General features: G+C 68.7%; 45 protein-coding genes (2 of these 45 running past the window's edge). 29 read left to right on the forward strand and 16 right to left on the reverse strand.

Features of this window, described 5'->3' with window-relative positions; all coding sequences use genetic code 11:
* Positions 1-10, reverse strand: the beginning of a protein-coding gene (locus tag DBV35_RS12175; RefSeq protein WP_108660703.1) for a 2'-5' RNA ligase family protein. Its footprint begins 569 nt before the window's first position; the window shows 10 of its 579 coding nt (coding positions 1-10); its start codon is at positions 8-10; its stop codon lies off the left edge, out of view.
* 233 nt (positions 11-243) lie between these two features.
* Between DBV35_RS12175 and aspS the strand changes: the two genes are divergently transcribed.
* A complete protein-coding gene (gene aspS, locus DBV35_RS12180) occupies positions 244-2,019 on the forward strand; it encodes an aspartate--tRNA ligase (protein WP_108660383.1) in 1,776 nt (591 codons plus the stop codon).
* A gap of 69 nt (positions 2,020-2,088) precedes the next feature.
* Here the strand turns inward: aspS and DBV35_RS12185 are convergent, their stop codons facing one another.
* Positions 2,089-3,744 (reverse strand): methyl-accepting chemotaxis protein, encoded by a 1,656-nt coding sequence (locus DBV35_RS12185; RefSeq protein ID WP_170134912.1) that lies wholly within the window; start codon positions 3,742-3,744, stop codon positions 2,089-2,091.
* Between the two features lie 211 nt (positions 3,745-3,955).
* Here DBV35_RS12185 and DBV35_RS12190 point away from each other — a divergent pair, with 211 nt between their 5' ends.
* Entirely contained in the window at positions 3,956-4,612 is a 657-nt protein-coding gene (locus DBV35_RS12190; RefSeq protein WP_108660385.1) for a hypothetical protein, read from the forward strand.
* 79 nt (positions 4,613-4,691) lie between these two features.
* Here the strand turns inward: DBV35_RS12190 and DBV35_RS12195 are convergent, their stop codons facing one another.
* Both DBV35_RS12195 and DBV35_RS12200 read right to left on the reverse strand, forming a co-directional pair.
* A complete protein-coding gene (locus tag DBV35_RS12195; RefSeq protein ID WP_108660386.1) occupies positions 4,692-8,492 on the reverse strand; it encodes a vitamin B12-dependent ribonucleotide reductase in 3,801 nt (1,266 codons plus the stop codon).
* 477 nt (positions 8,493-8,969) lie between these two features.
* Entirely contained in the window at positions 8,970-9,884 is a 915-nt protein-coding gene (locus DBV35_RS12200; protein WP_108660387.1) for an NAD(P)-dependent oxidoreductase, read from the reverse strand.
* 173 nt (positions 9,885-10,057) lie between these two features.
* Here DBV35_RS12200 and DBV35_RS12205 point away from each other — a divergent pair, with 173 nt between their 5' ends.
* The 4 genes from DBV35_RS12205 (at position 10,058) to DBV35_RS12220 (ending at position 14,703) form a co-directional block, all read left to right on the forward strand.
* Positions 10,058-10,990 (forward strand): Bug family tripartite tricarboxylate transporter substrate binding protein, encoded by a 933-nt coding sequence (locus DBV35_RS12205; protein WP_425428465.1) that lies wholly within the window; start codon positions 10,058-10,060, stop codon positions 10,988-10,990.
* Positions 10,991-11,042: 52 nt separating this feature from the next.
* Positions 11,043-11,474 (forward strand): tripartite tricarboxylate transporter TctB family protein, encoded by a 432-nt coding sequence (locus tag DBV35_RS12210; RefSeq protein ID WP_108660389.1) that lies wholly within the window; start codon positions 11,043-11,045, stop codon positions 11,472-11,474.
* Between the two features lie 3 nt (positions 11,475-11,477).
* Positions 11,478-13,013, forward strand: coding sequence for a tripartite tricarboxylate transporter permease (locus DBV35_RS12215; RefSeq protein ID WP_108660390.1), 1,536 nt, complete (start codon positions 11,478-11,480; stop codon positions 13,011-13,013).
* 79 nt (positions 13,014-13,092) lie between these two features.
* Positions 13,093-14,703: a peptide chain release factor 3 gene (locus DBV35_RS12220; RefSeq protein WP_205648584.1), complete on the forward strand. Its 1,611-nt coding sequence runs from the start codon at positions 13,093-13,095 to the stop codon at positions 14,701-14,703.
* A gap of 264 nt (positions 14,704-14,967) precedes the next feature.
* Here DBV35_RS12220 and DBV35_RS12225 read toward each other — a convergent pair whose 3' ends face one another.
* Positions 14,968-15,456 carry an Lrp/AsnC family transcriptional regulator gene (locus DBV35_RS12225; RefSeq protein ID WP_108660391.1) on the reverse strand — a complete coding sequence of 163 codons (489 nt, stop codon included), beginning with the start codon at positions 15,454-15,456 and terminating at the stop codon, positions 14,968-14,970.
* 109 nt (positions 15,457-15,565) lie between these two features.
* On the opposite strand from DBV35_RS12225, the gene DBV35_RS12230 reads away from it, so the two are divergent.
* Entirely contained in the window at positions 15,566-19,030 is a 3,465-nt protein-coding gene (locus DBV35_RS12230) for an indolepyruvate ferredoxin oxidoreductase family protein (protein ID WP_108660392.1), read from the forward strand.
* 120 nt (positions 19,031-19,150) lie between these two features.
* Here the strand turns inward: DBV35_RS12230 and DBV35_RS12235 are convergent, their stop codons facing one another.
* The 3 genes from DBV35_RS12235 to DBV35_RS12245 form a co-directional block, all read right to left on the reverse strand.
* Positions 19,151-20,338: an acyltransferase family protein gene (locus DBV35_RS12235; protein WP_157961696.1), complete on the reverse strand. Its 1,188-nt coding sequence runs from the start codon at positions 20,336-20,338 to the stop codon at positions 19,151-19,153.
* Positions 20,339-20,579: 241 nt separating this feature from the next.
* Positions 20,580-21,551 (reverse strand): P1 family peptidase, encoded by a 972-nt coding sequence (locus DBV35_RS12240; protein WP_108660394.1) that lies wholly within the window; start codon positions 21,549-21,551, stop codon positions 20,580-20,582.
* Positions 21,548-22,699, reverse strand: a complete 1,152-nt coding sequence (locus DBV35_RS12245; protein WP_108660395.1) for a hypothetical protein — start codon at positions 22,697-22,699, stop codon at positions 21,548-21,550. The genes DBV35_RS12240 and DBV35_RS12245 overlap by 4 nt, the downstream gene beginning before the upstream one ends.
* 165 nt (positions 22,700-22,864) lie before the next feature.
* On the opposite strand from DBV35_RS12245, the gene glmU reads away from it, so the two are divergent.
* Entirely contained in the window at positions 22,865-24,259 is a 1,395-nt protein-coding gene (glmU, locus tag DBV35_RS12250; RefSeq protein ID WP_245943905.1) for a bifunctional UDP-N-acetylglucosamine diphosphorylase/glucosamine-1-phosphate N-acetyltransferase GlmU, read from the forward strand.
* Positions 24,201-24,647 (forward strand): hypothetical protein, encoded by a 447-nt coding sequence (locus DBV35_RS12255; RefSeq protein WP_157961697.1) that lies wholly within the window; start codon positions 24,201-24,203, stop codon positions 24,645-24,647. Before glmU ends, DBV35_RS12255 begins: the two co-directional genes overlap by 59 nt.
* Before the next feature lie 24 nt (positions 24,648-24,671).
* Here the strand turns inward: DBV35_RS12255 and DBV35_RS12260 are convergent, their stop codons facing one another.
* On the reverse strand, positions 24,672-25,076 hold the full coding sequence (locus DBV35_RS12260; RefSeq protein WP_108660398.1) for a GFA family protein: 405 nt from the start codon (positions 25,074-25,076) through the stop codon (positions 24,672-24,674).
* A gap of 229 nt (positions 25,077-25,305) precedes the next feature.
* Between DBV35_RS12260 and glmS the strand changes: the two genes are divergently transcribed.
* A complete protein-coding gene (glmS, locus tag DBV35_RS12265; RefSeq protein WP_108660399.1) occupies positions 25,306-27,132 on the forward strand; it encodes a glutamine--fructose-6-phosphate transaminase (isomerizing) in 1,827 nt (608 codons plus the stop codon).
* Positions 27,133-27,245: 113 nt separating this feature from the next.
* A complete protein-coding gene (locus tag DBV35_RS12270) occupies positions 27,246-28,007 on the forward strand; it encodes a DUF502 domain-containing protein (protein WP_245943906.1) in 762 nt (253 codons plus the stop codon).
* 39 nt (positions 28,008-28,046) lie between these two features.
* Here DBV35_RS12270 and DBV35_RS12275 read toward each other — a convergent pair whose 3' ends face one another.
* Positions 28,047-28,307 (reverse strand): hypothetical protein, encoded by a 261-nt coding sequence (locus DBV35_RS12275; protein WP_108660401.1) that lies wholly within the window; start codon positions 28,305-28,307, stop codon positions 28,047-28,049.
* 147 nt (positions 28,308-28,454) lie between these two features.
* Here DBV35_RS12275 and DBV35_RS12280 point away from each other — a divergent pair, with 147 nt between their 5' ends.
* The 5 genes from DBV35_RS12280 to DBV35_RS31280 all read left to right on the forward strand — a co-directional run bounded on the left by DBV35_RS12280 (position 28,455) and on the right by DBV35_RS31280 (position 33,822).
* On the forward strand, positions 28,455-29,423 hold the full coding sequence (locus tag DBV35_RS12280; protein WP_108660402.1) for a glycine--tRNA ligase subunit alpha: 969 nt from the start codon (positions 28,455-28,457) through the stop codon (positions 29,421-29,423).
* A gap of 266 nt (positions 29,424-29,689) precedes the next feature.
* The gene (locus DBV35_RS12285; protein WP_108660403.1) at positions 29,690-30,043 is read left to right on the forward strand and encodes an FtsB family cell division protein; all 354 of its coding nucleotides are present in this window, start codon (positions 29,690-29,692) and stop codon (positions 30,041-30,043) included.
* Between the two features lie 430 nt (positions 30,044-30,473).
* Positions 30,474-31,499, forward strand: coding sequence for a pyruvate dehydrogenase (acetyl-transferring) E1 component subunit alpha (pdhA, locus tag DBV35_RS12290; RefSeq protein WP_108660404.1), 1,026 nt, complete (start codon positions 30,474-30,476; stop codon positions 31,497-31,499).
* A 122-nt stretch (positions 31,500-31,621) separates the two neighbouring features.
* The gene (locus DBV35_RS12295; RefSeq protein WP_108660405.1) at positions 31,622-33,055 is read left to right on the forward strand and encodes a pyruvate dehydrogenase complex E1 component subunit beta; all 1,434 of its coding nucleotides are present in this window, start codon (positions 31,622-31,624) and stop codon (positions 33,053-33,055) included.
* Between the two features lie 632 nt (positions 33,056-33,687).
* Entirely contained in the window at positions 33,688-33,822 is a 135-nt protein-coding gene (locus DBV35_RS31280; protein ID WP_281262226.1) for a hypothetical protein, read from the forward strand.
* A gap of 187 nt (positions 33,823-34,009) precedes the next feature.
* Here DBV35_RS31280 and DBV35_RS30190 read toward each other — a convergent pair whose 3' ends face one another.
* The 5 genes from DBV35_RS30190 to DBV35_RS12315 form a co-directional block, all read right to left on the reverse strand.
* The gene (locus DBV35_RS30190; RefSeq protein ID WP_157961698.1) at positions 34,010-34,402 is read right to left on the reverse strand and encodes a hypothetical protein; all 393 of its coding nucleotides are present in this window, start codon (positions 34,400-34,402) and stop codon (positions 34,010-34,012) included.
* Between the two features lie 350 nt (positions 34,403-34,752).
* Positions 34,753-35,427, reverse strand: coding sequence for a hypothetical protein (locus DBV35_RS12300; RefSeq protein WP_108660406.1), 675 nt, complete (start codon positions 35,425-35,427; stop codon positions 34,753-34,755).
* Between the two features lie 696 nt (positions 35,428-36,123).
* On the reverse strand, positions 36,124-37,308 hold the full coding sequence (locus tag DBV35_RS30195; protein WP_108660407.1) for a hypothetical protein: 1,185 nt from the start codon (positions 37,306-37,308) through the stop codon (positions 36,124-36,126).
* Positions 37,305-38,162, reverse strand: coding sequence for a hypothetical protein (locus DBV35_RS12310; RefSeq protein ID WP_157961699.1), 858 nt, complete (start codon positions 38,160-38,162; stop codon positions 37,305-37,307). The genes DBV35_RS30195 and DBV35_RS12310 overlap by 4 nt, the downstream gene beginning before the upstream one ends.
* Complete coding sequence (locus tag DBV35_RS12315; RefSeq protein WP_108660409.1) at positions 38,162-38,953, reverse strand: hypothetical protein; 792 nt, start codon at positions 38,951-38,953, stop codon at positions 38,162-38,164. Before DBV35_RS12315 ends, DBV35_RS12310 begins: the two co-directional genes overlap by 1 nt.
* A gap of 249 nt (positions 38,954-39,202) precedes the next feature.
* Here DBV35_RS12315 and gmd point away from each other — a divergent pair, with 249 nt between their 5' ends.
* From gmd to DBV35_RS12335, 4 genes are all read left to right on the forward strand, one after another.
* Positions 39,203-40,180, forward strand: coding sequence for a GDP-mannose 4,6-dehydratase (gene gmd, locus DBV35_RS12320; protein ID WP_108660410.1), 978 nt, complete (start codon positions 39,203-39,205; stop codon positions 40,178-40,180).
* Positions 40,181-40,211: 31 nt separating this feature from the next.
* Entirely contained in the window at positions 40,212-41,171 is a 960-nt protein-coding gene (locus DBV35_RS12325; RefSeq protein ID WP_157961700.1) for an NAD-dependent epimerase/dehydratase family protein, read from the forward strand.
* 115 nt (positions 41,172-41,286) lie between these two features.
* Entirely contained in the window at positions 41,287-43,809 is a 2,523-nt protein-coding gene (locus tag DBV35_RS12330) for a glycosyltransferase (protein ID WP_157961701.1), read from the forward strand.
* Between the two features lie 3 nt (positions 43,810-43,812).
* On the forward strand, positions 43,813-45,267 hold the full coding sequence (locus DBV35_RS12335) for a hypothetical protein (RefSeq protein WP_108660413.1): 1,455 nt from the start codon (positions 43,813-43,815) through the stop codon (positions 45,265-45,267).
* 30 nt (positions 45,268-45,297) lie between these two features.
* Here the strand turns inward: DBV35_RS12335 and recG are convergent, their stop codons facing one another.
* A complete protein-coding gene (recG, locus tag DBV35_RS12340; protein ID WP_108660414.1) occupies positions 45,298-47,412 on the reverse strand; it encodes an ATP-dependent DNA helicase RecG in 2,115 nt (704 codons plus the stop codon).
* Between the two features lie 114 nt (positions 47,413-47,526).
* Between recG and DBV35_RS12345 the strand changes: the two genes are divergently transcribed.
* From DBV35_RS12345 to metG, 9 genes are all read left to right on the forward strand, one after another.
* Entirely contained in the window at positions 47,527-47,808 is a 282-nt protein-coding gene (locus DBV35_RS12345; protein ID WP_108660705.1) for an FAD assembly factor SdhE, read from the forward strand.
* Between the two features lie 122 nt (positions 47,809-47,930).
* A complete protein-coding gene (gene mfd, locus DBV35_RS12350; protein ID WP_245943943.1) occupies positions 47,931-51,347 on the forward strand; it encodes a transcription-repair coupling factor in 3,417 nt (1,138 codons plus the stop codon).
* A gap of 49 nt (positions 51,348-51,396) precedes the next feature.
* On the forward strand, positions 51,397-52,137 hold the full coding sequence (locus tag DBV35_RS12355; protein ID WP_211099948.1) for a sulfotransferase-like domain-containing protein: 741 nt from the start codon (positions 51,397-51,399) through the stop codon (positions 52,135-52,137).
* 78 nt (positions 52,138-52,215) lie between these two features.
* Positions 52,216-53,205, forward strand: a complete 990-nt coding sequence (locus DBV35_RS12360; protein WP_108660416.1) for a threonine dehydratase — start codon at positions 52,216-52,218, stop codon at positions 53,203-53,205.
* Complete coding sequence (locus DBV35_RS12365) at positions 53,202-53,612, forward strand: Rid family hydrolase (protein WP_108660417.1); 411 nt, start codon at positions 53,202-53,204, stop codon at positions 53,610-53,612. Before DBV35_RS12360 ends, DBV35_RS12365 begins: the two co-directional genes overlap by 4 nt.
* A 533-nt stretch (positions 53,613-54,145) precedes the next feature.
* A complete protein-coding gene (locus tag DBV35_RS31460; protein ID WP_108660418.1) occupies positions 54,146-55,015 on the forward strand; it encodes a septal ring lytic transglycosylase RlpA family protein in 870 nt (289 codons plus the stop codon).
* A 131-nt stretch (positions 55,016-55,146) separates the two neighbouring features.
* A complete protein-coding gene (tmk, locus tag DBV35_RS12375; protein ID WP_108660419.1) occupies positions 55,147-55,779 on the forward strand; it encodes a dTMP kinase in 633 nt (210 codons plus the stop codon).
* Positions 55,780-55,798: 19 nt separating this feature from the next.
* On the forward strand, positions 55,799-56,863 hold the full coding sequence (locus DBV35_RS12380) for a DNA polymerase III subunit delta' (RefSeq protein WP_108660420.1): 1,065 nt from the start codon (positions 55,799-55,801) through the stop codon (positions 56,861-56,863).
* Positions 56,864-56,896: 33 nt separating this feature from the next.
* On the forward strand, positions 56,897-57,671 hold the 5' portion of the coding sequence (metG, locus tag DBV35_RS12385) for a methionine--tRNA ligase (protein ID WP_108660707.1). The gene runs 761 nt beyond the window's last position; 775 of the gene's 1,536 nt are visible here — the first part of the coding sequence; it begins with the start codon at positions 56,897-56,899; its stop codon lies beyond the right edge, outside the window.

Below are 57,671 nucleotides of genomic sequence, written 5' to 3' on the forward strand. Positions count from 1 at the left end.
GCCCGGTCATCCGCGAGATCGCCACGAACGCTGACGATATTCCTGTTGTGCGGCGAATCCGGGCCGTCTGCCCTCGGCGCGGACCAGAAATGCAGGCACGGGGGAGCTTCTCCCGCCCGGTGCGCGGCGAGAAATCGGCGGGCGAGGGGATTCGATGCGGCTTGCGCGGTCGCAACGCTTGACACAGGGCGTCCAGAATGCCCCATGCGCTCGGTTCCACCCCCTCGTCTGAAGAGATGCACCATGCACCGCTATCGCTCCCACACCTGTGCCGACCTTCGTGCCGACGATGCCGGCTCGAACGTCCGCCTGTCCGGTTGGGTGCACCGCGTCCGTGACCATGGCGGCCTCCTGTTCATCGACCTGCGCGACCATTACGGGATCACGCAGGTCGTCGCCGACCCCGATTCCCCCGCCTTCGCGGCGGCCGAGAAGGTCCGCGCCGAATGGGTGCTGAGGATCGATGGCGAGGTCAAGACGCGCGACACCGCCCAGGTGAACGATCGCCTGCCGACCGGCGCGATCGAGGTTTTCGCGCGCGAGATCGAGGTGCTGAGCCAGGCGCCGGAGCTGCCGCTGCCGATCTTCGGCGAGCCGGACTATCCGGAGGAGACGCGCCTCAAATACCGCTTCCTCGACCTGCGCCGCGAGACGCTCCACAAGGACATCATCAAGCGCAGCCAGATCATCGCCTCGATCCGCCGGCGGATGACGGGTGCCGGCTTCATGGAATTCCAGACGCCGATCCTGACGGCGTCTTCGCCGGAAGGGGCGCGCGACTTCCTGGTTCCCTCGCGCCTCCACCCCGGCAAGTTCTACGCGCTGCCCCAGGCCCCGCAGCAGTTCAAGCAGCTCGTGATGATCGCGGGCTTCGACCGCTACTTCCAGATCGCCCCCTGCTTCCGTGACGAGGACGCGCGCGCCGACCGCTCGCCGGGCGAGTTCTACCAGCTCGATATCGAGATGAGCTTCGTGGAGCAGGAGGACGTGTTCGGCGCGGTCGAGCCGGTCCTGCGCGATCTCTTCGTCGAGTTCGGCGGGGACAAGCCGGTGACCAAGGTGTTCCCGCGCATCCCCTACCACGTCGCCCTCGCCAAGTACGGCTCGGACAAGCCGGACCTGCGCAACCCGATCGAGATGGAAGACGTGACGCCGCATTTCGCGGGCTCGGGCTTCAAGGTCTTCGCCTCGATGATCGAGGCCGACCCGCGCGTGCGCGTCTGGGCCATTCCCGCCCCGACGGGCGGCAGCCGCGCCTTCTGCGACCGGATGAACAACTGGGCGCAGGGCGAGGGCCAGAAGGGGCTCGGCTACATCTTCTGGCGCGAGGGCGAGGCCGAAGGGGCCGGCCCGATCGCAAAGAATATCGGCGCGGAGCGGACCGAGGCGTTGCGCACCCAGCTCGGCCTTGCGGCGGGCGACGCCGTGTTCTTCGTCGCCGGCATCCCGGAGCACTTCATGCGCTTCGCGGGCGAGGCGCGGAACCGCGCGGGCGACGAGCTCGGCCTGTCCAAGAAGGACCAGTTCGCCTTCTGCTGGATCGTCGACTTCCCGATGTTCGAGCGCAACGAGGAGACGGGCGGGATCGACTTCTCGCACAACCCCTTCTCGATGCCTCAGGGCGGCCTCGAGGCGCTGAACTCGATGGACCCGCTCGACATCAAGGCGTTCCAGTACGACATCGTCTGCAACGGCATCGAGCTGTCCTCCGGCGCCATCCGGAACCACAAGGTCGAGATCATGCGCCGCGCGTTCGAGATCGCGGGCTATGACGAATCGGTCCTCCAGGAGAAGTTCGGCGGCATGCTGTCGGCGCTCCAGTACGGCGCCCCGCCGCACGGCGGCATCGCGCCGGGTGTCGATCGCATCGTGATGCTGCTGTGCGGTCGCGAGAACCTGCGCGACGTCACGCTCTTCCCGATGAACCAGCGGGCCGAGGACCTGATGATGGGCGCGCCGTCGACGGTGACGGCCGCGCAGCTCCGCGAGCTGCACCTGCGCCTCAACCTGCCCCAGTAAGACGGGGCGAACCGCAAGATAGGCGGCCGGGGGTCTCCCACCGGCCGCCATGCCGTGCGTGGTCGCCGGTCAGGCCGCGCGGATGTCGGTGAGGAAGCGCTCCACCTCGTCGTTCAGCTTCTCCGAACTCTGATTGAGCGTCCCGGCCGCGCCGAGGAGCTGGGTCGCCGCCGCGCCCGTGTGCTGCGCCGCCTCGCTGACGCGGATCACGTTCGTGCAGACCGCCTCCGTGCCGGTCGCGGCCTGGGTGACGTTGCGCGAGATCTCGCTCGTCGCCGCGCTCTGCTCCTCGACGGCGGCGGAGATCGCGGTGGTGATCTCGTTGATCGAATCGATCGTCGCGCCGATCTTCTCGATCGCCGTCACGGCGTTGCCGGTCGCGCCCTGCATCGTCTCGATCTGGCTCGAAATCTCCTCCGTCGCCTTGCCCGTGCGCTCGGCGAGGCTCTTCACCTCGGCCGCGACGACCGCGAAGCCCTTGCCGGCGTCCCCCGCCCGCGCCGCCTCGATGGTGGCGTTGAGGGCGAGGAGGTTCGTCTGCGCCGCGATATCGGCGATGAGGCTGACCACCTCGCCGATCCGCTCGGACGCGGTCGCGAGGCCCTTGATCGTCCCGTTGGTGCGGACCGCCTCGTCGACCGCCTCCGTCACGATGCTCGCCGCGCGCGTCACCTGGTGGGAGATCTCCTGGAGGGAGGAGTTCATCTCCTCCGTCGCCGAGGCGACCGTCTGCACGTTCGCCGAGGTCTGTTCGGCCGCCGTCGCCGACACCTCCGCCTGCCGGCTCGTCGCCTGCGAGACGTTCAGCATGTCGCCTGCCGTGGTGTTGAGCTGCGTCGCGGAGGACGCCACCGCCTGGAGTGCGGTCGAGACCGACCCCTCGAAGCCCGTGAGGAGGTTCTCCACCGTCGCGAGCCGCTTCTGGCGCCGCGCCTCCGAGGCCTTCTGCTCGGCTTCCAGCTTGATGCGCTGCGCGCTGTTCTCCTTGAACACCTGCACCGCGCGCGCCATCGCACCGATCTCGTCACCCCGCGTTCGCCCGGCGACCTCCACCGAGAGGTCGTTCTCGGCGAGCGCGGTCATGGTCTTCGTGATGCCGGTGATGGAGGCGCCCACGGCGCGGTCGAAATAGAGCGCGACGGAGACGAAGATCGCGACGACGAAACCCAGCGCGGCGATCACGATGATGCGCGACAGGGCATAGGTCGCGTCGCCGGTCTCGTTCGCCTCGGTGCTGCGCAGCATCGTCTCGTTTCGCAGGTCGACGAGGGTGCGCGAGAGATTCTCGTAGGTCGGGTCGGAGGCGAGCAGGATGCGGAAGGCGGCGTCGTTCTCGTTGATGCGCGAGAGGTCCACCATCTCGGTGCTCTCCTTGAAGTAGGTGGCCCATCCTTCCTGGACGCGATCCAGCATCGTCCGCTCCTGGGGGAGGAGATCGTCGTCGGCGATGCGGGACAGGGCGCCGTCGATGTCGGCGGCGAGCGACTTCATCTCCGATTCGGCCCGCTGCATCCGCGGCTTCTCCTCGGACAAGACGTGCGTCGCCTGTGCGATCCGGAAGTTCGCGACGGCCGTCTCGACCATGCTGATCGACTCGATGCGGGGCGCGAAAATGTCCGAAATCAGGCTCGATTGGTCGTTGATCGTGCTCATTCGCTCGATGGAGAAGACCCCGAGCCCCACGGTCAGCACGGCGAGGATCGTCAGGATCACTCGCATTTTCATGCGTAGGCTAATCTCGTTCATATGGCGGTTCCCGCTATTGCGTTCGCTGTCGGCCGGCGCGGCGCGCACACTCTTGCGCGGGTGCGTGGACTTGAAATTGCGGGGGAGGGCCGGGGCTTGTGCCGACCTTGCGGCGCCGTCGAGCCCCGTTCGCCCTGCATTCACCTTCGATCGGTAGTCTGGAGGAAATCGGATCGAGAAGGAGTTCATCGTGCAGGCCGTGAAATGGATCGCTCTGGCGGCGCTCGCCGTGCTGCCCACAATGTCGATGGCGGACGCGTTCTCCGGGCGCACGCAGGGCGTGACGACCGAGTGGTCGTCCGGCGTGACGCTCGCCCAGGCGAGCCGTCCCGAAGTCGTGGACAAGCTGATCAACCAGCGTGAGCGCAACCAGGATCTCGCCGAGTCGCTGCGCCGTTCGCAGCAGGCGCGCGAGCAGCAGGCCCAGCATATCGCCAATCTGGAAGCGCAGGTTCAGCGCCTCGCCGGGGTGATCAAGCTGCGCGACCAGCGCATCTCGGAGCTGACCAATATCGAGACGCAGCTGCGCCGCACGATCGCGATCCGCGACGATCATGTGGCCGATCTCGGCGCCTCGGTCGATCAGCTGCGCACCGCGCTCGCCCGGCGCGACAAGCAGATGAGCGAGCTCGAGGCCATCGTCTTCCAGCAGGAGGACGAGATCGACCGCCTGCAGCGCCAGCTCGAAAATCGCGGCACGCGCCTTGAGGACACCAAGGACCGCGCCCAGCGCCGTGCCGCGCGGATGGAGGAGCTGCGCGGCCTCATCGCCCAGCGTGACCAGCGCATCGCCGATCTTCAGCAGCAGGTCGACCGCCTCCAGGCCCGCCTCGCGCGGTTCCAGTAAACGAAACGCCCGCCCGGCATGACCGGGCGGGCGTCGGATCGTCGAGGAAGGCGCCGCGGGTTCCGCGGCGCCTTTTTTGTCAGCTACATCCGCTCGTCGAACCGCAGGTGTCGCACTTCAGGCACGTGCCGTTGCGCACCAGCGTGAAGTTCCCGCACTCGCCGCACGGATCGCCCTCGAAGCCCTTGAGGCGGGCGATCGCCGCGCGCTCGGCCGCGGTCTCCTTCGGTCCGGTCGTCGCCGGCCGCTCCTCCACCATGACGTCATCCCCCGAGAGGCCGAGAAGGGCCGCGACTTCGGCGCGGATCTCGTCCATCGCCGCCCCGCCGGTGCTCACCGTCTCGAGCGAGGTGGTGCGCACGCTCGTCTCGGTCACGATGGGCCGCGCGGCGGGGGCGGGGCGGGGCGAGGGCGCCTCGGCGAGGGCCTGGGCGGCCTGGCCGGCGGAGACCCGGCTCATGGCGTTCGCGATCACGTCCACCGCCCGCGCCTCGGGGGCGTCGGCCCGGATGAGGCGGAAGCGCTGGCCGCGCACGAGGCCGTGCGAGACCATCTGCGGGGCCGGCTTGTCGCCCGCGACGCCGCGCCCGATCGTGGTGGAGGACCCGACATCCTCCGGCGCCACGTGGGCGAGGTCGTTGCGGCCGAGATAGGAGATCGCGAGCTCGCGGAAGATGTAGTCGAGGATCGAGGTCGCGTTCTTGATCGCCTCGTTGCCCTGGACGAAGCCGGCCGGCTCGAACCGGGTGAAGGTGAAGGCGTCGACGAACTCCTCGAGCGGCACGCCGTACTGGAGGCCGAGCGAGATGGCGATCGCGAAATTGTTCATCATCGCGCGGAAGGCGGCGCCTTCCTTGTGCATGTCGATGAAGATCTCACCGAGGCGCCCGTCGTCGAACTCGCCGGTGCGCAGGTACACCTTGTGGCCGCCGATGATGGCCTTCTGGGTGTAGCCCTTGCGCCGGTCGGGCATCTGCTCGCGCTGGCGGGAGATGACCTCGCGCTCCACCACGCGCTCGACGAGACGCTCGGCGACCTGGGCGGCGCGCTTGGCCGCGGGCTCGGCGATCAGCTCCTCCACCTCATCCTCGTCATCGGAGATGAGCTGGGCCTGGAGCGGCTGGGAGAGCTTCGAGCCGTCGCGATAGAGGGCGTTCGCCTTGATGGCGAGCTTCCACGACAGCTCGTAGGCCGCCGTGCAGTCCTCCACCGTCGCGTCGTTCGGCATGTTGATCGTCTTCGAGATCGCGCCCGAGATGAACGGCTGGGCGGCCGCCATCATGCGGATGTGGCTCTCGACCGAGAGGTACCGCTTGCCGAGGCGGCCGCACGGGTTGGCGCAATCGAACACCGCGAGGTGCTCGGTCTTGAGGTGCGGCGCGCCCTCCAGCGTCATCGCGCCGGCGACGTAGATGTTCGCCTCCTCGATGGCGCCCTTCGAGTAGCCGAGCGCGTTCAGGACGTCGAACTTCGGATCCGCGAGCGCGGCCGCGTCGACACCGAGGACGCGCATCAGCACCTCTTCGCCGATCGTCCACTTGTTGAAGGCGAAGCGGATGTCGAAGGCGCTCTTCACCGCCTCCTCGACGGCCTGGATCGCCGCGGCGGGGAGGCCGCGCTCACCGAGCGTCTCGGCGTTGATGTGCGGCGCGCCCTTCAGCGTGCCGTGGCCGACGGCGTAGTTGATGATCGTCTCGCGGGCGTCGGCATCATAGCCGAGCGCCTCGAGGGCGGCCGGGACCGAGCGGTTGATGATCTTGAAGTACCCGCCGCCGGCGAGCTTCTTGAACTTCACGAGCGCGAAATCGGGCTCGATGCCGGTCGTGTCGCAGTCCATCACGAGGCCGATCGTGCCGGTCGGCGCGATGACGGTCGCCTGGGCGTTACGGAAGCCGTGCTTCTGGCCGAGGGCGAGGGCACGATCCCAGGCCGCACCGGCGCGCTCCACGAGGGTCGCGTCGGGGCAGGAGGCCTTGTCGAGCGGGACGGGGAGGGTCGAGAGGCGCTCATAGCCCTCGCTCTCGCCGTGGGCGGCACGACGGTGGTTGCGGATGACGCGCAGCATCGCGTCCGCATTCTCCTCGTAGCGCACGAAGGCGCCGAGATCGCGGGCCATTTCGGCCGAGGTCGCATAGGCGACGCCGGTCATGATCGCGCTGATCGCGCCGCAGATCGCCCGCCCCTCGGTGGAGTCGTAGGAGATGCCGGAGACCATCAGGAGGCCGCCGATGTTGGCGAAGCCGAGGCCGAGCGTGCGGTAGTCGTAGGAGCGCTGGGCGATCTCGGCCGACGGGAACTGCGCCATCATGACGGAGATCTCGAGGACCATCGTCCACAGCCGCACGGCGTGCTCGAAGAGGTCGACCTCGAACTCGCCGGTCTCGCTGCGGAATTGCAGGAGGTTCAGCGAGGCGAGATTGCACGCCGTGTCGTCGAGGAACATGTACTCCGAGCAGGGGTTCGACGCGTTGATCTCGCCGCCCGCCGGGCACGTGTGCCAGTCGTTGATGGTGGTGTGGAACTGGATGCCGGGATCGGCCGAGGCCCACGCGGCGTGGCCGACGCGCTCCCAGAGGTCACGCGCCTGGAGGGTCTTCGCGACCTTGCCGGTGATGCGCCAGTTGAGGTCCCACGGCTTGTCTTCGGCGACGGCGTTGAGGAAGGCGTCCGTCACGCGCACCGAGTTGTTGGAGTTCTGGCCGGAGACGGTGAGATAGGCCTCCGAATCCCAGTCGGTGTCGAAGGTCGGGAACTCGATCGTCGTGTAGCCCTGGCGCGCGAACTGGACGACGCGGCGGATATAGTTCTCCGGCACCTGCGCCGACTTCGCCGCGCGGATCTCGCGCTTCAGCGCGGGGTTCTTCGCCGGGTCGAAGCAATCGTCGCCCGAGCCCTCGCAATTCACGCACGCCTTCATGACGGCGGTGAGGTGCTTCTTGACGACCTTGGAGCCGGTGACGAGGGAGGCGACCTTCTGCTCCTCGCGCACCTTCCAGTCGATATATTCCTCGATGTCCGGGTGGTCGATGTCGACGACGACCATCTTGGCCGCGCGCCGCGTCGTGCCGCCCGACTTGATGGCGCCGGCCGCGCGGTCGCCGATCTTGAGGAAGCTCATCAGGCCGGAGGACTTGCCGCCACCCGACAGGCGCTCGCCTTCGCCGCGGATCGCGGAGAAGTTGGAGCCGGTGCCCGAGCCGTACTTGAAAAGGCGCGCCTCACGGACCCACAGGTCCATGATGCCGCCCTCGTTCACGAGGTCGTCCGAGACCGACTGGATGAAGCAGGCGTGCGGCTGCGGGTGCTCGTAGGCGCTGTTGGAGCGCACGAGCTCGCCGGAGTCGGGGTCAACATAATAGTGGCCCTGGCTCGGCCCATCGATGCCGTAGGCCCAGTGGAGGCCGGTGTTGAACCATTGCGGCGAGTTGGGCGCCACCTTCTGGGTGGCGAGCATGTAGCGGTTCTCGTCGTAAAAGGCGCGGGCGTCGTCTTCGGTGTCGAAATAGCGCCCCTTCCAGCCCCAATAGGTCCACGCGCCGGCGAGGCGGTCGAACACGGCGCGCGAGTCCGTTTCGCCGACCGTGCGCTCTGCGGCGGGCAGGGCGGCGATCGCCGCCTCGTCGGCGACGGAGCGACGAAGCCAGACGGGAACGCCTTCTTCCTCGACCCGCGTCAGCTTGGCCGGCACGCCCGCCTTGCGGAAATATTTCTGGGCGATGATGTCGGTCGCGACCTGGCTCCAGGACGCCGGCACCATGACATTGTCGAGCCGGAACACGGTCGACCCATCCGGATTGCGGATTTCCGAGACGGCCTTGCGAAATTCGATGCCGTCATAGGGGGACTGACCGTCTGTCGTATAGCGTCGTTCGATCCGCATCTTTCTTCCTTCGCTCGGGGGCTCGCCTGGGGCGCGTTCGAAGGTGCTCGGCTTGGATCGAGGTTGGAAGCGGGGCAAGGCCAGCTTCCTGTGGACCAAAGAGGGTTATCCCCTGAACTCCACACCCCTCCCACACACCACATATGGTGTGCCTGCACCGCTCGACCAACAAGATGCCGCGTTATTCGTTAAGGAGACGTAACCGCGAGGGGCCCCTCGACCCTTCACCGAAACGCCATGGAACGGGTTATATGTACTCTCTTTGTTCTCATTCTGCAAAAAGAGTTTGCGCTTTTTGCGAACTTCATTGTCACACGCGAAATCAGCCCAATTGCACCGATCCGAGGGGCCGAAACGGGCGTCCGGCGCGCGCAGCGGTGTGCTTTCGATCGATGTGAAAAAGGCGCCGGACGGTCCGCGTCCGACGCCTTGGTAAAGGCTGCCCAATGGGTGGGCGGGGTGATGCCCGAAGGGTGGTCAGGCCGCCTTGTCGGCTTTTTCGCCCAGTCCCATCGCCGAAAGGATCTCGGCGCAGGTCTCACTATATCTTGTGGTGTCGATGTTCGAACGGTCCACCCCTTGAAGGGTGCCGAGCCGGTCGTGCCATTCGACCGTCGCCGTCGCCATCGGATTCGGGAGGCCGAGTTCGGCGACCGTGCGGGCAACCTCCTTCATCTCCGCCGCGCGCCGCTTGCCGTGGACGAGGGCGCGCTCCAGCGCGAAGGCGCCGCGCTCGGTGAAGCCGAAGCCGGGGAAGGTCACGTCGAGCGAGGCGATGACGCGCGCATCGACGCCGCTCTTGGTCGCCGACAGGAGAAGCTCGGCGAAGAGCGCCTCCATCCCCTTCATCATGATCGAGCGCACCATCTTCACCGTGGAGGCGGACCCGACATCCCCCTCCACGATGCCGGCGCGCATCGAAAGGCGCTCGATCACCGCCATCGCGTCGCCCGTGTGGGGGCCGGCGATGAGGAGGGGCACCTTGTGGCGCTCGGGATAGATCGGCCCCATCACCGCGACGTCCACATAGCGCGCCCCGGCCGCCTCGATCGCGGCGGAGGAGTTGCGCTTGGTGCCCGGCGAGCAGGAATTGCCGTCGAAGAAGAGGGCGCCCTGGTTCATCAGCGGGGCGGCGGCCTCGGCGGCGATCTGCGCCTGGTCGGCGGTGACGAGGGAGACGACGAGGTCGGCCTCCGCCAGCGCATCCTCGAGGCTCGTCGCGACCTTCGCGCCGCGCGCCTCGATCCGCGCCGCCATCGCCTCGGCCGTCGCCGGATCCGTCAGCTTGATGTCGTACGCGGTGAGGCTCGCATAGGCCCCCTTGTCCCAGCCCTCGGCGAGGGCGCCGCCCGCTTCACCAAATCCCAGCAGCGTAATTTTCAGGCCGTCCATCGTCTCTCCTCTGGCCCGCCGGGACGCTGAATCGCCCCCGGACCTTGAAAACGATCCTTGTCATGTCATCCTGCGGGCAATCCCCGCAACAGACGGGGCATGAGGGAGGACAATCTATGCTTCGTGACGTGGCCACGATCGCGATCGCTGGCGCGGCCTTGCTGGTCGCATCGATGACCGGTCCCGCATCCGCATTCGAGCCCGAGCAGACCGAATGTATCGCGCCGGCAAACCCCGGCGGCGGCTGGGATTTCACCTGCCGCCAGGTCGGAAAGACGCTTCAGGATCTGAAGCTCATCCCCGGCACCATGCAGGTGACCAACCTCACCGGCGGCGGCGGTGGCGTCGCCTTCGCTGAGGTCGTGAACAAGCGTGCCGAGAACAACGATCTTCTTGTCGCAGCCTCGACGGCGACCGCGACGCGCCTTGCCCAGGGCGCTTTCCCGGGCAACACGATGGACCAGGTCCGCTGGGTCGGGTCGGTCGGCGCCGACTATGGCATCATCGCCGTCGCCGCCAATTCGCCGATCGCGACGCTGCCCGAGCTTCTCGACCAGATGAAGGCCGATCCGCGCTCGATCGCGGTCGGCGGCGGCTCGGCCGTCGGCGGGTGGGACCATCTCAAGGTTCTGATCATGGCGCAGGCCGCCGGCATCGAGGACGTGCGCTCGGTGAAATATGTCGCCTTCTCCGGTGGCGGCGAGGCGATCACCCAGCTCCTCGCCGGCTCGCTCCAGGCGTTCTCCGGTGATGCGTCGGAGGCGAAGGGTTTCGTCGATTCGGGGGACATCAAGGTCCTCGCCGTCCTCGCGCCCGAGCGCCTGCCCGGCGACTTCGCCGAATTCGCGACCGCGCGCGAGCAGGGGGTCGACGCGGTCGGCGCCAACTGGCGCGGCTTCTACGCGCCCGGCAAGATGTCGGACGAGGCGTATGATTTCTGGGTGGACTCCGTCCACAAGGTCTACGCCTCCGACGAATGGAAGAGCGTGATGGCCCAGAACGGCCTCGCCCCGCTCGACCTCTCGGGTGACGAGTTCCAGGCCTTCGTCGCGGATTCGATCAGCAACATCGAGAAGATCTCGCGCGAGATCGGCATCATCCAATAGCCCACGCCGGTGGTGGCGGTCCCCGCCACCACCCCAGCCGGAGACACGGGCGATGTCCGATCGCATCCTCGGCGGCATCAGCGTCGCGATCGCCGTCTTCTTCATCTACTCGGCCACCCATCTGCCGCTGCCCTTCATGCAGGACCCGGTGGGCAACAAGACCTTTCCCATCATCATCTGCGTGCTGATGGGGATCAGCGGCATCTATTTCCTGCTGCGGCCCGACCCCGACCCGGAATGGCCCGAGCTCGCGCGCATCGCCGAGATCGGCGCGGCGACGGCCGTCCTCGTCGCCTACGCGCTCCTATTGCCGGAGGTTGGCTTCGTCCTCGCGACGTGGGGCGCCTCGACCTATCTCTCCTGGCGCCTCGGCGCGCATCCGGTCGCGGCCGTCATCGCGGGCGTTCTCATCGCGGTCGGCATCTACGTCATCTTCCGCATGGTGCTGGGGCTCTCCCTCGCCAAGGGACCTTGGGGGTTCTAAGGGATGGACGCGCTCGCATCGCTCGCCGACGGCTTCCTCGTCGCGCTGACATTCCAGAACCTCTTCCTCGCCCTCGTCGGCTGCTTTCTCGGCACCGTCATGGGCGCGCTGCCGGGGCTCGGCCCCTCGAACGGGGTCGCGATCCTGATCCCGCTCGCCTTCACGCTCGGCCTGCCGGCCGCGCCCGCGATGATCCTCCTCACCAGCGTCTATTATGGCGCGATGTATGGCGGGCGGATCTCCTCGATCCTCCTCAACATCCCCGGCGACGAGCCGGCGATGATGACGACGCTCGACGGCTACCCGATGACGAAGAAGGGGCAGGGGGGCGAGGCGCTCGCGATCTCCGGCGTCGCCTCGTTCGTGGGCGCCTTCCTCGCGACCTGGGGCCTCGTCTTCCTCGCCCCGGTCCTCGTCTCGGTCGCGCTCCTCTTCGGGCCGGCCGAATATTTCGCCCTCTACGCGCTCGCCTTCGCGACGCTCGGCGGCATCGCCTCGCGCAACCAGGCGAAATCCCTCTTCGCCGCCTCGCTCGGCCTCCTCATCGGCACGATCGGCCTCGACCCGCAGACGGGCACCCAGCGCTTCACCTTCGGCGAGGTGCACCTTTATGACGGGATCGACTTCCTCGTCGCGATCGTCGGCCTCTTCGCGCTGTCGGAGGTGTTCGTCTTCCTGGAGCACCGGCTCGGCAAGGACGGGCCGACGGAGCGGCCGAAGGTCGGCCGCATCGTGCCGAGCCTCTCGATGATGCGATATTGCACGCCGACGATGCTGCGCACCTCGCTCCTCGGCTTCCTCGCCGGCGTCCTACCGGGGGCGGGGGCCTCGCTCGGCTCCTTCATCGCCTACTCGGTTGAAAAGCGCCTCGTCGACCGCAAGGGCACCTTCGGCACCGGCGATCCGCGCGGCGTCGCGGCGCCGGAGGCCGGCAACAACGCGGCCGCGGGCGGCGCGCTCGTGCCGATGCTGGCGCTCGGCGTGCCGGGCTCGGGCACGACGGCGGTGCTGCTCGCGATGCTGCTCGCCCTCAACGTGACGCCCGGTCCGCTCCTCTTCACAAACAACCCGGACGTCGTGTGGGGCCTCATCGCGGCGCTCTTCATCGGCAACTTCATGCTTCTTGCCATGAACATCCCGATGGTCGGCCTCTTCGTGCGCGTCCTCCTGGTGCCGCCGCGCTATCTGATGCCGGTGGTGGCGATGGTCTCCTTCGTCGGCATCTACGGGATCTCCGGCTCCTCCTTCGACCTCCTCGTCATGATCGTCTTCGGCGTCGCGGGGTGGATCCTGCGCAAGCTCGACGTGCCGCTGGTGCCGGTGATCCTCGGCGTCCTCCTCGGCTCGGAGATGGAGGTGAACCTTCGGCGCGCGCTGACGATCTCGGACGGGGACTGGACCGCGCTCGTCGCCTCGCCGCTCTCGATCATCCTCTGGTCGATCGCCGTCCTCGGCTTCCTCGCCCCGCTCCTCGTCGGCCGGGTGATGCGCCGCCGCCGTCAGGACACGGCCGCCTATGAGGGGGCGGACCCGGACTGAGACGGGCTCGCCGGACGCGGATCAGGATCGTGCAAGGGGACGCTGGCGAAGCGGCGAGAGGACGGTTACATCTCGCCGCATGAACACACTCTCCACCATGCCCGCCGAAGCGGGGTTGAAGCCCGAGATCGCCCGGCGCCGCACCTTCGCGATCATCTCTCACCCGGACGCGGGTAAGACGACGCTGACCGAGAAGCTGCTCCTGTTCGGCGGCGCGATCCACCTCGCCGGCGAGGTCGCGGCGCGCGGCGAGCGGCGCCGCACGCGCTCGGACTGGATGGAGATCGAGAAGAAGCGCGGCATCTCCGTGTCGTCCTCGGTGATGATGTTCGAGCGCGAGGGGATCGTCTTCAACCTCCTCGACACGCCAGGCCACGAGGACTTCTCGGAGGACACCTACCGCACGCTGACCGCGGTCGATTCGGCCGTCATGGTGGTCGACGCCGCGAAGGGCATCGAGGCGCAGACGCTGAAGCTCTTCGAGGTCTGCCGCCTGCGCGACATCCCGATCATGACCTTCGTGAACAAGGTCGACCGGGAAGGGCTCGACCCGTTCGAATTGATGGACGAGATCGCCGACAAGCTGGCGCTCGAGCTCTCGCCGGTCACGTGGCCGGTCGGGATGGGCGGGCAGTTCCACGGCTGTTACAACCTCACCACGAACGCCTTCCACCGCGTGCGCGAGGGGGGCGGCACCGGCTTCGGCAAGACCGAGCATCTCTCGGGCGTCGACGATCCCTCGCTGGAGGGGAAGGTCGAGGCGAGCGTGCTCGCCGAATTCCGCGCGCAGGCAGAACTCGCCGCGGGCGCGATGCCGCCGGTGAACATGGAATCCTACCGCGAGGGGCACCTCTCGCCGGTCTTCTTCGGCTCGGCGCTGCGCGATTTCTGCGTCGCCGACCTTCTCGACGGGCTGTCGGCCTGGGCCCCGCCACCGCGGCCCCAGCCCGCGGGCGACGAGGTGGTCGACCCGAACACCGACGAGGTCAGCGCGATGATCTTCAAGGTCCAGGCGAACATGGACCCGAACCATCGCGACCGGATCGCCTTCGCGCGCATCTGCTCGGGCCGCTTCTCGCGCGGGATGCGGCTCAACCAGGCCGGCTCCGGCAAGAGCTTCGCCGTGACCGCGCCGATCTTCTTCCTCGCGGAGGAGCGCGAGCTCGCCGAGGAGGCGTGGGCCGGCGACATCATCGGCATCCCGAACCACGGCACGCTGCGCGTCGGCGACACGCTCTCCGAGAAGGGCGACATCCGCTACACGGGCCTGCCGCGCTTCGCGCCGGAAATCCTGCGCCGCGTGCGGCTCGGCGATCCGATGAAGACCAAGCAGCTCCGCCGCGCCCTTCAGGACCTCTCCGAGGAAGGTCTCGCCCAGGTCTTCCGCACCCATATGGGCGGCGACCACATCGTCGGCGTCGTCGGCGCGCTCCAGCTCGACGTCATGGCCTCGCGCGTCGCGGCCGAATACAAGGTCAATATCGACTTCGAGCCCGCCCCCTACGCCACCGCCCGCTGGCTCGGCGGTGATCAGAAGGCGATCAAGACCTTCGTAGACACCAACAAGTCGACGGTGGCCGACGATGTCGACGGCGATCCGGTCTATCTCGCCCGCAACATGTGGGAGCTGAACTACGTCAAGGAGCGTAATCCCGATATTCGCTTCCTTGAGACGAAGGAGATGCGCTGAGGCCTGCTCGCGCTAAAGGTGTTGCGCGGCGGCTTCATGCTGTCGCGGACCTCACTTCAAGGTCTGTTCAGCGGCGCAACCTTTGCCTATCTTCATTGGCAGTGGTGTGTGTGTGAAAGGACGGATTCGATGGAATTGCTCCTCACGGCGGCCAGCGTCACGGGCGTCACGGCTCTCGCGGTCCTCATGGCACATCGGTTCCTTGTGGACGCCGCGCGTCGGGAGCCGATCCGTCAGCGCGTCGTCGCGCGGCGGCGCGACGGTTCACAGATCCGGAAGCGGTAGGGCCGTCGTCTCCTTCACGGTGGCGACCACGATGCGCGACTGCACGTCGCTCACGAGGTCGCCATTCAGAAGCCGGTCGCGCAGGAACGCGTCATATTCCTTGATGTCGGTCGTCACGACTTTGATGAGATAGTCGACCGCCCCGGTCACGCGCTCGCACATGATCACCTCCGGCCACCGGGCGACGAGGCGATCGAATTTTTCCATATTCTCCCGGCTGGGCATGCCGAGCTTGACGAACGCGTAGGACGTGAAGCCCAACCCGACCGTTTCACGGTCCAGGGTTGCAACAATGCTCTTGATGACGCCCGCGTCTTTCATGCGCTTGATGCGCCGCCAGCACGGAGTCTGGCTGAGCCCGACAGAGGTTGCGATGTCGCCGACGGAACGCGACGCGTCCTTCTGCATTGCATCTAGGATTCGCAGATCCATGGCGTCGAGGGAGATTTTTTCATCCTGCGCCGACATTTGAGAACCTTTATGCTCAATCGCCCTGAATCATGCCCTAAATAGCATGGAAAATCCACGCGAGATGGAACAATTCTAGGGGTGAGTTGACGACCCGGGAGGGGCGAACGTGACACGCGACGTAAGCTTGAACGACAAGTACGAGCTGGACCGGGGCCGGGTGTACATGACCGGCATCCAGACGCTGATCCGGATCGCCATCGACCAGCGCCGCATCGACCAGAAGGCCGGGTTGAAGACCGCGGCCTTTTTTTCCGGCTATCGCGGCTCGCCGCTCGGTGGGGTCGACCAGGAGCTTGTCCGCAACGCCAAGCGCCTGACCCCGCTCGACATCCATTTCCGCCCCGGCGTCAACGAAGAGCTCGGCGCGCACGCTGTCTGGGGCACCCAGAAGGTCGGCCTCCACGGCAAGGGCTCCGACTATGACGGCGTCGTCGGCATCTGGTACGGCAAGGCGCCCGGCGTCGACCGCGCGGCCGACGCGCTGAAGCAGGCGAACGCCTCCGGCACCGCCGCCCTCGGCGGCGCGCTGGCGCTCTGCGGCGACGACCTCCTCGCCAAATCCTCGATCCTGCCGGCGCAGTCCGAGTTCGTGCTCCAGCACTTCGAGATGCCCTTCTTCAACCCGTGCGACCTGCAGGACGTCCTCGACTACGGCCTCCACGGCATCGCGCTCTCGCGCTACGCGGGCAACTGGACGGGGATCATCTGCGTCGCCGACACGATGGACGCGTCGGGCCTCGTCAATGTCGACCCGGAGCGGCTGAGCTTCGTCCTGCCCGAGGCGAACGACCCGCGCCGCGAGCACGAGATCAACCGGCCGCTCCTTCTCGGCAATCGCCTCGAGACCGAGCGCCTCCTGCGCGACATCCGCCTGCCGGCCGTCAGCGCCTATGTCCGCGCGAACGGGCTCGACCGGGTGACGTTCGGCAGCGAGCGCGCGCGGATCGGCTTCGTCGCGACCGGCAAGGTCTATCGCGACCTCCTGCAGGCCTTCGATCTCCTCGGCATCGACGAGGCGCGCGCCAGGCAGCTCGGCATTGCCGTCTACAAGGTCGCCGTGCCCTGGCCGCTCGACGCCGTCTCCCTGACGCGCTTCGCGCGCGGCAAGGAAAAGATCGTCGTCCTCGAACACAAGCGCGCCTTCATGGAGCCGCAGATCAAGGACGCGCTCTATGGGCTCGCCGAGCCACTGCGCCCGGAGATCTGGGGCAAGCACCGGCCGAATGGCGAGCACTTCCTCTCCGACGTCCTGGAGCTGCGCGCGCAGGACATCGTCCAGGCGCTCCTCAGCGTCGTGCCGGGGGCGGAGGACGACCTCCAGATGCGCGCGGTCGCGATGCAGATGGTGGAGCGCGCGGCCTGGGCCGGCGGTCACGCCGAAGCCGGCCAGCGCACCGCCTATTTCTGCTCGGGCTGCCCGCACTCCACCTCCACGAAGGTGCCCGAGGGGGCGCGCGCGATGCCTGGCATCGGCTGCCACGCGATGACGGAGATCAACGGCAACACGACCGACGGCCAGATCGCCATGGGCGGGGAGGGCGCGCCCTGGGTCGGCCAGTATCTCTTCAGCCGGGACAAGCACGTCTTCGTCAATCTCGGCGACGGGACCTACTATCATTCCGGCATCCTCGCGATCCGCCAGGCGGTCGCGGCGCAGGTGCCGATCACCTACAAGATCCTCTTCAACGACGCCGTCGCGATGACGGGCGGCCAGCCGGTGGACGGTCCGCTCACCGTGCCCGCACTGACGCGCCAGCTCGAAGCGGAGGGCGTCGGCCGGATCGTCGTCGTCTCCGAGCGGCCGGAGCTCTACGAGGGAAGGCGCGATCTCGCGCGCGGCGTCCCCGTCCACCACCGCGACGAGCTCCTTCCCGTGGAGGAGGACCTTGCGACCTTCCCGGGCGTCTCGGCGATCATCTACGACCAGACGTGCGCGGCCGAGAAGCGCCGCCGCCGCAAGAAGGGCGCCTACGAGGACCCGGCGCGCCGCCTCTTCATCAACGAGCGGGTGTGCGAGGGGTGCGGCGACTGCTCGGTGCAGTCGAACTGCATCTCGGTGGAGCCGCTCGCGACCGAGTTCGGCGAGAAGCGGGTCATCAACCAGTCGACCTGCAACAAGGATTATTCGTGCGTGAAGGGCTTCTGCCCGTCCTTCGCGTGGGTCGAGGGTGGGGGCCTGCGCAAGGCCGACACCGTGAAGCTCGACATCGAGGCGCTGGTGGCCGTGCTCCCCGCGCCCGCCGTGCCGGCGCTCACCGGGATGCACAACGTCCTCATCACCGGCATCGGCGGCTTCGGCGTCACGACCGTCGGCGCTGTGCTCGCGATGGCGGGGCACATCGACGGTATCACCGCCTCGACGCTGGACATGACGGGTCTTGCCCAGAAGAACGGGCCGGTCACGAGCCATCTGCGCTTCGCGCCCGCCGACATGGACATCGCGGGTCCGCGCGTGCCGGTCGCCTCGCTCGACGCGATCATCGCCTCCGACATGCTCGTCGCCTGCAACGCGGACTCGCTCTCGCTGCTGTCGCCGGAGCGCACGCTCGCGGTGGCGAACACGAAGGTGCAGCCGACCGCCGAGTTCGTGATGAAGCGCGTCCTGTCCTTCGACGAGATCCGGATGACGAAGACGCTGAAGGAAGGCGCGAAGCGGTTCGTTCCGATCGACGCCGCCCACGTCGCCGAGCAGCTTTTCGGCGACCAGATCTTCATGAACATGATGCTCGTCGGCGTCGCCTATCAGGCCGGCGGCCTGCCGCTCTCGGCCGAGGCGATCGAGCACGCGATCGCGCTGAACGGGGCGGCCGTGAAGCCGAACATCGCCGCCTTCCGCGCGGGCCGCATCATGGCCGCGAACCCCGACGCGATCGTGACCGCCATCGGCGCGCGCCACGAGGTGAAGCCGATGGGCCTCGACGAGCGCATCGCCTTCCTCGCGGACGAGCTCACCGCCTACCAGGACGCCGCCTATGCCGCGCGCTTCACGGACGCGATCGGCCGGCTGCGCGCCGCCGACGAGGCGCACGGGCAGAAGGGCCTGCGCCTCACCGCGCTCGCCGTCGAGAGCCTCTACCGGGTGATGGCCTACAAGGACGAGTACGAGGTCGCACGCCTCTACTCCGACCCCGCCTACTGGGAGAAGCTGAAGGCCGAATTCGAGGATCCGAAGGCGATCCGGCTGATGCTCGCCCCGCCGCTCCTGTCGCGCATCGACCCGGCGACGGGCCGTCCGAAGAAGCGCGCGTTCGGGCCGTGGATCTTCCCGGCACTGCGCGTCCTTTCGCGGATGAAGGGGCTGCGCGGGGGCACCTTCGACCCGTTCGCCCGCACCGCCGAGCGTCGCCACGAGCGCGCCCTCGTCGACATGACATTCGCCGACCTCACGCTCATCGAGGGTGAACTCGGCCACGCGCCTTACGGGCTCCTGTGCGAGCTCGCCCGCATCCCGCAGACGGTGAAGGGGTACGGGCCGGTGAAAGAGGCGAACCGCGAGGCTGCGCTCACCAAGCGCAACGTCCTCCTCGCCCAGCTCTCCGACAAGCCGCCGCTGGCCATGGCCGCCGAATAGGCGGCCATTTCAGACAAAGACCGCCGAATAGGCGGTCATTTCAGACAAAGACCGCCGAATAGGCGGTCATTTCGGACAAAGGCCGCCGAATAGGTGGCCAATCGGCCGAAGTGGCTGCTGTCAGGCGGAGGCCCGCGCCTTCTCCTCGACGACGGCGGACGCGCGCCGCGTGGCGATCCGCCCGGCGATGCGCTGGAAGAGCGCGCGCGCCGGCACCTCGATCCGCCGGTAGGTGAGCCCCGCCAGCGCGATGAGGAGCGCGAGGTAGAGGAGGGTGATCGCGTTGTTGATCACCATCCCGTAGGGCCCGGCGACATCGATCATCGGCAGCATCTTCCCCGGCACGGGCCCGAGAATCTCGAGGCCGCGCCGCCGCTCCACCCCCGTCGCGACGATGAGCATCACGTAGATCAGGAGCGAGTGCAGGAGGTAGATCGAGTAGGACCGCTCGCCGATCGCCTGGAGCCAGGGATGGCGCATGGCGCGCGAGACGATGCCGCCGGTCGACACGGCGAAGACGTAGACGACCGCGCAGAACACCAGCGGGGCGGCGAGCGCCACGGGCGTCGCGCCGTAGACCCAGACGAAGGCGAGCGCCACGCCGAGCGTCGCGATCTCCAGGGCCGAGTGGGCGCCGCCCGACGTCCCGCGCCGGACGAAGAGCTGGTAGGTGAGGCAGCCGCCGGCGAAGCCGTAGACGCAGCGCACGAAGCCGAGCTCCACGAAGGTGTCCATCGTGCCGCCGGCGAAGGCGACCATCGCGAGGCCCGCCGCGACGAAGAGGGCGGCGAAGGCCGGCACCGCCGCCCGGCGCGCGAAGACCACCACCAGCGCGAAGAGCACGCAGACCCAGAACTCGGCGCTGATCGACCAGCTCGGCAGGTTCCATCCGACCCGGCCTGAGAGGCCGAACCCGTCGAGGAAGGCGAGCTGCTGGAAGAGGAGGGACGGCGCGAAATTCTCCGTGAACGGGATCTTCGCGACCGGATCGCCCGGCTGCGGCGCGGTCGCGACCGCAAGCAGCGTCTCGATCGAGAGGAAGCCGAGGAGGACGGTCGCGTGCAGCGGCCACAGCCGCCCGAAGCGGCGCACGATGAACGGGACGATCGAGCGCGCCGTCACGGCGTTCGCGAAGGCGTAGGAGATGACGAAGCCGGACAGGACGAAGAAGAAGTCCACAAACAGGAACGCGTTGCGCACCAGCGGGACGTCATGAAGGCTGCCGACGACGGGGAGATGGAAGAGCGCCACCGTCAGCGCGAAGAGGCCGCGAAAGCTGTCGACGGTGGTGAAGCGGTGTCCTCGCAAGTGCGGCCTTCCTTCCCTTTTGCGACGGGCGCGCGTCGGCATGGCACATCATGCTGGCGCCGGGCCGCGCGTCGCGCCCAGGCTGCGGAAAGCGATGATGGGAGGCGGCCGTCCGTCCCGGCGCGCCGATGCGGCGCAGTCCGGTCGGTGCCTCGATAATGGGCGGAGCGGCGGAATTCAATCCGCCGCTCCGGGTTGCTACCTTAAATCTTCATAAGCCGGGGCCGCAGCGCGAGCCGCGTCAGGCACCACCATAGAGGGACTGCCAGGTGGGGAAGCGGTCGCCCTCGACGGCGCGCGCGTGGAAGATCGCGCGAGAGATCGCGCGGGCCACCGTCGTCGCCGCCGCCGCGCCGAGCGCGATGTGGTCGCGCGGGCCGGCGGGCGCGGGGGCACGCGCGGTGCTGACGGCGAAGAGGGTGTCGCCATCGAGGATCGTGTGGGACGGGAACACGGCGAGCGCCATCCCGTCATGGGCGGTGATCGCGAGGCGCTTCGCCTCGCCGCGCGTCAGGCGCGCGTCGGTCGCGACGAGGCCGATCATCGTGTTGGCGCGCGGCCCGGCCGAGTGCTTCGTGCGCACGGTGGCGAAATCCGCATCCGGCGGCGCGACGAGACCACCGAACTCGCCGTCCACCTCGAACGGGGCGGCGCGGAACCACGGCCCGTTCGCGGCGGTGACCGCGCCGACGGGATTGGCGACGACGATCGCGGCGACCGTCACGTCCCCGATTGTCATCGAGGCCGAGCCGAGCCCGCCCTTGAGGCCGGCGGACATCGCGTTCATGCCCGCGCCGATGGTGCCGAGTGTGCGGTCCGGCGCGCCGTCGAGCGCGGCCGCGACGCTCGCCGCGCCGAGGGCACGATAGTCGGGGCGGGGGCCTGAAAGGTCGAAGATGATCGCGCCCGGCACGATCGGCACCTTGTGGATCCCGACCGCGAAGCCCCGCCCGCGTTCTGCCAGCGCGAGCTGCACACCGTCCGCCGCCGCGAGCCCGAAGGCGGAGCCGCCCGAGAGGCACACCGCGTCGACCGGCGCGCCGAGCGCCTCGGGCTGGAGCGCGTCGGTCTCGCGCGTGCCGGGGGCGCCGCCGTGGACGGCGACGCCGCAGACGGCCGGCTCGTCCATCACGATCGTGGTGACGCCGCTGCGGGCGGCGGCGTCCGATGCGTGCCCGACCCGGAGGCCGGGAACGTCGAGGAGGTGGCTCACTTCCGGGCGCTGATTTCGAGATTGAGGAGGGACGGGATCATCTGCGGCCCCATCATGACCGCGCCCATGAGCTGGGCCATCGAGACCGGGCTCGCCGGCGAGGCCTTGAGGCTCAGCGTGCCCGGCGCGTCGAGGAAGGTCTTCGCCGCGTCGACGACCGATTGCGTGAAGGACGGGGCGTTCAGGATCGAGAGCGCGTCCGGGATGGTCGCGACGAGGGCCTGCGTCACCGCCTCGCGCGGCGCGTTGGAGTTCGCGGCGAGCTGGTCGATCACGCGGGGGGTGAGGCCGGCATCGGTGTAGGCGAGCGAGAGGTCGGCGATCGTGACCGACTGGAGCAGCGGCAGGAGCTGGCCGATATCGGTGATGCCGGCCTGGAGACTGGCGACGGTGTTCGCCGTGAGGCCGCTGAGGTCGCTCGTCAGCGTCAAGGTGCCGAGATCGTCGATCGCGACGCGCACGTCGCTGATTTCGGCGCGGCCGGTGTCGGCCTGCCAGCGGCCGGACGCGGTGAAGTCGATCGACATCGCATCATAGCCGAGGGCGCGCATCTGGCTCGCGGCCGGCTCCTCCCAGAGGCCGACATCGAAGCCGAGCCCCTCGATCGCGACGCTCCCGCCGGCGCCCTTCGAAAGGTCCCGCTCCTCGATCGTCGCGATCATGGAGGCGATGGTGACGAGGTCGCCGCTCTCCGCGCGCGCCTCGACATTCTCGACGGCGACGCGGTCGAACGTGCCGAAGAGGCTCGTCAGCCCCTCGCCGCCCTCGGCGATCGGATAGCGCGCGCCGGAGATGACGACGCGGCCGACGGTGGAGGGGGACGGGCTGTTCTCGTCGGCGACGGAGGTGTTCTCGTAGACGATCTCGTCGGCGACGAGCTCGTTGTCGGCGTTGACGATGCCGTTCACGATCCGCGCGCGGGCGATCGTCATCGGCGCGCCGCTGTTGGTGCCGACGCCGCGAATCGATTCCAGGATCGTCGCGCCGTCGCCCCGGCTGACATTGCCGACGGTCACATCCCGATAGCCGCTGCGCTCCAGCGTGTTGAGGAGCGCATCGGCGACGATGTTCCCCGTCGGATCGAAGGCGAGGGCTGGCAGCGGCGCGAGGATCAGCGCGACGGCGGACGCGAGACGGACAAGACGCATGGAACGGGCTCCCGGATACACGCAGGATCAAGGCGAGGTCACGGCGCGACCATAACGATGCCATCGGTGAAAAGCACGCTTGCCGCGAACCGACGAATGCGAGAACACGCCCCTATCCCCGTCAATGGCGGCGGGCACGGTGTGTCGAAACGAGGGGAGCCAGCCTTGAATTCACGATCTCTCGCGGTGGTTCTGGCGGCGGGGCAGGGGACGCGGATGCGCTCCCGGCTGCCGAAGGTGATGCACCCGGTCGGCGGCCTGCCGATGATCTCGCACGTCCTGAACGCGGTGGAGAGGGCGGGGATCGGGCGGACCGCCCTCGTCGTCGGGCGCGAGGCGCCGTGGGCGGAAGGGGCGCGCGGCAACGCGAGCCTCCACGTCCAGTCCGAGCCGCGCGGCACCGCACACGCCGTCCTCGCCGCGAAGGCGGCCTTCGACGAGGGGATCGATTCCGTCATCGTCCTCTTCGGCGACAATCCGCTGATCGAGGCGGAGACGATCGACAGCGTGCTTGCCCGCGTCCATGGCGGGGCCGACATCGCGATCCTCGCCTTCGAGACCGACGCGCCGACGGGCTATGGCCGCGTCCTCCTCGACGACAACGGCCACGTCGCCGCGATCCGCGAGGAGCGGGATGCGAGCGAGGCCGAGCGCGCGGTGCGCCTCTGCAATTCCGGCATCATGGCGATCCGCGCGGGCGAGCCGCTCGCCGCGCTCGACACGATCGAGGCGAACAATTCGAAGGCCGAGTTCTACCTCACCGACCTCGTCGAGATCGGCCACGCGCGCGGCTTCAACATCGTGTGGCAGCGCGCGCCGCACGCCGAAGTGATGGGCGTCAACGACCGCGCCCAGCTCGCCGAGGCGGAGGCCGAGTTCCAGCGCCGCGCGCGGGCGAAGGCGCTCCAGGGCGCAACGCTCCTCGCGCCCGAGACGGTGTTCTTCAGCCACGACACGGTGATCGGCGAGGACGTGACGATCGAGCCGAACGTCGTCTTCGGCCCCGGTGTCGTCGTCGATGACGGGGTGACCATCCGCGCCTTCTCCCACATCGAGGGCGCGGTGATCTCGCCGGGCGCCGTCGTCGGCCCCTATGCGCGGCTGCGGCCCGGCACGTCGATCGGGCCGAAGGTGCGGATCGGCAATTTCGTGGAGGTGAAGAATTCCGCGCTCGCCACCGGCGCGAAGGTCAATCACCTCTCCTATGTGGGCGACGCGAATGTCGGCGCGGGGGCCAATATCGGCGCCGGGACGATCACCTGCAACTATGACGGCAAGAAGAAGTTCCGAACCGATATCGGGGAGGGCGCGTTCATTGGTTCGAACAGTGCGCTCGTCGCGCCCGTCGCGATCGGGGACCGTGCCTATGTGGGCACGGGCAGCGTGATCACCGAGGACGTCCCGGCCGATGCGCTCGCGATCGCCCGTGGCCGCCAGGTGAACAAGCCCGACCGGTCGCCCGCGAAGCCCGACGTGCCGCACGCTGAGGAAGGAGGCGACCATGCTGAGGGAGAGGATGGAGCTGGTTCTGAAGCGGATGTTCGCGGCACAAGCCCGTGAACCCGATCCGGACCGGATGAACTCGTTCGAACGCAGCGAGGCGCTGGGGGCGATGCAGCCCTCCGGCGCGGCGATGGAATCGGAGTTCGCGGAGGATTCGGAGTTCGCCCGCGAGGAGGCGCGCTACGCGATGGATCGCGGCGACCACCCGCCGGTCGAGGAGCACGCCGAGGCGCCCGACGTCGCGCTCGACGCGAACATCCCGGACGGGAGCTATCTGCAGTCGGAGCCGGTCGACGATTCGGACTTCGCACGCGAGGAGATCGCCTTCGCCAACCCCCACGAGGCGCCGCGCAGCGAGCTTGTCGACGACAGCAAGGAGGCGCGCCTCGCCGCGATCCGCGCGAACGAGCCCGCGCCGAAGCGAAAGCCCGACCCGAAGGACTGACGGCCGCCTGCGCTGGGCGATGGGTCAGCGCTTGGCGCGGCGGGGAATTGACTCGAGCCCGCCGAGCCAATCGAGCGCGGAGCGGCTCCAGATCTGCGCCACAGGCACGAGGTCGGCTCGCTGGGTGCAGGTGCCGAGCCGGAGGCTGTAGACCTTCGGCTCCTCGCCTTCGGACGCGGCATGGATCGGCGAGCCGCAATTCGGGCAGAAGGTCTGGAGGCGGCGCGCGCCGCTGTCGGCGATCTTGACGTAGGTCTTCAATTCGCCCGAGCGCAGCCAGAAGCCCCCGGGCCTCGTCAGCGCGACGGTGCGGAACGCGCTGCCGGAGAGCGCCTGACAGTCGCTGCAATGGCAGATCATCACGGCGTCGGGGTCGATCTCCGCCTCGTAGGTGATCTGCCCGCAATGGCACCGGCCGTCGACTTTCATCGGATCCACTCCCGCGCACCGCGCGAGAAGGCTAGCACATTCTCCGCGTGCCTCGGCGCGACGGCTCTTAACCCTCATGCGACGCGAAGCGTAACGGCATGTGAAAGAAGCTTGCGCAAAGATGGGCTAGGACGCTCGTGGGCGGACCGTTGCGCCGGTGGCGCGGACGGGGCCGCACGAGAGGGACCCCCGCGTGTGCTGCGGGGCGATGTGACGGGAGAGGCCGAGTATGTGTGGGATCGTCGGTGTCATTGGCCAGCGGGATGCGGCCCCGCTCCTGCTCGATGCGCTGAAGCGGCTCGAATATCGCGGCTACGATTCGGCCGGCATCGCGACGGTGAACGGCGAGGGGGCGATGGCGCGGCTGCGCTCGCCAGGCAAGCTGCGCAACCTCGAAAAGCGGCTCGACGTGGTGCCGCTGCCGGGCGGCACCGGCATCGGCCACACGCGCTGGGCGACCCACGGCGCGCCGACCGAGGCGAACGCCCATCCGCACCTCGCTGCCCCCGTCGCGGTCGTCCACAACGGCATCATCGAGAATTTTCGTGAGCTGCGCGCCAAGCTGAAGGCGGCGGGCGCGACGCTCACCTCCGACACCGACACCGAGACGATCGCCCACCTGATGGCCCACCGCCTCGCCAGCGGCGAGGAGATGAAGGCCGCGCTGCTCGGCACGCTCGGCGAGCTCGAGGGGGCCTACGCGCTCGCCTTCGCCTTCGAGGGGCAGCCCCAGCTCCTCGCCGCCGCGCGCTCCGGCAGCCCGCTCGCGATCGGCCTTGCCGATGACAGCGTGATGATCGGCTCGGATGCGATCGCGCTCGCCCCCTTCTGCGACCGGATCATCTATCTCGACGATGGCGACATCGCGCTCCTGACGCCCTCGAAGGTCGAGATCTTCGACAAGACGGGCGCGCCCGTCGACCGGCCCGCCGTCGCCGTCCCCGTGCAGATCTCACTCGCCGAGAAGGGCAATTACCGCCACTTCATGGCCAAGGAGATCCACGAGCAGCCCGAGGTCATCGCCCGCACGATCGGCCACTATCTCGATATCGGCGAGGGGACGATCCGCGACAGCGCGGTCGGCCTCGACTTCGCGGACTATCGCCGCGTCTCCATCACCGCCTGCGGCACGGCCTTCTATGCCGGCCTCGTCGCGCGGCACTGGTTCGAGCAGATCGCGCGCCTGCCGGTCGACCTCGATGTCGCCTCCGAGTTCCGCTACCGCGCCCAGAATTTCCCGCGCGACGAGCTTGCCCTCTTCGTCTCCCAGTCGGGCGAGACGGCCGACACGCTCGCGAGCCTGCGCGTGTGCCGCGCGGCGGGGCAGACCATCGCGACCGTCGTCAACGTGCCGACCTCGACGATGGCGCGCGAGACCGATGTCGCGCTCCCGACGCTTGCGGGACCGGAGATCGGCGTCGCCTCCACGAAGGCCTTCACCTGCCAGCTCGCGACGCTCGCCGCCCTCGCGGTGAAGGCGGGGATCGACCGCGGCACGGTGAGCGCGGAGGAGGCGCGCGCCTATGTCGACGCCCTCGTCGAAGCGCCGCGCCTCGTCGCCGACACGCTGCACGTGGAGCCGCAACTGGAGCGCATCGCCCGCATCGTCGCGCCCGCGACGACGGCCCTCTTCATGGGTCGCGGCGCGTCCTATCCGGTGGCGCTCGAAGGGGCGTTGAAATTGAAGGAGCTCAGCTACATCCACGCCGAGGGCTACGCCGCGGGCGAATTGAAGCACGGGCCGATCGCGCTGGTGGACGACAGCGTTCCGGTGGTGGTGGTCGCGCCTTTTGACGATCTTTTCGCCAAGACGGTCTCCAACATGCAGGAGGTCGCGGCGCGGGGCGGGCGAATCATCGGCGTGACGGACGCGCGGGGGGCGGAGGCGATGGCCGGGACGGCGGAGGAGATCATCGTGGTGCCGGATGCGCCGGCCTTCATTCACCCATTGGTGATGACGATCCCGCTCCAGCTTCTCGCCTATCATGCCGCCATCACCAACGGCACGGACGTCGACCAGCCCCGCAACCTCGCGAAATCGGTCACCGTCGAATAAGGGCCCTTCAACATCGTCGCCGGGGCTCTCTAGTATAGTGGCCCCGCGGGTGAGAGTATGAGTGTATGGACGAGGACAGAATCGAGGGGAAGGTTGGGCGCCGGCGCGGTCTGTTGAACCGACTCCGGAATTATTTGCTCACCGGCATCATCGTCGCCGCCCCGCTCACGATTACCGTCTACCTGACCGCCTCGATGATCAATTGGGTCGACAACCGGGTGAAGCCGTGGATTCCGCCACGCTGGAACCCGGAAAGCTACCTGCCGTTCCCGCTGCCGGGCATCGGCGTCGTCATCGCGGTCATCGTCCTCATCCTGCTCGGCTTCTTCACGGCGAACATCTTCGGTCGCACGATCATCGCGATCGGGGAGGCGATCCTCAACCGGATGCCACTCATCCGGAACGTCTATGCCGCGCTGAAGCAGATCTTCGAGACGGCGCTGTCGGAGCGCAGCCGCACCTTCCGCACCGCCGGGCTCGTGGAATATCCCCGCCGCGGCCTCTGGGCGATCGTCTTCATCGCCACCGACGCGACGGGCGAGATCAGCCACCGCCTGCCGCACGAGGACGATGCGATCTCCGTCTTCCTGCCGACGACACCGAACCCGACCTCGGGCTTCCTGCTCTTCGTGCCGCGAAAGGACGTGCTGGTGCTCGACATGTCGGTGGAGGACGCGGCCAAGCTCGTCATCTCCGCCGGCCTCATCACGCCGGTCTGGCCCGCGCGGGCACGGGCGAAGGCGGTGCTGAGCGCGAACGAGAGGCCAGGTTATGGCGCGATGGAGGTGCCGGTGCGTGGCCGCCTCATCGACGAGCCGGAGGAGGCTCCGCCCATCGATCCGGCGGCCCCGGTCGAGCCGGCCGAGCCGCGCTGAGGGCCCGTCCCGGCTCCATTCGATCCATCGACCGGCCGATCAGTTGCCGATCGCGTCGCAGCGGCGCAGCAGCAGCATGGCGTCATTTCCGGTGCGCACGCGGTGCTGGCACACATCCTCATGCTGCCGGTAGCGCTGGCGCGGCGGGTAGTGGGTGAGCCGCTCGATGCGCTGGATCGAGGGGGCGTCGTTGCCGTTGGCGCCGTCCGAGCCGCCGCGATCGTTGCCGCGGGCGAGCGCCGTGCCGGCCGTCGCGGCCGTGAGGGCGATGATGGCGGCGGTGAGAAGGGTCTTCGACATGGGTGTTCTCCATCGGTTTGAGCGTTGCCTTCGCCGGGAACTGTCGGGGGACTTCCTCGCCCCGCTTGCGTCGTCGCCGGCTTGTGTGGAGAACGCACCGCTGTAGGAGTTATTCCGGCCTTGCCGTCACGACATGAAAGTTCTGCGATGACCGACCTTGGTGCGCACGATCCGCGGCGCTCGTTCCAGGCGATGATCCTGGCGCTCCAGTCCTTCTGGGCCGAGCGCGGCTGCGCCATCCTGCAGCCCTACGACATGGAGGTCGGCGCGGGCACATTTCACCCGGCGACGACGCTGCGCGCCCTCGGGCCCCGCCCCTGGCGCGCGGCCTATGTGCAGCCCTCGCGCCGCCCGTCGGACGGGCGCTATGGCGAGAACCCGAACCGCCTCCAGCATTATTATCAGTTCCAGGTCATCCTGAAGCCGAACCCGCCCGACCTCCAGTCGCTCTACCTCGCGAGCCTTGCCGCCATCGGCATCGACCTGTCGGTCCACGATGTCCGCTTCGTGGAGGACGACTGGGAGAGCCCGACGCTCGGCGCATGGGGTCTCGGCTGGGAGTGCTGGTGCGACGGGATGGAGGTCTCGCAATTCACCTACTTCCAGCAGGTGTGCGGGATCGACTGCCGCCCGGTCTCGGGCGAGCTCACCTACGGCCTCGAGCGCCTCGCGATGTACGTCCAGGGCGTCGAGAACGTCTACGACCTCGTCTACGTGCCGGAGACGGCGGCCGGGCGTGCCGTGCGCTATGGCGAGGTCTTCCTCCAGGCCGAGCAGGAATATTCGGCGCATAATTTCGAGCACGCCAACACCGAGATGCTGCTGCGCCACTTCCGTGACGCGGAGGCCGAGTGCCACGCGCTGCTGGCGGCGGGGGCGCCGTCGACCGAGGGCGGGCGCCATCACCAGGTGCTCCCTGCCTATGACCAGACGATTAAGGCCTCCCACATCTTCAACCTCCTCGACGCGCGCGGCGTGATCTCGGTGACGGAGCGGCAGGGCTATATCGGCCGCGTGCGCGCGCTCGCGAAGGCGTGCGGCGAGGCTTATCTTCAGACCGAGGGCGGCGGCTATGCCGACGCAGCCGAGGCGTCGGAGGCGTCAGCGGCGGCCTGAGGGCAGCCCTGCGGCAAAAAAGAGCGGACTGGCGTCTCCCACAGCGCCAGCCCGCCCTAGACGGCGCGCAGCGAGGGGGAAGCGCGCCGAGAGCGGCCCCGCGCGCAGCCAGGAATGGCGGGATGGCGCGCGCGAGAGAGGTCGCTCATCCCATAAACGTTCTCAGAGGCAGGAAAATTCCCCTCTGTTTTCAGCTTCCCACCGCGAGGCAACCACGCGTTAAGGAGCACCGTGATTAGAATGGCGGGCACTCACGGATCCCCTTGATGCCCACGCGCCACCGACGCCGCTCACGTTTCGCCTTCTTGATCCTGCCGCTCCTGTTCTGTTCGATCGCCTTTTATTTCGGCTGGCAGAGCACGCGAGGGGATTTTAGTCAGACAGGCCGCGAGGCGCTGAAGGCCGAACGCCATGCGCGCGAGACCGAGCTCGTCCTCCTCGTCGCCCGGCGCAAGGACCTCGAAGCGGCGGTCGCGCGGCTGCGCACCGACGCGCTCGATGCCGACCTCCTCGACGAGCGGGCGCGCGCCAAGCTCAACATGGCCCACCCCAACGAGATCGTGATCCTGCACGGGCTGCGCCGCGAATCGCCGCCGGCCTTCGCCGCCCACGGCCAATAGCCGCAATCCTATCGGACCCGCCGGCGTCCCGCCGCGCCCGGCCTTCGCGCTTTTCGCTCGCCCCGGCGCACGCCGCGCCCTAAAAATCCATCCGTTTCACGGATGTGTGCCGGCTCGCGCACGGACCGGCCCGCGTGTTGCGACAATCGGCGCGCGCGGGGCGGGCGCGCCGGCGGATCGGGCGGACGGAATGCCAAAATGGTTCGGCCTCGCGCGGCCTGTCGCATCTGCGACAGAGTGGCTGCGGCAACGGATCGGACGATCCGCGCAACCCGTGCCGTCCCAGGCGCCGGGCGCGGACGGCGCACCGCCCGGCGACGCGCCCGCTGAACCGATTGCATGCCTGCCATCACCGGCCGGGCGTGCTCTTGCCTTTTCTCAGGCCCCACAGCGCGATAGGTTGCGGGAAACAGACCACGGGACAGAAGCGATGATCGAGGAAAGCGCCGTTGTCGAAGCGGACGAAAGTATCGACGTAAAGACGCCGGTCGTGACGCGCTTCTCGGCCGACGAGTATCGTCGGGCCTACGAGGAGATGCTTCTGATCCGCCGGTTCGAGGAAAAGGCCGGCCAGCTCTACGGCATGGGCCTCATCGGCGGCTTCTGCCACCTCTATATCGGCCAGGAAGCGGTCGTCGTCGGCGCCCAGATGGCGATGCAGGACGGTGACCAGGTCATCACCGGCTATCGCGACCACGGCCACATGCTCGCCACCGGCATGGACCCGAAGGGCGTGATGGCCGAGCTCACCGGGCGCGCCACCGGCTATTCCAAGGGCAAGGGCGGCTCGATGCACATGTTCTCCGTGGAGAAGAATTTCTACGGCGGGCACGGCATCGTGGGCGCGCAGGTCTCCCTCGGCACCGGCATCGCCTTCGCCAACCGCTATCGCGAGAACGGGGCCGTCGCGCTCACCTATTTCGGCGACGGCGCGGCGAACCAGGGCCAAGTCTATGAGAGCTTCAACATGGCGAAGCTCTGGTCGCTCCCGGTGGTCTACGTCATCGAGAACAACAAATACGGCATGGGGACGAGCATCGAGCGCGCCTCCTCCACCACGAACCTCTCCCAGCGCGGCCGCTCCTTCGACATTCCGGGCGAGCAGGTCGACGGGATGGAGGTCGAGAAGGTGCATGCCGCCGTCGCCAAGGCGCTCGACCATGCCCGTTCCGGCAAGGGCCCCTTCATCCTCGAAATGCTGACCTACCGCTATCGCGGCCACTCGATGTCCGACCCTGCGAAATACCGCACGCGCGACGAGGTCAACGAGGTGCGCCAGAAGCACGACCCGATCGAGCACGTGCGCGAGATCCTGGTGAAGACGCACAAGATGTCCGAGGACGACATCAAGACGATCGACAAGCGCGTGCGCGAGGAGGTCAACGCCGCGGCCGAGTTCGCCCAGTCCGAGCCCGAGCCCGCGCCCGAGGAGTTGTGGACGGACATCGTCCGGTAACCGCGCCGCAGCCGACGCCTGACGACCGGAGCCGCCCCGTCCGGGTGCGATCCGGGCCATCGATGGGACCATCTGCGATTTGAAACGCCGGGGCGGAGCCCCAAGGGAGACTGGACGACCCAATGCCCACCGAAATCCTGATGCCCGCTCTTTCCCCGACGATGGAAGAGGGCAAACTCGCCAAGTGGCTGAAGGCCGTGGGCGATGATGTTGCCGCCGGCGACGTGATCGCCGAAATCGAGACCGACAAGGCGACGATGGAGGTCGAGGCGGTCGACGAGGGCAAGCTCGGCAAGATCCTCGTCCCCGAGGGGACCGAGGGGGTCGCCGTGAACACCCCGATCGCGGTCCTCCTCGCCGAGGGCGAGAGCGAGGCCGACATCGGCGCCGCCGCCGCGCCCGCCCCGAAAGCGCCGCCAGCCGAAGACCCCAAACCCGCGCCCCAGACGAGCCCCACCGGCAGCCTCGATGCGGACGCCCCACGCGCGCCGGCCGCGCCCCGCTCCGGACCCGGCCCCGCCGAGATGCCGGACGACCAGCCCGACGAGCCCGACTTCCCCGCCGGCACCGAAACAAAGCAGATGACCGTGCGCGAGGCCCTTCGCGACGCGATGGCCGAGGAGATGCGGCGCGACGGCGATGTGTTCCTGATGGGCGAGGAGGTCGCCGAGTATCAGGGCGCCTACAAGGTGTCCCAGGGCCTCCTCGAGGAGTTCGGCGCGCGCCGCGTGATCGACACCCCGATCACCGAGCACGGCTTCACCGGCGTCGGCGTCGGCGCGGGCTTTGCGGGCCTGAAGCCGATCGTGGAGTTCATGACCTTCAACTTCGCCATGCAGGCGATCGACCAGATCATCAACTCAGCCGCCAAGACGCACTACATGTCCGGCGGCTTCATCAAGTGCTCGATCGTCTTCCGCGGCCCGAACGGCGCGGCCGCCCGCGTCGCCGCCCAGCACAGCCAGGACTATGCCGCCTGGTACGCCCACGTCCCCGGCCACCGCGTCTTCCAGCCCTATTCGGCGGTGGACGCGAAGGGGCTCCTGAAGGCCGCGATCCGCGATCCGAACCCCTGCATCTTCCTGGAGAACGAGATTCTCTACGGGCAGAGCTTCGACGTGCCGGTGGCCGACGATTTCGTCCTGCCGATCGGCAAGGCGAAGGTGGAGAAGAAGGGCAAGGACGTCACGATCGTCTCCTTCGGCATCGGCATGACCTACGCGATGAAGGCCGCGCAGGAGCTCGCCGGGATGGGGATCGACGCGGAGGTGATCAACCTGCGCACCCTGCGCCCGCTCGACATCGACACGGTGATCAAGTCGGTCCGCAAGACGAACCGCTGCGTGACGGTCGAGGAGGCGTTCCCGACCTGCTCGATCTCCTCCGAAATCGGCTACCAGCTGATGGAGAAGGCGTTCGACTTCCTGGACGCCCCGGTCCTGCGCGTCACCGGCAAGGACGTCCCGATGCCCTACGCCGCCAACCTCGAAAAGCTCGCCCTGCCGAGCGTCGCCGAGGTGATCGACGCGGTGAAGGTGGTGACTTACACCGCCTGAAGGGGGGGGGTCTGGCCGGGCGTCGCGCATCTTTGAGGCGATGCGACGCCCGCCGCGCCGGGTGCAAACCGGTGGGACGCGCGGCGGCGGAATGCGCGACGGCGGGATCAATGATCACGTCGCGCGTTCAGGCTTGAGGGACGTTTGCCCCACACCTCGCCAAGAGTACCCGAGGCGACGGCGCACGGTTTGTTACACTGCTGCGCGTTTCGGCGACGGCAGTGGCTTCGGGTGCGCGGGACGGCGACAAGGACGGCATCGGTCGAGTTGATCGCCAGCATGGCGGCATCGAGCGGCAATCAATATCGGTGACACCGCCCTCACTGAGAGCCTGGCCGACACCCGTTCATGGCCGCTCCCTCTGGAGGTGCGTCCTGCTTCGCTCCTCCCGAGGAGACGGACTTTGGCCTGGGGGGCGCAGCATTGGAGCGCTGCGACATGTCCGATGCAAACTGGCAGGATGCCCGGCGGGGTGATCGACGATCGCGCGCACGCGTTCCGACATGATGGACGATTGACGTCACACCTCGCTGAGAGTGCGTGAGGCGACCGCCCACGGGCTCTGACACTGCTGCGCGATTCGGCGACAGCGGTGACGTCGGGTGCGCGGGTCGGAGGCAAGGACGGCATCGGTGTTGGTTGATCGCCAGCACGGCGGCATCGAGCGGCAAGCCATGTCGGAGGCTTCGCCGTTGCTCGGCCTGGCCGACAACAACTCATGGCGGCTCATTGCGGCGCACGCCCTGCTCCGCACTGCCCGGCGCTGATCGAGCATATCGTTCTCCAGCTTTCAGTCCGCGAGCGACTAGGGCCGAGCATTTTTGCGCCATTCGGCGTGGCGCTCTTGGCGTTCACTGGAAAATTGCAGACAATCGAAGACGAAGCCGTCCTCTCCCGGAAGAGTGTCCCTGATCTCCTGAACGTTTTGCCCTTCGCGGAGGCGTTGAATGATCTCTAGCGCGCGATCGGCGCGCCTCCCGATTGCCAAAATTCATTGCTGAGTGGGTTCTTGAACCGAAGTTCCTGATTGGTTGATCGGACCTGAACCGAGCGTAAGAAGTCCTTGAACCGTTCTTCGGATGTCCTCGCTCCCCATCTGATGACCGAAACGCGTACATAGAGGTTCAGATCCAGCATGCATGTCGCGAGGCCGTTTGCGACCGGCTCATCATAGATGCCCGCGCTGCCAACGTATTCGACGAACGATCGGCGGCAGTCTGGAATGATATCATCGGCAAGTTGTACGACAATCGGCGTTAAGCTCTCGACCTCACGACCAAGTTCACGAAGGCAGTACGCACCGAAGAGCCGATCACCCGATTTTTCCGATGCGATCAGTGCGACCAAGGCGTCTATATCTACACCGTGACGCCAACGATTAATAACAATCTGCGTCGCATCGTATATATATTCATTGCCTATGCTGAGATCTCGCGCCCCTGACACGAGATCGTGTGTCGTAGAATTCAAAAATTAGGATCATCCATCGATTATCGTCTATCAATATTTCTTCGTATGAGAAATTTTTCCACTTATCGAGCTCGTTACTCGCTGAAGACTCCTCTCCTTTTCCCTCTTGCACGCAGTTTCCAGCCGAGATCTCACTCGACGGCGAATGGACTCTCGCCGCCCAGGAAGAAGACCCGGGCCCGTTCACAATACACGCAAAACTCAGTGCAGGGACGGGACCAGTCTGCTCATCGAAACTCCTCCAACCGTCGCGCGGCGTAGGTCGCGATATGCGTCGCGCCATTCAGTGATTCGCGGCGGCGGAGCATGAGGAGGTCGGCCTGCGGGGCGGGGCGGGGTGGCTCCGGCTTCGGCATGGTGGTGGCGACGTCGCTTGTGGGGCGGATCGTGCGGCCTTCGCGGCGGCCGTAGAGGACGTAGTGGACGAAGGGGGGGATGTCGGCGCCGGCGACGTCGGGGTTGATCGCGACATAGCCGGCGGACGAGAACCAGGGGGTTGGGTCGCGGCCCTCCTTCCAGCCGAGCCGCACATAGTGCTCGGCCGGGGTCAGCGGTGAGGTGCGCGCCTCGGCGACCTTGGCGCGGTAGTAGGTGTCGTCGAAGAGCGGGGCGATGGCGGCGGTCCATCCCTGCGCCGGGTCGGGGCACGGCGTGGCGGCGCTCGCCGCAGGCACGGCGGTGTGGGGCGGCGCTGCAACGGCGCGTTCGGCGGCATCGTGCGCCGCGGGTTGAGCGGCGCGCGCAAGGGGGCGGGCGGGGGGCTCGGCCAGCGGCTCCGTCCGGGCGATCGCCGTGCGCGGGCGGGGGGCCGGCATCGCGCGGCGCGCGCCCGCAAAGGGGGCGGGTCGGCGCAAGGTGAAGCGCAGGGCCGCCCATCGCACCATGCTGATCGCGTCGCTCATGACGCCTCGCTCCGCGAGGGCGCGTCGCCGGTGCGAGGCGGTGGGCGTTTTAAGCGTTTGTCCACCGCAATGCCTCCCCATTCGGGTGGAACCGCCGCCGATAGATGCCGGACGCCCTGCCTTCCTCCGATGAGACCCGCTTCGCAATCGTCACGACCTGCCATTGGGGTGATCCGAGACGCCCCGGTCGAAACGCGCCACGGTTCTCGATCCGCTCGCCGGCCACCGACTCGAATTCGATGCTTGCGTCGCACAATGCTGTCCAAGCTGACATCGCGGCCGACGACCGTGGTCGGGAACGCTCGCAACCGGTGCGGCCGCGGCTTTCGCCACGCGCTGTCGGAGCCGCGATGCCTGCCCGATCGGGCGGAACACGCCGCCGGCACATGCCACGCGCCTTGTCTTCCGCCGATGAGACGGTCTCCGCCAGCGTCGAGAACCGCCATGCGGACATTCCGACACGCCCCGGTCGCAACGCGCCGCGATTCTCGCCTCGCGCGCCAGCCGGCGCTGCGCGGTCGATGCTTGCGCCGGAAAACGCCATCCGCGCCGACAGCGCGGCCATCGACCGTGGCCCGGCCCGCTCGCCCCCGGTGTTTCCGCGGCCTCCGCCACGCACTGCGCATGGAGCCCGCCGTGTCGGCGGTGCCCAGCACGCGGGGCCGATTGTTCCGTGCCGCATGTCCGTCCCGCCGCTCATCCTGGACCGCCCTGTGGTTCACGCCATTCGCCGGGGCCTCGCCAGTATGCTGGCGGGGGTGGCTGGGGTGGGGCTTGCGTCGGGGTCGCGCGGTCCTCTGGGGCGGCGAGGCCCTGGAAGACGGGGGCGGCGCGGTAGGCGTGGAGGCGCTCGATCGCGGCCGCTACGGGGGCGGCGTGGGCGCCTGCCGCCGCTTCGGCTGTGAAATCCTCGATGGCGGCCGGAGTGAGGGGGCCGTCGAGCCGGGTGCCGGGGAAGGCGTCGAAGAACTCGTCGAGCGCGGTGCCGGCCTGGTGGAGGACGGGGATGCCGGCCGCGATCGCCTGGAGGGTGCGGACCGAGGTCGCGTGGACGCGCTCGTCGTTGAGCGGTGTCCAGTCGATAAAGGCGGCGGTGCGGGCGAGGAGCTCGGCATAGCTCAGGGCCGAGAGGTTCCAGAGAGGGGTGACGTTCGGGGCAGCGAGGAGGCGGCGGTGCGCCTCGGCGTGAGGCTCGTCGTCGGCGACGGGGGGGCTGATCATCGCGGCCGCAATGTCGGTCCGGCGCGTGAGGAGATCGGCCATCGCCTCGAAGAGCGGGGCGCTGTCGGTCCAGCGCTGCGGCTTGCCGCCGAAGACGAGGAGCCGCCGGGGCCAGTTGGACGGGGGCGCGGGCGGCGGGGCGAGGCAGCAGGTGCGCGCCGGGCGCGTGCCGATATCGCCGGCGAAGAGGCGCATCGAGCGCGGGCCGTTGACGAGGATGCGGTCGGCGAGCGTCAGCATCCGCGCGTGGTTGCGGCGGTGCGCCTCGATCGTGTCCAGTGCGGCGCCGGCGAGCGTCAGCTCTTTTTCGCGCGGGGCGAGGATGTCGTAGACGACGCGGTGGCGGGGGGCGGCGATCTCCGCCTCGCGCGCGAACTCGGCCTGCGTGAAGACGAAGGTGGCAGGGGCCGTCCGCGCCGCGTAGGCGGGGAAGGCGGCGGCGGGAATGATGGTCGTGTCCGCGCGGGCGGAGGCGAGCACGAAGGCGCCCCGCTCGTGCCGCAGGAGGTTGTAGCGCTCCAGGAAGAGGAGGAAGACAACCTCGTCGAAATGGCGCCTGGCGTGGTGGGCGAGCTGGGCGGCGCGCAGGCCCGGCGCGCGCACGCCCCAGCCGAAATGCGCCGGCACCATGTTCGCGACGATGACGCAGCGGCGCTTCATCGGATGAACTCCCCATAGGCGCAGCCGAGGCTGACCCCGTCGACATCGCCGAAATGCACGACCTCGTGGAGGGCGAAGGGTTCGGCGCGGGCCGTCGCGAGGGCGCCGAGCGCGTGGTCGACCGGGACGCCGGCGGGGAGGGCGAAGGGGGCGACCACCACGGTCGACTGCCGCAATGCGAGGGCGCCGAGCGCTTCGGCATCGTCCGCCGCGAGGAGGACGAGGGTGGGCGTGAGGCCGGCGAAATGGGGCGACAGGTCGACGCGGACCATGCTCTCGGTGCGCATCAGAAGCGTCGCGAGGGGGGCGGCCGCGCCGAGCGGGCGCCAGAATTGCTGCGTGCGGGGGAGGGCGAGGGCGGCGGTCCGCCGCGCGATCTCGGTGTGGCCCGCCTTCGACAGCGCGCCGAAGGGGGAAAGGCCGGGCGGAACGCGCGCGGCACCGCCGAGGCCGATCCATGCGGCGGGCGTCGCGACGCGGGCGGCGTGCAGCGCGCTCAGCCCGACATCGCCGAAGGCGCACCCGTCGGCGCACCAGACACCGTCGGCGGGCGTCGCGATCACCGTGCGCGCGCGGACGAGGCGGGTGAGGGCGGCGACATCTCCCGCCGTGCGCACGAGGAAGAGGGTCGGGCGGGCGGCAAGCAGCGGGAAGACCGTTGCCGGCAGCGCGCCGGGGTCGGCGATGACGAAGGCGCCGATGCCAGGGGCGAAGAGGGCGGCCGGATCGGTGCTCCAGGCGATGCCGGGGGCGTCGACCGGCGGTGGCGCGCCCGCCGCATGGTGCCCGGCGAGGGTCAGCGCCGCTTCGGGCGCGTCCTGCGCTGGCGGGTCGAGGATCGCCGTGTCCGCCATCAGGCGCACCACGCCATGGAGGACGGCGGGTCCTTCGCCGCGAGGAGGGCGCTCCAGACCCTGTCGGCGACGGTGGTCAGCGGGTCGGGGAGGCGGATCGCGGGGTCCGGCTCGGCGCGCAGGAGGCCGGGCTCGAAGGTCGCCGCCAGGGGGTGGGCGGCCAGCGGCAGGCCGAATCGGGCCGCAAGGTCCCCCGCGACCGAGGCGTCCGGCGGGAGGCGTCCCATCTCCACCGTGTGGACGCGGCCCGGAACGGCGCGCATCAGGCGCAGGACCGGCAGCATGTGGCTGATCCAGGAGCGCAGGATCCGCGCGGGGTCCGCCGCCACCTGCATGTGCATGTGGGCGAGCGGATGGTCGGTCCCCGCGCGCACCGTGTCGAGCGCACGGCGAATCATCGAATCGATGCTCGACGCATAGTGGCGCAGGCACACGAGAAAATGCGCGTCGGACAGGATCGTGCGCCACAGATCCAGGAAGAGGCAGGCGCGCGGGTCCTTGAAGCCCCAGCACGCGTGCTCGGCGTCGCGCGCGGCGACGGCGGCCAGGATATCCTGGCGGATCGCGCCGCTGATCATCGGGACGAAGGGGTCGGGCGCGAGCCAGCGCTCGCCATTGTCGCGCAGGATCCGGTCGTGCAGGGCGACGAAGATCCGATCCTCGAAATGGCCGCGGGGGTTGGAGGCCTTCACGCCCAGAAGGTCGACCCCGATGAAGAGGCCGCAATGGGCAAGGTGCTGCGTCAGCGCCGACGTTCCGCTGCGGTGATATCCGACGACGACGAGCTGCACGGCCGCCCCTCAACTCAAAATGGCTTCAAACTCAACCTTAACGTGATTACGATGGGGATTGCACGCGAAAATTCGGGCACCGTCGCACGCGCGTAGCAGAAATCGCCGCGCCTTTGGCCGCTAGGGGCGTGATCCTATTGTCCCCTCAGCGGTGCTTTGTTATGGGCCGTGCGCACCGCACCGCCTGCGCCCCCCGCATCGCACCGTGCGACTTTCGCCATCCCCGCGAATTTCTCTGAAGAGGCTCTCATGGCACGTCACGCGCTCATCACCGGCATCACCGGGCAGGACGGCGCCTATCTCGCGAAGAATTTGCTGGAGAAGGGCTACGTCGTGTGGGGGCTGGTGCGCCGGTCGAGCCATTTCGGGATCGCCGATCATCGCCTGCGCTGGCTGGGGATCGAGAAGGACGTGCGCTATTGCGACGCGAATCTCACCGACCTGTCGAGCCTGATCCGGGCGGTCGAGATGGCGAAGCCGGACGAGGCCTACAATCTCGGCGCGCAGAGCTACGTGGCCTCCTCCTGGCAGCAGCCGATCCTCACCTCGAACGTGACGGGCGTCGGCGCGGCGAACGTGCTCGAGGCGATCCGCATCGTCTCGCCGTCGACGCGCTTCTACCAGGCGTCCTCCTCGGAGATGTTCGGGCTCATCCAGGAGGCCCATCAGAGCGAGAAGACCCCGTTCTATCCGCGCTCGCCCTATGGCGTTGCCAAGCTCTTCGCCCACTGGATGACGGTGAACTATCGCGAGAGCTTCAATCTCCACGCCTCCTCGGGCATTCTCTTCAACCATGAGAGCCCGCTGCGCGGCATCGAGTTCGTCACGCGCAAGGTCACGGACGGCGTCGCGCGCATCAAGCTCGGCCTCGCGAACGAGCTTCGCCTCGGCAACATCGACGCCAAGCGCGACTGGGGCCATGCGCGCGACTATGTCGAGGCGATGTGGCTGATGCTGCAGCAGGACAAGCCGGACGACTACGTGGTCGCGACCGGCAAGACGACCTCGGTGCGCGACATGGTCAAGATCGCGTTCGAGTATGTGCAGATGAACATGGACGACCACCTCGTGATCGATCCGGAGCTGTTCCGTCCGGCGGAGGTCGACATCCTTCTCGGCGACGCGTCGAAGGCGCGGGCCGCCCTCGGCTGGGAGCCGAAGACCGGGCTCGAGGACATGATCCGCGAGATGGTCGACGCCGATATCGAACGGCACATGCGCGCCTGAGAGCTTTTGCCGCGAGGATGAGGATGACAGCGTGATCGACGGCCCGATTCTCCTGACTGGCGCCGCGGGCTTCGTCGCGCCTTATCTCGTTCCGCGGCTGGAGGCGGCGTTTCCGGACCGGGATCTCGTCGGAGTGGTCCGGCTACCGCCCGCGCCCGATGGCGGCTTCGCGGTCGAGCTGACCAATCCGGAGCCGACGGCCGCGCTGGTGCGCACGGTGCGCCCGGCGCTGATCGTCCACCTCGCCGCCCACTCCTCGGTCGCCAAGGCAAACCGCGCGCCGAGCAATGTCTGGCGCGACAATCGCGACGGGTCCTACTGGCTCGCGAAGGCGGTGGCGAATTTCGCGCCCGAATCGACGGTCTTCCTCGCCTCCACGGCCGAGGTCTATGGCTCGAACCTCAAGCACGGGCCGGCCGACGAGACGACCGAGCCCCTGCCGCACGGCCCTTATGCATGCTCCAAGCTCGCCTCGGAGTACGTGTTCCAGGCGATCCTGCCGGCGGCGAGCCAGCTCATCGCCGCGCGGCCCTTCAACCACACCGGCCGCGGGCAGATGGAGACCTTCGTCGTCGCCTCCTTCGCGGCCCAGCTCGCGCGGATCGAGGCGGGCCTCGTGCCGCCGGTCATCCGGGTCGGCAATCTCGACGCCGAGCGCGACTTCCTCGACGTGCGCGACGTCGCCGATTCCTATGTCGGCATCATCAAGGCGGCGCCGCGGCTGCCGAAGCGCGCGGTCGTCAATGTCGCGCGAGGCGAGGCCGTGTCGATCCGCGAGATCCTCGAGATGCTCCGCTCGCTCGTGAAGGTGGACGTGAAGATCGAGATCGACCCGTCGCGGCTTCGCCCGAACGAGATCCCGGTCGCGACCGCGTCCACCAAGCTCCTCGCATCGCTGATGGACTGGCCGCCCAAGCGCCAGCTCATCGACACGCTGAAGGATGTGCTGGACGATCAGCGCGCAAAGCTGAAGGTTGCCGTACCGGGTTGATCGGCGGCTCGAATGCCTTTGAACAATACACTGCGTTGGCGCTATGCGACGGTGAGCACGTCCACGACCGGACGAGGCGCTATCCTGTCGCGTGGACGCGAAAGAGGGGGCCGTCATGGCTGACGAGCAGACGATGGACATTGAGACGGCCGAGCCGGATGCCCCGGACGTGATCCAGAAGATCCCGTCGCCGCGCTTCAATTTCCACGTCGACCGCTTCACCTCCTCGGAGATCGCAGGCTGGGTCGCCGACACGCACGACATGTCGCGCGGCCTCACCGTGGAATTCCTCGTCGACGGCATGGCGATCGGGGTGGCGAAGGCCGACCTCGTGCGCGCCGATGTCGAGCGGTCCGGACGCGGCCCGCGCGTGTGCGGCTTCTCGTGGAGCGTGCCGAAGGCGGTCTCGCGCGCCGCGGCGAAGAGCGAGCGGCAGATCGATGTCGCGGTGCTCGGCTCGGGCGGCGAGAAGGAGATCCTCGCGAGCCTCACGCTGCGCAAGGACCCGACGATCACCACCTCGATCAGCGACGCGATGCGCACGACGCTGGATTCGGCCGCCGTCGCCGTCGCCGTCACCGCGCTCGAGACCGGCTCGATCCGCCCGGACCGGCGCGAGCCCGCGCGCTATCCGCTGCACGAGCGCATGTTCTCCTTCGCCGGCTCGCGCGGCGGGGATGAACGGCGCGCGATGTCGCCCTATCTCGACTTCACCCACAAGCGGCTGCGCAAGGACGAGACGCACCCGCTCGACGGGTCCGAGGCGGCCAAGAACGCCTATCTGCGCTGGTATATCGACCATTATGGCGGCAATCGCCGCCCGCTGCGCGTGCCGCTCGGCGCGGACGAGATCGCCTATCTCAACCATCCGGTGCCGATGGTCGGGCTCGAATACAAGGTCTCCCGCGCCTCGCTCTCCTACGCGATGACGGTGGGGGCGGGGGCGAAGCTCCTCCCGATCGTTGACCGGGAGAGCTACGAGGCCTTCCTCGTCTGGTGGTGCACCGAGCACGCGCCGGGCCTCAACATGGAGGACTGCCTCGTCCCGAACTACTATGTCGAGGCGCTGCGGCGGATGCCGCTGAACTTCATGGGCCACAGCTTCGCGCCGTCGGCCTTCATGATGCACCGCTACAACCGGGACAAGCGCTTCCAGATCCTCGACATCCACAACGAAGCAGACCGCATCCTGATGCACGTCTGGCTGCTCCTCGAGGGCGTGTCCGCGCCGGGGATCATCCGCTTCCTGCCGGCGAAGAACGTGAAGGCGCTCCTCGAAGGGGCGCCCGGCGAGACGCTGTTCGACCGCGTCCTCGCCTCGCTGCGCAGCGAGGGGTCGGGCATCGCCGACATGCTGAACGCGGACCGCTTCGTCGACCTCCTGTGGCAGCTCGGCTTCGACATCACGCGCGGCCGCTTCCTGTTCTTCGACGCCAAGGGCAACCGCTTCGAGGCCGCGCGCTACCCGGCCGCCTCCACCCCGGCGAGCGAGCGGGTCGGCCTCCAGGTGATCGGCCCGTTCGAGAAGTCGTCCGGCCTCGGCCAGGCCTCGCGCCTCTCCGCCGAGACGATCAAGCGCACGCGCCACAAGGCGAACTACGTGAATTTCGGGCTCGACAACCCGGCTCCGGTCGGGATGAACAGCGCGATGGACGGGGCGCTTCCGCCGCAGCCGGCGCGGGTGAACCTCATCCACCTCAACGGCGAGACGGTGCCGATCGCGCTCGCCTACATGAACGACGTCTTCAACGGCGCCTACAATATCGGCTACTTCTTCTGGGAGCTGTCGACCCCGGCGCGCACCCAGTTCCTCTCGATCGGCCTCCTCGACGAGATCTGGGTCGCGACCGATTATGGCGTCGACATCTACACCTCGGCGACCGACAAGCCGGTGACGAGCGTCGGCATGGCCGTGGAGCCGGTGCCCGATCCCGGCTACGCGGCGGCGCGCGCCTATCTCGCCGAGCGCCTGCCGGTCGGGCCGAACACGTTCGTGTTCATGGCGACTTTCGATTCCTTCTCCTTCCTGGAGCGCAAGAACCCGCACGGCCTCGTCGAGGCCTTCTGCGAGGCGTTCGGGCCGGACGAGGACGTTCTCCTCGTCCTCAAGACGCACAATCGCGACTTCGTGGCCGACCGCCACCAGGCGATGCGCTGGGAGCGGATCGTGGAGATCGCGGCGGAAGATCCGCGGATCGTCATCCTCAACGAGACGATGCGCTATGAAGACCTCATGAAGCTGAAGCGCGGGGTGGACTGCTACGTCTCGCTCCACCGTTCGGAAGGCTGGGGCTTCGGTCTCATCGAGGCAATGGCGCTCGGGACCCCGGTGCTCACGACCGGCTATTCGGGCAACATGGACTTCACGAAGCCCGACAATGCCTGGCTCGTCGATTACGACCTCGTGGAGCCGGCGCCGAACGAGTACATCTTCGTCGATCGCGGGCAGGTCTGGGCCGATCCGAAGCGTGAGAGCGCGGTCGCGCAGCTTCGCGCCGTGCGCAGCAACGATGCCGAGCGCCGGGCGCGGGCCGAGCGCGCGCTCGCATATGTCGACGAGAATTTCTCGCTGGATGCCCAGGCGCGCAAATATGAAGCCCGGCTCGACGCCATCATGGCCTCACTCGACAAGGCCTGACGCATGACGGCAGCGCGGACACATCCTCCGCGCCGTGCGGGGGCGGTCTTCGCACTGTCCGCGACGCTGCTGGTCTGCGCCAGCGCGTCCCTCGACGCACAGACGGGCGCCGAAATCGTGATCCCGCCGCCGAGCGCGGCGATCGTTCCCCAGGTGGGGGCGGTCGAGGTTGCCCCCGCCGGGCCGGACGGGGTTCCGGGCCCGGCGCGCGGTCTCGCAGACCCGGTCCCGCCCGTGATCGGGCCCGACGGCCGCCCCGCGAACGACCCCGGCCTCGGTCTCGCCCCGCGCGCCGACACGCCGATCGTGCCCGTCCCCGGCGCGCCGGACGTCGCCCGCGCCGTGCCGATGCCGCCGACCGATTCGCCGCCACCGCTCTCGGCCGTCGCGCCGCCCGCGCCGGGGGGCGAGGCCGCGCCCGCCGCCGCCGGCGGAGCCGCGTCGACGCCGTCTGTGTCGCTCATCATCACCGAGCGCATCCTGCCGCGCGCCGGGCGGCTCGCAGAATCCTCGCTGACGCTCCAGAACTCGGTCGTGCGCTATTGCGTGTCGCAGACCGGAAGCGCGCGGCGGGAGCTGACGCGCTCCTTCCAGCTCACCATCCGCGACGCGGCAGCCCTCATCCCGCTCGCGTTCGGCAGTCCCTGGCTGCGCGAAGCGCCGGTGCGCATCATCACCGACGCCTCGGAGACCGCCTTCAGCCGCGACCAGATGCGTGCGATCGTGAGCGGGGCGGAGGCTCCGCCGCGCACGCTGCGCGCCCTGCGCCAGCGCGAGCCGGCGCTGATGGGGCTTCCGGCGCTGGAGCGGCTCCTTCTCGTCAGCGGGGCGAGCGGGGAGGGGAGCCTCGACAATCGTTGTATCCTCGCGACCACCGTCGTCGCGCACATCCACGACACCGCGCTCGGGGTGCGGCGGACCTGGGCGCGCGGAGAGCTCGACGCGCACTGGCGTGACGAGACGACGGAGCTTGCCGACCGCCTCACCCTGCGCGACCTCATCCAGGGGATGATCAACGCGACGGACGAGCTGAGCCGCAGCGTGAAGGCCTTCGCCGAGCAGGCCAAGAAGAACCCGAGCCTGCCCTTCTCCGAGCGCCCGCACATGGTCCACTATCTCGACGGGCTCGCCGAGGCGATCACCGAGCAGAGCCGGATCCTGGAGAACTACACCGAGGAGGGGGAGCCGACCCGCGCCCTCCTCCAGACGATCCGCGAGGCGGTCGCGGAAGGCCGGGTGACGCTCGCCTCCGCCTCCCGCCGCCGCTCCTCCGCGAGCCTCATCCTGCCCTTCGAGGCGGTGCAGGCGACGGTCGTCGGCCGCGTCCCGGAGATGTTCGCCTTCGACCCGACCGCCTTCGAGCGGCCGAACGCGCCGATCCAGGCGCTGCGGGAAAATCTCCCGACGCCCGTGTCCGCACCCGCCGACGTCCCGACGGCCACGACCGTCGCGCCATAGCATTCGGCAAACGTTTGTCGCGGCGCGGGGTCAGCCGGAGCGCAGGCGCTCGATGGCGCGGCGGCGCTCGTAGAGGGTGAGGAGGGCGCGCAGCGCCTTGCCGCGCTCGCGTTCGAGGTTCCGGTCGGTCGCGACGACGAGGCGGGCATCGTCCGAGGCCGTCGCGAGAAGGTCGCCATGGTGGGTAAGGTCCGCGAAGCGGAAGGAGGGCGCGCCAGACTGGCGCGTCCCGAGGATCTCGCCCTCGCCGCGCAGCTTCAGATCGTCCTCGGCGATGCGAAAACCGTCATTCGTCGCGCGCATCGTGTCGAGGCGCTGGCGCGCGATCTCGCCGAGCGGGCTCTTGTAGAGGAGGAGGCAGGTCGAGGGCTTGCTCCCACGCCCGACGCGGCCGCGAAGCTGGTGGAGCTGGGAGAGGCCGAAGCGCTCGGCGTGCTCGATCACCATGATCGTCGCGTCCGGCACGTCGACGCCGACCTCCACCACCGTCGTCGCGACGAGGACGGAGAGGTCGCCATCCTTGAAGGCGTTCATGATGCGCTCGCGCTCGGCGGTCGGCGTGCGCCCGTGGACGAGGCCGACCACCCCGCCGACCCGCTCGGTGAGGACGCGCGCGCGGTTCACCGCCGATTCAAGCTCCAGATCCTCGTTGTCCTCCACGAGCGGGCAGACCCAATAGGCCTTCTCCCCGCGCGCGACGGCGGCCGCGAGCCGCTCGATCACGGCCGAGACGTTGGCGAGCGACACGGCGCGCGTCTCGACAGGCTGACGCCCCGCCGGCTTGTCGGTGAGGCGGGAGACGTCCATGTCGCCGAACTGGGCGAGGACGAGGGTGCGCGGGATCGGCGTCGCCGTCATCACGAGAAGGTCCGAATCCGGCCCCTTCTCGGAGAGCGCCATGCGCTGGTGGACGCCGAAGCGGTGCTGCTCGTCGACGACGACGAGGGCGAGGTCGCTGAAATTGACCGAGGACTGGAAGAGGGCGTGGGTGCCGACCACCACCTTGATCTCCCCCTCGGCAAGGCCCGCGAGCGTCTCCGCCCGCTCCGCCTCCGCCATCCGCCCGGTGAGGAGGCGCACGGGAATGCCGTGCGCCTCCAGCGAACGCGACAGCGTCTCGAAGTGCTGGCGCGCGACGAGGTCGGTCGGCGCCATCATCGCCGTCTGCCCGCCATCGCCCGCCGCCATCGCCGCCGCGATCAGCGCGACGACCGTCTTGCCCGAGCCGACATCGCCCTGGACGAGGCGGATCATCCGGTGCTCGGCCGCAAGGTCGGCCGCGATCTCGGCGAGCGCGAGGCGCTGGGAGGGAGTGAGGGAGAAGGGGAGGTCCGCCTCGATCGCGTCGACCGCGGCCGCGTCCCATTTGCGGGCGCGACCGCGATGGGTGCGCTCGCGGTCGCGCACGATGGCGAGCGCGAGCTGGCTTGCGAGAAGCTCGTCATAGGCGAGGCGGCGGCGGGCGGGGGCGGCGCTGTCGAGATCCTCCGCCGATTCGGGGTGGTGGAGCCGGGTCAGCGCCTCGGCGAAGGTCGGCAGCTTCTCGCGCGCCACGAACGGGCCGTCGAGCCATTCGGGCACCGCCGGAACCTTTTCGAGCGCGGCGGCGATGAGGCCGGAGAGAATTCCGGAGGTGATGCCTTGGGTCAGCGGATAGACGGGTTCGAGGCCGAAGCGCTCGTCGAACGGCGCGTCCGGTCCCTCGACGCGCGCGAATTGGTCCGGGTGGACGATCTGCGGCCGTCCCTCCCACCACTCGACGAGGCCGGAGACGCGCACCCACTCGCCGATCGGATAGTTGCCGAGCCGCCAGGCCTCGCCGCCGCGGAAGAAGACGATCGCGAGCTCGCCCGTCCCATCATCACCGATGACGCGCGAGGGGCCGCCCGGCCGGCGCGATTTCTCGTGGCGCACGACCTTCATCGTCACCGTCGCGACGGCCTTGTCCGGCGCATCCGCGATCGTGACGCGATGCCGCCGATCGATGAAGGAGAACGGCACATGCGACAAAATGTCGAAAATTCGGGTTTCCGCAGGGCTCGGCCGATCGAGAAGATGGGCCAATCTTTCCGCCCGTGCGGGTCCCACTCCGGGTAAGCGATTGACCGCAGCCGTCAGCGGACCGATATCGAAGACCGCACTCACACCGACGCCCTCCCGGGGCGGCGGCCGTTTTGCGTGCACCGATGGCTGTGCATGCGGACCTTTCTCGGCGCGTGCCCGTCCTTGGCGCGCGCCCTCGTTCTTCTGGAGACGTCAGTGACCGGCACCACTCGTTCCTCCGCCGATCTCGAACCGCGGCGCAAGCGGCTTCTGTTTCACGCCTGGCATCGCGGCACGCGCGAGATGGATCTGCTCCTCGGCCGATTCGCGGACGAGACCATCGACGCCTGGACCGAGGAGGAGGTGGAGCAGATGGAAGCGCTGATGCGCGTGCCGGACACCGAACTCTATCGCTGGATCACCGAACAGGACGAGGTCCCTCCCAACCACCGTTCTACGGTTCTCGACCGTGTGATCGCCTTTCACAAGGGGCACTGATGGCCACCAAGGAGAAGGCGAGGACCATCGCCGAAATCAAAGAGGCCGCCAAGCCGAACCTTCGGGTGCTGGCGAATGACGACCTGCCGCGGGATCTGACGGTCACCAGCCTGCCCGACGGCATGGAGGGGGAGGCGCTCGCCCGGCTCGCCCGCGCGAGCGACCGCCCGGTCCTCTTCGTCGCGCGCGACGGCAACCGGCAGGCGAGCGCGGAGAATTCGCTGCGCTTCTTCGATCCGGAGGTCACGGTCGTGCGGCTGCCCGGCTGGGACTGCATGCCCTATGACCGCGCCTCGCCGTCCTCGCTCGTCCAGGCGCGGCGCACGGCGGCGCTCGAGCGTCTCGCGCACGGCGCGGACGGGCCGACGGTGGTGATGACGACGGCGAACGCGATCCTCCAGCGCGTGCCGACGCCGGAGGTGATCGCCAACGCCACGCTGCGCCACACCTCGGGCTCGGACGTCTCAATGAAGGACGTCATCGCGTGGCTGGAGGACAACGCCTTCCTGCGCACGCCGACCGTGCGCGAGGCGGGCGAGTACGCCGTGCGCGGCGGCATCGTGGACCTCTATGCGCCCGGCACCGAGAGCCCGGTACGACTCGACTTCTTCGGCGACACACTGGAGACCATCCGCCCGTTCGACCCCGAATCGCAGCGCACGACGGGGCAGTGGAAGTCGATCGAGCTGATCCCGATGAGCGAGGTGGTGCTGACCCCCACCTCCATCAGCCGCTTCCGCGAGGGGTATCTGCGCGCGTTCGGCGCGGCGACGAAGGACGACATCCTCTATCACGGGGTCTCCGAAGGGGTGCGCGCGAGCGGCGTCGAGCATTGGCTCCCGCTCTTCCACCAGGAGCTCGCGACGATCTTCGACTACGTGCCCGGCTCGACGGTGGTGCTCGACCATCTCGCCGAGGACGCGATCGCGAAGCGCGTCGCCGAGATCGAGGATCACTACGCCGCGCGCACCACCGCGCTCGCCCAGTCCTCGGGCGCGCCCTACAACCCGCTACCGCCCGACACGCTCTATCTCGTCGGCACCCTTGCCGAGCTTCTCGGCGAGCAGCGCATCATCCGCCTCTCCCCCTTCGCCGCGCCGGAGAAGGATGGGGTCCACGCGATCTCCGCCGGCGGCCGTGTGGGCCGCTCCTTCGCGGCCGAGCGCGCGGCGGCGAACATCAACATCTTCGCCGCCCTCATCGAGCACGTGAACGATCTGCGCGCGAAGGGGCTGCGCGTCCTGATCGCCTCCTGGTCGGAGGGTTCGCGCGATCGCATGGCGCAGGTCCTGAAGGACCAGAACCTCAAGAATGCGAGCGAGGTCGCGAGCTTCAGTGAGGCGGGCGCGCTCGCGAAGGGCACCGCCGCCCTCGCGATCCTGGAGATCGAGCACGGCTTCGAGACGCCGGACTACGCGATCATCGCCGAGCAGGACGTTCTCGGCGACCGCCTCGTCTCCTCGGGCCGCAAGCGCAAGCGCGACGCCGACGTCCTCACCGAGGTCGCCTCGCTCGCCGCCGGCGACCTCGTCGTCCATGTCGATCACGGCATCGGCCGCTTCGTCGGCCTCAAGACGCTGACGGCGGCCGGCGCGCCGCACGATTGCGTCGAGATCGCCTACCACAACGACGACAAGCTCTACCTCCCGGTCGAGAATATCGACCTCCTGTCGCGCTACGGCTCCGATTCGGAGGAGATCACGCTCGACCGGCTCGGCGGGGCCGGGTGGCAGGCGCGCAAGGCGAAGATGAAGGCGCGCGTTCGCGAGATCGCGGACGAGCTGATCAAGACCGCCGCCGCGCGCCTAATGAAGAAGGCGCCCGTGATCGAGGCGCCGACGGGCGTCTATGACGAGTTCGTTGCCAAATTCCCCTACAACGAGACCGACGACCAGCTCCACGCGATCGAGTCCGTCGCCGACGACCTGTCGGCCGGCCGCCCGATGGACCGGCTCGTCTGCGGCGATGTCGGCTTCGGCAAAACCGAAGTCGCGATCCGCGCCGCGTTCATCACCGCGATGACGGGCCGCCAGGTCGCGCTCATCGTGCCGACGACGCTCCTCGCCCGCCAGCACTACAAGACCTTCGCCGAGCGCTTCCAGGGCCTTCCCGTGCGCGTCGCCCAGGCCTCCCGCCTCGTCTCCGCCAAGGACATGAAGGCGGTCCGCGAGGGGCTGAAATCGGGCGAGATCGACCTTGTCGTCGGCACCCACGCGCTTCTGTCGAAGTCGATCGAGTTCCGCGACCTCGCGCTCCTCATCGTCGACGAGGAGCAGAAATTCGGCGTGAAGCACAAGGAGGCGCTGAAGGCGCTGAAGTCGGACGTCCACGTCCTGACGCTTTCCGCGACGCCGATCCCGCGCACGATGCAGCTCGCGCTGACGGGCGTGCGCGAACTCTCCATGATCGCGACCGCGCCGGTCGACCGCCTCGCCGTGCGCACGTTCGTCACGCCCTTCGACGCGCTCACCATCCGCGAGGCGCTCCTGCGCGAGCGCTATCGCGGCGGCCAGTCCTTCTATGTCTGCCCGCGCATCACCGACCTTGCGGGCCAGAAGGAGTTCCTGGAGCAGCACGTGCCGGAGGTGAAGGTGGGCGTCGCGCACGGGCGCATGTCCGCGACCGAGCTCGACGACGTCATGAACGCCTTCTACGAGGGGCGCTATGACGTCCTCCTCGCGACGACGATCGTGGAATCGGGCCTCGACATCCCGACCGCGAACACGCTGATCGTCCACCGGGCGGACATGTTCGGCCTCGCCCAGCTCTACCAGATCCGCGGCCGCGTCGGCCGGTCGAAGACGCGCGCCTATGCGCTGCTGACGACGCCCGTCGACAAGACGCTGACGGCGACCGCGCAGCGCCGCCTCAAGGTGCTCCAGAGCCTCGACAATCTGGGCGCGGGCTTCCAGCTCGCCTCCCACGATCTCGACATTCGCGGCGCCGGCAACCTCCTCGGCGAGGAGCAGTCGGGCCACATCAAGGAAGTCGGCTTCGAGCTCTACCAGTCGATGCTGGAGGAGGCGGTCGCGACGCTGAAGGCGGGCGGCGAAGAGGAGGCGGAGGACCACTGGTCGCCGCACATCTCGATCGGCATCCCGGTCCTCATCCCCGAGGACTATGTCCCCGACCTGCAGCTTCGCATGAGCCTCTATCGCCGCCTCGCCGACCTCGACGATGCGCGCGCGATCGACGCGTTCGGCGCGGAGATGGTGGACCGGTTCGGGCGGATGCCGGACGAGGTCGAGTGGCTGCTCAAGATCGTCTACATCAAGGCGCTGTGCCGGAAGGCGAACGTCGAGAAGATCGACGCCGGGCCGAAGGGGACCGTCATCGCCTTCCGCAACAACGAGTTTGCGAACCCGCAGGCGCTGGTGAAGTACATCGCCGGGGAGGGCTCGCTCGCGAAGCTCCGGCCGGACCAGAAGGTCGTCCTCATCCGCGACTGGCCGACGGCGGACAAGCGCACCAAGGGCGTCGCGGTGATCCTCTCCCATCTTGCCAAGCTCGCGGCCGAGGACCAGAAAGTCGCCGCCTGACAGGGAAGGGACGGGGGACCGTCCCGCGAGGAGAGCGAACGCAACGCGCATGACGAGCGAAATCGACGAGCCGATCCGGATCGCCATGTGGTCCGGACCCCGCAATCTCTCGACCGCGATGATGCGCTCCTTCGGCGCGCGGGCGGACACAGCGGTGTGGGACGAGCCGTTCTACGCCGCCTATCTCGCCGCGACCGGGCTCGACCATCCGATGCGCGCGGAGATCCTCGCCGCTTACGACAACGACCCTGAGGCGGTCGCCGCGGCCTGTCTCGGCCCGGTGCCCGGCGGCAAGCCGATCTTCTACCAGAAGCACATGACCCACCACATGGTGGACGGGTTCGACCTCGACTGGACGAAGGGGCTGCGCAGCGCCTTTCTCATCCGCGATCCGGCCCTGGTCGCGGCGAGCTACGAGGTGAAGCGCGAGGAGCCGACGCTCGCCGATCTCGGCGTGGTGCGGCAGCGCGAACTGTTCGAGCGCGAGGCCGACCGGCTCGGCAAGGCGCCGCCGGTGGTGGACGCGGCGCGGATCGCGCGCGCGCCGGAGGCGGTGCTGCCCGCGCTCTGCGAAGGGCTCGGCATCCCGTTCGATCCGGCGATGCTCTCATGGCCGCCGGGGCCGCGCCCGGAAGACGGGGTGTGGGCGGCCCACTGGTATCATTCGGTGGTCGCCTCCACCGGCTTCTCCGCCCCGCGCGAGACCGCGCCGCCGATGACCGACCATGCCCGCGCCCTCGCCGAGGCGGCGCAGCCCTACTACGAGGTGCTCGCCCGCCACGTCCTCTGACGCAGGCGGCCCTTGCCAAGGCGAAAGCGGCCATGCTGTCGTCCGCCGGGGCCGAGCCGGCCCTGGGGGGACCGTCCGATGGATCTGGAGACGATCGAGGACGCGGCGCGCATCGTCTACCGCCACATGCCGCCGACGCCGCAATATCGCTGGGCCCAGCTCGCGACGGCGACGGGCGCGAATGTCTGGGTCAAGCACGAGAACCACACGCCGATCGGCGCCTTCAAGATCCGCGGCAGCCTCACCTTCATGGACTGGCTGCGCCGCACGCACCCGGAGGTGCCGGGCATCGTGACGGCGACGCGCGGCAATCACGGCCAGGGCCAGGCGCTGGCGGCGACCGCGAACGGTCTCAAGGCGCGCGTCTATTGCCCGGTCGGCAATTCGGTGGAGAAGAACGCCGCGATGCGCGCCTTCGGCGCTGAGCTCATCGAGGTCGGCCGCGATTTCGACGAGTCGCGCGTCCTCGCCCACGAGGATGCGGCCGCGCGCGGCTACTATTTCGTCCCGCCCTTCCATCCGGCGCTCGTCGCGGGCGTCGCGACCTACGCGCTCGAATTCTTCCGCGGCGCCGACCCGCTCGACACGGTCTATGTGCCGATCGGGTGCGGGTCGGGCATCTGCGGGCTCATCCATGTGCGCGACGCGCTCGGCCTTGCGACCGAGATCGTCGGCGTCGTGTCCGAACGGGCCGACTGCGTGCCGCGCTCGATCGCGGCCGGTCACCCGGTGGAGACGCCGACGGCCGAGACCTTCGCCGACGGCATCGCGACGCGCGTGCCCTTTCCGGAGGCCCTCGCGGTCTATGGCCCCGGCGCGGCGCGGATCGTCACCGTCTCGGACGACGAGGTGGCCGAAGCGATGCGCCTCCTCTACCGCGTCACCCACAACGTCGCGGAAGGGACGGGGGCGGCCTCGCTCGCCGCGCTGATGAAGGAACGCGCGGCGATGGCGGGCCGCACGGTCGGCGTGATCCTCAGCGGCGGCAATGTCGACGCGGGGGTCTTCGCCGAAGTCCTCTCCGGACGCACCCCGGCGGTCGCGAAGGCCGCCCCGATGAACGCATGACGGGACACGACATGGTCGACAAGCGGCAGAATTTCTCCACCGGCTCGCACTACGAGAAGCTTCTTGGCCACTCGCGCGCCGTGAAGGTGGGCGCGACGGTCTACGTGTCCGGCACGGTCGGCCTCAACTATGCGACCGGCGCGTTCCCGGAGGATCCGGTGGAGCAGATCCGCAATATCGGCGACACGATCGCCCGCGTTCTCGGCGAGGCGGGGTCGGGGATGCAGGACATCGTGCAGATCACGACCTACGTCTCCGCGCCCCAGGTTTTCGAGGCGATCACGCCCGAACTGAAACGCATTTTCGGAGACGCGGGGCCGACGAACACCGGTATCGTGGTGGGCTTTCCGTTCGCCGAGGTGAAGGTGGAAATATCCGCGATCGCGGTCATCGGCTGCGGCGGGTGAGGGCACTTTCGGCCCGTTTTCAACCCCTTTGAGTCGCGCGGGCGGCGCCGCGCCTGCCCCGGCGGCCTGTTCGCGGCCGCCAATTCGTTAAAATCGATTCTCTTGACAGGGGCGCAGAGCGTGAATCGGGCGGTGGGGAGGCGATTCCCCCGCCCACCCACAAAGCTATGCATACGCTCGGATTTTCTGCCTTCCGCCGCGTCCGCGCCACACCCTCTTGTGACAGGTCATCTCGGGGTGTGTGGCAAAAAAGTCGATCCGTAAAGTTTCTGTTTAGACAGTTCGGACAACGCAGTGGGCAGTAAGATTTTCCGGGACTAGTGTTTCCGGAGCCCGAGGGGAGCGTTTGCCCTCCTGCAGACAAAAGGTCATGTCCCGTGCAAACCCTGGTCCGCAGTTTCCTCTTGCCAAGTATCCTATGTGTCGGTGTGCTGGGCCTTGCAGGTTGCGGTGGTAGTGTAAGTTCAATCGAAACGGCCCTGTCGACTGGTGGAACACCCACCACTGAAACCACTGAGGACGAAGGGCGGACCATGATCGGCCAGCCCTACAAGGTGGGCGGCCGCTGGTATCATCCCGAAATGGATGAGGATTACGACAAGACGGGCTTGGCCTCGTGGTACGGGCCGAAGTTCCATGGCAAGCGCACCGCCAATGGCGAGCGTTTCGACCAGACGGAGCTGACGGCGGCCCATCCCACGCTGCCCCTTCCGTCCTATGTGCGGGTGACGGTCGTGAAGACCGGCACGTCCGCCGTTGTGCGCGTCAACGACCGCGGCCCGTTCCATCGCGGCCGCATCATCGACGTGTCGAAGGCCGCGGCCGACAAGCTCGGCTTCCGCGCCAAGGGTTCCGCCAAGGTCCGCGTCGAATATCTCGGCCCCGCCCCGATCGGCGGCGGCGACCAGGAGACGCTGGCGGCCGAGGCCAAGTACGGCAAGTCCGCCCCGTCCACCGGTCGTGGCTTCTTCGGCTTCGGCAAGTCGGACGATGACGCGGAGAAGGTCGAGGTTCGCCTCGCCGCCGCGACGGACGCGCCGGTGACCCAGCCGCGCGACGGCCGGATGGCCCGCAACGGCACGCTTCCGGGCGTCCGCCTGCAGGAGCCGGCGATGCGTCAGGAGCCGAACGCCAGCGCCATGACGCCGTCCTCCGCCTCCGCCTATGGCGAGCAGGGTGACAATGCCGCCGTCGACGCCGCCACCGCGATGGGCGACGAGGCCGTCGTCGCGAAGGCGCAGGAGGCCCCGAAGGCCCATCCGATGGAGGTGAAGCCGCTCGAGCAGGGTGCCGAAGAGGCGAGCCAGGAGCGGGTGATGGGCGCGCACGACATGTTCGCCTCGCTCGGCATGAGCCCGCTCCCGCCGGTTGGCGCGAGCGCCGAGGCCGCCGCCGGCCAGTGATCGAACGCGGTCGCCCGAGGGCGGCCGCTTCCTTTTCTCATCGATATTCTTCTTCGCTGCCGTCTCCGCGCATTGATGCCTGACCGCACACGCTGCATCATCCCATCCGTGTTTTCGCGGATCGTCACGCCTTGAAGGGCGCATTCATCACATTCGAGGGCGGCGAGGGGGCGGGGAAATCCACCCAGGCCAAGCGTCTTGCCCAGCGTCTGCGTGCGCGCGGGCACGAGGTGCTCCTGACGCGCGAGCCCGGCGGCACGCCGTGGGCCGAGCGCCTGCGCCGTGCGCTCCTCAGCGAGGCCGGGCGCGGGCTCGACCCGACCGAGATGGCGATGATGTTCGCCGCCGCCCGGATCGACCATGTCGACAAGGTCATCGCGCCCGCGCTGAAGGCGGGAAAGATCGTCATCTCCGACCGCTTCTCCGATTCGACCGAGGCCTATCAGGGTTCGGCCGGGGTCTCGGGCGAGGCGCTGGCGCTCCTGCGCCTCATCGCCGTCGGCGCGCTGATGCCCGACCTCACCCTCATCCTCGACATTGCGCCGGAGGCGGGCATCGCCCGCGCGAAGGGACGCCAGACGCTCGACCCGTTCGAGGAGGACGACCTCGCGATCCAGGCCGCCCGCCGCGCCGCCTTCCTGGAGATCGCCGAGCGCGAGCACGCGCGCTGCGTGGTGCTCGACGCGTCCGAGGCGGCCGACCCGCTGTCGGAGAAGGTGTGGGCCGCGGTCGCCGCGCGCGTCTTGCCGAAGGTGCAGGCGTGAGCCGGCGAGGGGGCTTCTGATGGCCCGCGCCCCTCGCGTCCCCAAGGCGGCGCAGATCGAGGCGGCGCCGGCCGAGCCCGACCTTCTCGACAACGCCCCGCCGCCGCGCGAGACGACGCGCCTCTTCGGCCATGCCGAGCCGGTTGCCCGCCTCGCCGCCGCGTTCGAGAGCGCACCGCCCCAGGGGCTCCTCTTCGAAGGACCGAAGGGGATCGGCAAGGCGACGCTCGCCTTCCGCCTCGCGCGTGCGCTCCTCTCCACCGTGCCCGGCACCCCGCTCGCGCCCGACCTTGCGAGCGATCCGGAGAGCCGCACCGCGCACCAGATCGCCGCCGGCACGCATCCGGGCCTCATGCATCTGACGCGCCCCTATGACGAGAAGACGAAGCGCTTCAAGGGCGACCTTACCGTCGACGTCGTGCGCCGCATCGTGCCGTTCCTGGGCTCCACCTCGGCCGACGGGGGCTGGCGCGTCGTGATCGTCGATGCGGTGGACGACATGAACATCAACGCCGCCAACGCGCTCCTGAAGGCGCTGGAGGAGCCGCCGAAGCGGACGATCTTCATCCTGATCGCCCACGTCGCGGGCCGCGTCCTGCCGACGATCCGCTCCCGCTGCCGCGCCATCCGGCTGCGGCCCCTGACCGAGGCGGAGATGCGCAAGGCGCTCGCCACGATGGATGTCGACCCGAGCCTTGCCGAGGCCGGGGAGGGGAGCCTGCGCCGCGCGCTGATCCTCGCCGCCGCCGGCGCGGACGTCGTCCACACGGCGCGGCGCCTCCTCACCCGCACCGCGCTCACCGACGTGCGCCATCACCACCAGCTCGCCGAGCTCGGCGCCCAGCGCAAGGACGACCAGTTCGCGACGATCGTCGACCTCGTCCTCGACGCGATGGCGGCGCGGGTGCGGGACGGGGCAGGGCGCCTCCCCCTCGCCGCGCTCGACGCCTACGCGGCGGCCTATCTCGAGGCGACGGCGGACCGGCGGCGCGTCGAGGTTTTCAACCTCGATCGCAAGGAGGTGCTGCTTTCGCTGTGCGATCGGCTCGCCGCGGCGGACCGGGCCGCGTCGAACCCCGCTTGACAAGATCCGCCATCGCGGCAGATGCAGTGCAGCATGAGCCCTCGCTACACCATCACCACCGCCATCTCCTATCCGAATGGCGCGCCCCACATCGGTCACGCCTACGAGCTGATCGCGTCCGACGCGATGGCCCGGTTCAAGCGGCTTGACGGGTACGATGTCCATTTCTGCACCGGCACCGACGAGCACGGGCAGAAGATGGTCGAGACCGCGACCGCGCAGGGCATCACGCCCTCAGAGCTCGCCGACCGCAACACCCCGCTCTTCCGCAAGATGGCCGATGCGCTGAATGCGTCGCAGGACGACTTCATCACGACACGCGAGCCGCGCCACATCAAGGCGAGCCAGGCGATCTGGAAGGCGATGGCGGACGCGGGCGACATCTATCTCGGCCAGTATGGCGGCTGGTACTCGGTGCGGGACGAGGCGTTCTTCACCGAGAGCGAGCTGACGGAGGAGAACGGGGTCAAGAAGGCGCCGACCGGCGCGCCCGTCCAGTGGATGGAGGAGCCGAGCTACTTCTTCCGCCTCTCCGCCTTCCAGGACCGCCTCCTCGCCCACTACGAGGCGAACCCCGACTTCATCGGCCCCGCGACGCGGCGCAACGAGGTCGTGGCCTTCGTGAAGGGCGGTCTCAAGGATCTGTCGATCTCGCGCACGACGCTCGACTGGGGCGTTCCGGTGCCGGGCGACCCGGACCATGTGATGTATGTGTGGGTCGACGCGCTGACGAATTATCTGACGAGCACGGGCTACCCGGACGACGCGGCGAAGCTGGAGCGCTACTGGCCGGCCGATCTCCACGTGA

It is taken from the genome of Acuticoccus kandeliae (assembly GCF_003073115.1).

Bases quoted from the DNA above. Each gene is read 5' to 3' on its own strand.
- mfd (WP_245943943.1), top strand. From the start codon at position 47,931: ATGGAGGGGGAGGCGCTCGCCCGGCTCGCCCGCGCGAGCGACCGCCCG.
- pdhA (WP_108660404.1), top strand. From the start codon at position 30,474: ATGATCGAGGAAAGCGCCGTTGTCGAAGCGGACGAAAGTATCGACGTA.
- DBV35_RS12285 (WP_108660403.1), top strand. From the start codon at position 29,690: ATGCCCACGCGCCACCGACGCCGCTCACGTTTCGCCTTCTTGATCCTG.
- DBV35_RS12275 (WP_108660401.1), bottom strand. From the start codon at position 28,307: ATGTCGAAGACCCTTCTCACCGCCGCCATCATCGCCCTCACGGCCGCG.
- DBV35_RS12205 (WP_425428465.1), top strand. From the start codon at position 10,058: ATGACCGGTCCCGCATCCGCATTCGAGCCCGAGCAGACCGAATGTATC.
- gmd (WP_108660410.1), top strand. From the start codon at position 39,203: ATGGCACGTCACGCGCTCATCACCGGCATCACCGGGCAGGACGGCGCC.
- DBV35_RS12330 (WP_157961701.1), top strand. From the start codon at position 41,287: ATGGCTGACGAGCAGACGATGGACATTGAGACGGCCGAGCCGGATGCC.
- DBV35_RS12225 (WP_108660391.1), bottom strand. From the start codon at position 15,456: ATGTCGGCGCAGGATGAAAAAATCTCCCTCGACGCCATGGATCTGCGA.
- DBV35_RS12360 (WP_108660416.1), top strand. From the start codon at position 52,216: ATGGATCTGGAGACGATCGAGGACGCGGCGCGCATCGTCTACCGCCAC.
- DBV35_RS12365 (WP_108660417.1), top strand. From the start codon at position 53,202: ATGACGGGACACGACATGGTCGACAAGCGGCAGAATTTCTCCACCGGC.
- DBV35_RS12295 (WP_108660405.1), top strand. From the start codon at position 31,622: ATGCCCACCGAAATCCTGATGCCCGCTCTTTCCCCGACGATGGAAGAG.
- glmS (WP_108660399.1), top strand. From the start codon at position 25,306: ATGTGTGGGATCGTCGGTGTCATTGGCCAGCGGGATGCGGCCCCGCTC.
- DBV35_RS12215 (WP_108660390.1), top strand. From the start codon at position 11,478: ATGGACGCGCTCGCATCGCTCGCCGACGGCTTCCTCGTCGCGCTGACA.
- DBV35_RS12255 (WP_157961697.1), top strand. From the start codon at position 24,201: ATGCTGAGGGAGAGGATGGAGCTGGTTCTGAAGCGGATGTTCGCGGCA.
- DBV35_RS12280 (WP_108660402.1), top strand. From the start codon at position 28,455: ATGACCGACCTTGGTGCGCACGATCCGCGGCGCTCGTTCCAGGCGATG.
- DBV35_RS12245 (WP_108660395.1), bottom strand. From the start codon at position 22,699: ATGCGTCTTGTCCGTCTCGCGTCCGCCGTCGCGCTGATCCTCGCGCCG.
- DBV35_RS12260 (WP_108660398.1), bottom strand. From the start codon at position 25,076: ATGAAAGTCGACGGCCGGTGCCATTGCGGGCAGATCACCTACGAGGCG.
- DBV35_RS12335 (WP_108660413.1), top strand. From the start codon at position 43,813: ATGACGGCAGCGCGGACACATCCTCCGCGCCGTGCGGGGGCGGTCTTC.
- DBV35_RS30195 (WP_108660407.1), bottom strand. From the start codon at position 37,308: ATGAAGCGCCGCTGCGTCATCGTCGCGAACATGGTGCCGGCGCATTTC.
- DBV35_RS12300 (WP_108660406.1), bottom strand. From the start codon at position 35,427: ATGAGCGACGCGATCAGCATGGTGCGATGGGCGGCCCTGCGCTTCACC.
- DBV35_RS12195 (WP_108660386.1), bottom strand. From the start codon at position 8,492: ATGCGGATCGAACGACGCTATACGACAGACGGTCAGTCCCCCTATGAC.
- DBV35_RS12200 (WP_108660387.1), bottom strand. From the start codon at position 9,884: ATGGACGGCCTGAAAATTACGCTGCTGGGATTTGGTGAAGCGGGCGGC.
- aspS (WP_108660383.1), top strand. From the start codon at position 244: ATGCACCGCTATCGCTCCCACACCTGTGCCGACCTTCGTGCCGACGAT.
- DBV35_RS31460 (WP_108660418.1), top strand. From the start codon at position 54,146: ATGATCGGCCAGCCCTACAAGGTGGGCGGCCGCTGGTATCATCCCGAA.
- DBV35_RS12210 (WP_108660389.1), top strand. From the start codon at position 11,043: ATGTCCGATCGCATCCTCGGCGGCATCAGCGTCGCGATCGCCGTCTTC.
- DBV35_RS12355 (WP_211099948.1), top strand. From the start codon at position 51,397: ATGACGAGCGAAATCGACGAGCCGATCCGGATCGCCATGTGGTCCGGA.
- DBV35_RS12185 (WP_170134912.1), bottom strand. From the start codon at position 3,744: ATGAAAATGCGAGTGATCCTGACGATCCTCGCCGTGCTGACCGTGGGG.
- DBV35_RS12380 (WP_108660420.1), top strand. From the start codon at position 55,799: ATGGCCCGCGCCCCTCGCGTCCCCAAGGCGGCGCAGATCGAGGCGGCG.
- DBV35_RS12310 (WP_157961699.1), bottom strand. From the start codon at position 38,162: ATGGCGGACACGGCGATCCTCGACCCGCCAGCGCAGGACGCGCCCGAA.
- DBV35_RS12220 (WP_205648584.1), top strand. From the start codon at position 13,093: ATGAACACACTCTCCACCATGCCCGCCGAAGCGGGGTTGAAGCCCGAG.